The sequence below is a fragment of the Coleofasciculus sp. C1-SOL-03 genome (assembly GCF_040220555.1).
Classification (GTDB): domain Bacteria; phylum Cyanobacteriota; class Cyanobacteriia; order Cyanobacteriales; family Coleofasciculaceae; genus Coleofasciculus.
Window position 1 is genome coordinate 1 of the sequence record NZ_JAVJUO010000008.1, and the last position, 57,671, is coordinate 57,671.

General features: G+C 45.7%; 43 protein-coding genes and 2 pseudogenes (1 of these 45 running past the window's edge). 27 read left to right on the forward strand and 18 right to left on the reverse strand.

What is annotated here, in order from left to right; all coding sequences use genetic code 11:
• Positions 1 to 1,222 precede the first annotated feature (1,222 nt).
• The 5 genes and pseudogenes from RIE73_RS00880 to RIE73_RS00900 form a co-directional block, all read right to left on the reverse strand.
• Positions 1,223 to 1,882, reverse strand: a complete 660-nt coding sequence (locus tag RIE73_RS00880) for a Uma2 family endonuclease (protein ID WP_446399381.1) — start codon at positions 1,880 to 1,882, stop codon at positions 1,223 to 1,225.
• A gap of 261 nt (positions 1,883 to 2,143) precedes the next feature.
• The gene (locus RIE73_RS00885) at positions 2,144 to 2,575 is read right to left on the reverse strand and encodes a CsbD family protein (RefSeq protein WP_446399382.1); all 432 of its coding nucleotides are present in this window, start codon (positions 2,573 to 2,575) and stop codon (positions 2,144 to 2,146) included.
• Between the two features lie 62 nt (positions 2,576 to 2,637).
• Positions 2,638 to 3,330: a hydrogenase nickel incorporation protein HypB gene (gene hypB, locus RIE73_RS00890; RefSeq protein WP_446399383.1), complete on the reverse strand. Its 693-nt coding sequence runs from the start codon at positions 3,328 to 3,330 to the stop codon at positions 2,638 to 2,640.
• Between the two features lie 284 nt (positions 3,331 to 3,614).
• Positions 3,615 to 3,980, reverse strand: a complete 366-nt coding sequence (gene hypA / locus RIE73_RS00895) for a hydrogenase maturation nickel metallochaperone HypA (protein ID WP_446399384.1) — start codon at positions 3,978 to 3,980, stop codon at positions 3,615 to 3,617.
• 53 nt (positions 3,981 to 4,033) lie between these two features.
• Positions 4,034 to 4,936: pseudogene (locus tag RIE73_RS00900) on the reverse strand (agmatinase family protein); the annotation flags it as partial.
• Between the two features lie 509 nt (positions 4,937 to 5,445).
• Here RIE73_RS00900 and RIE73_RS00905 point away from each other — a divergent pair.
• Complete coding sequence (locus RIE73_RS00905; RefSeq protein WP_446399385.1) at positions 5,446 to 6,678, forward strand: permease; 1,233 nt, start codon at positions 5,446 to 5,448, stop codon at positions 6,676 to 6,678.
• 252 nt (positions 6,679 to 6,930) lie between these two features.
• Here the strand turns inward: RIE73_RS00905 and gorA are convergent, their stop codons facing one another.
• Complete coding sequence (gene gorA / locus RIE73_RS00910; protein ID WP_446399427.1) at positions 6,931 to 8,274, reverse strand: glutathione-disulfide reductase; 1,344 nt, start codon at positions 8,272 to 8,274, stop codon at positions 6,931 to 6,933.
• 403 nt (positions 8,275 to 8,677) lie between these two features.
• Between gorA and RIE73_RS00915 the strand changes: the two genes are divergently transcribed.
• The gene (locus RIE73_RS00915) at positions 8,678 to 9,247 is read left to right on the forward strand and encodes a hypothetical protein (RefSeq protein WP_446399386.1); all 570 of its coding nucleotides are present in this window, start codon (positions 8,678 to 8,680) and stop codon (positions 9,245 to 9,247) included.
• A 275-nt stretch (positions 9,248 to 9,522) separates the two neighbouring features.
• Here RIE73_RS00915 and holB read toward each other — a convergent pair whose 3' ends face one another.
• Positions 9,523 to 10,455, reverse strand: a complete 933-nt coding sequence (holB, locus tag RIE73_RS00920) for a DNA polymerase III subunit delta' (RefSeq protein WP_446399387.1) — start codon at positions 10,453 to 10,455, stop codon at positions 9,523 to 9,525.
• A gap of 89 nt (positions 10,456 to 10,544) precedes the next feature.
• Complete coding sequence (gene tmk / locus RIE73_RS00925) at positions 10,545 to 11,210, reverse strand: dTMP kinase (RefSeq protein ID WP_446399388.1); 666 nt, start codon at positions 11,208 to 11,210, stop codon at positions 10,545 to 10,547.
• A gap of 375 nt (positions 11,211 to 11,585) precedes the next feature.
• Between tmk and RIE73_RS00930 the strand changes: the two genes are divergently transcribed.
• Positions 11,586 to 11,933, forward strand: coding sequence for a hypothetical protein (locus RIE73_RS00930; RefSeq protein WP_006104062.1), 348 nt, complete (start codon positions 11,586 to 11,588; stop codon positions 11,931 to 11,933).
• Positions 11,934 to 11,998: 65 nt separating this feature from the next.
• Here RIE73_RS00930 and RIE73_RS00935 read toward each other — a convergent pair whose 3' ends face one another.
• From RIE73_RS00935 to RIE73_RS00945, 3 genes are all read right to left on the reverse strand, one after another.
• The gene (locus RIE73_RS00935; RefSeq protein WP_446399389.1) at positions 11,999 to 12,433 is read right to left on the reverse strand and encodes an FHA domain-containing protein; all 435 of its coding nucleotides are present in this window, start codon (positions 12,431 to 12,433) and stop codon (positions 11,999 to 12,001) included.
• Between the two features lie 572 nt (positions 12,434 to 13,005).
• A complete protein-coding gene (locus RIE73_RS00940) occupies positions 13,006 to 15,438 on the reverse strand; it encodes a heavy metal translocating P-type ATPase (RefSeq protein ID WP_446399390.1) in 2,433 nt (810 codons plus the stop codon).
• Positions 15,439 to 15,749: 311 nt separating this feature from the next.
• Positions 15,750 to 16,085, reverse strand: coding sequence for a hypothetical protein (locus RIE73_RS00945; RefSeq protein WP_446399391.1), 336 nt, complete (start codon positions 16,083 to 16,085; stop codon positions 15,750 to 15,752).
• Between the two features lie 273 nt (positions 16,086 to 16,358).
• Here RIE73_RS00945 and RIE73_RS00950 point away from each other — a divergent pair, with 273 nt between their 5' ends.
• On the forward strand, positions 16,359 to 16,751 hold the full coding sequence (locus RIE73_RS00950) for a hypothetical protein (protein ID WP_446399392.1): 393 nt from the start codon (positions 16,359 to 16,361) through the stop codon (positions 16,749 to 16,751).
• A 1,047-nt stretch (positions 16,752 to 17,798) separates the two neighbouring features.
• Here RIE73_RS00950 and RIE73_RS00955 read toward each other — a convergent pair.
• On the reverse strand, positions 17,799 to 21,479 hold the full coding sequence (locus RIE73_RS00955) for an nSTAND1 domain-containing NTPase (RefSeq protein ID WP_446399393.1): 3,681 nt from the start codon (positions 21,477 to 21,479) through the stop codon (positions 17,799 to 17,801).
• A 429-nt stretch (positions 21,480 to 21,908) separates the two neighbouring features.
• Here RIE73_RS00955 and cobJ point away from each other — a divergent pair, with 429 nt between their 5' ends.
• The gene (cobJ, locus tag RIE73_RS00960) at positions 21,909 to 23,825 is read left to right on the forward strand and encodes a precorrin-3B C(17)-methyltransferase (protein ID WP_446399428.1); all 1,917 of its coding nucleotides are present in this window, start codon (positions 21,909 to 21,911) and stop codon (positions 23,823 to 23,825) included.
• A 212-nt stretch (positions 23,826 to 24,037) separates the two neighbouring features.
• On the forward strand, positions 24,038 to 24,961 hold the full coding sequence (locus RIE73_RS00965) for an Rpn family recombination-promoting nuclease/putative transposase (protein ID WP_446399394.1): 924 nt from the start codon (positions 24,038 to 24,040) through the stop codon (positions 24,959 to 24,961).
• Between the two features lie 120 nt (positions 24,962 to 25,081).
• Here RIE73_RS00965 and RIE73_RS00970 read toward each other — a convergent pair whose 3' ends face one another.
• A complete protein-coding gene (locus RIE73_RS00970) occupies positions 25,082 to 25,621 on the reverse strand; it encodes a hypothetical protein (RefSeq protein ID WP_446399395.1) in 540 nt (179 codons plus the stop codon).
• Positions 25,622 to 25,661: 40 nt separating this feature from the next.
• Here RIE73_RS00970 and RIE73_RS00975 point away from each other — a divergent pair, with 40 nt between their 5' ends.
• Together RIE73_RS00975 and RIE73_RS00980 are read left to right on the forward strand one after the other, a co-directional pair.
• Positions 25,662 to 26,621, forward strand: coding sequence for an MDR/zinc-dependent alcohol dehydrogenase-like family protein (locus tag RIE73_RS00975; RefSeq protein ID WP_446399396.1), 960 nt, complete (start codon positions 25,662 to 25,664; stop codon positions 26,619 to 26,621).
• Positions 26,622 to 26,629: 8 nt separating this feature from the next.
• Complete coding sequence (locus RIE73_RS00980) at positions 26,630 to 26,875, forward strand: hypothetical protein (protein ID WP_446399397.1); 246 nt, start codon at positions 26,630 to 26,632, stop codon at positions 26,873 to 26,875.
• A 175-nt stretch (positions 26,876 to 27,050) separates the two neighbouring features.
• On the opposite strand, the gene RIE73_RS00985 is transcribed toward RIE73_RS00980, so the two are convergent.
• Positions 27,051 to 27,656: a hypothetical protein gene (locus tag RIE73_RS00985; RefSeq protein WP_446399398.1), complete on the reverse strand. Its 606-nt coding sequence runs from the start codon at positions 27,654 to 27,656 to the stop codon at positions 27,051 to 27,053.
• A gap of 713 nt (positions 27,657 to 28,369) precedes the next feature.
• Positions 28,370 to 29,998: a DUF2079 domain-containing protein gene (locus tag RIE73_RS00990; protein ID WP_446399429.1), complete on the reverse strand. Its 1,629-nt coding sequence runs from the start codon at positions 29,996 to 29,998 to the stop codon at positions 28,370 to 28,372.
• Positions 29,999 to 30,270: 272 nt separating this feature from the next.
• On the opposite strand from RIE73_RS00990, the gene RIE73_RS00995 reads away from it, so the two are divergent.
• Positions 30,271 to 30,972 carry a hypothetical protein gene (locus tag RIE73_RS00995; RefSeq protein ID WP_446399399.1) on the forward strand — a complete coding sequence of 234 codons (702 nt, stop codon included), beginning with the start codon at positions 30,271 to 30,273 and terminating at the stop codon, positions 30,970 to 30,972.
• A 194-nt stretch (positions 30,973 to 31,166) separates the two neighbouring features.
• Here RIE73_RS00995 and ribBA read toward each other — a convergent pair whose 3' ends face one another.
• Positions 31,167 to 32,837, reverse strand: a complete 1,671-nt coding sequence (gene ribBA / locus RIE73_RS01000) for a bifunctional 3,4-dihydroxy-2-butanone-4-phosphate synthase/GTP cyclohydrolase II (protein ID WP_446399400.1) — start codon at positions 32,835 to 32,837, stop codon at positions 31,167 to 31,169.
• A gap of 89 nt (positions 32,838 to 32,926) precedes the next feature.
• Between ribBA and RIE73_RS01005 the strand changes: the two genes are divergently transcribed.
• The 17 genes and pseudogenes from RIE73_RS01005 to RIE73_RS01085 form a co-directional block, all read left to right on the forward strand.
• Complete coding sequence (locus tag RIE73_RS01005; RefSeq protein ID WP_446399401.1) at positions 32,927 to 33,079, forward strand: hypothetical protein; 153 nt, start codon at positions 32,927 to 32,929, stop codon at positions 33,077 to 33,079.
• Positions 33,070 to 34,431: a hypothetical protein gene (locus RIE73_RS01010; protein WP_446399402.1), complete on the forward strand. Its 1,362-nt coding sequence runs from the start codon at positions 33,070 to 33,072 to the stop codon at positions 34,429 to 34,431. Before RIE73_RS01005 ends, RIE73_RS01010 begins: the two co-directional genes overlap by 10 nt.
• Positions 34,432 to 34,504: 73 nt before the next feature.
• Positions 34,505 to 34,948: a hypothetical protein gene (locus tag RIE73_RS01015; RefSeq protein WP_446399403.1), complete on the forward strand. Its 444-nt coding sequence runs from the start codon at positions 34,505 to 34,507 to the stop codon at positions 34,946 to 34,948.
• Positions 34,949 to 35,042: 94 nt separating this feature from the next.
• On the forward strand, positions 35,043 to 41,195 hold the full coding sequence (locus RIE73_RS01020; RefSeq protein ID WP_446399404.1) for a hypothetical protein: 6,153 nt from the start codon (positions 35,043 to 35,045) through the stop codon (positions 41,193 to 41,195).
• Positions 41,196 to 41,225: 30 nt separating this feature from the next.
• Positions 41,226 to 41,804 carry a hypothetical protein gene (locus tag RIE73_RS01025; RefSeq protein ID WP_446399405.1) on the forward strand — a complete coding sequence of 193 codons (579 nt, stop codon included), beginning with the start codon at positions 41,226 to 41,228 and terminating at the stop codon, positions 41,802 to 41,804.
• A gap of 219 nt (positions 41,805 to 42,023) precedes the next feature.
• On the forward strand, positions 42,024 to 42,269 hold the full coding sequence (locus tag RIE73_RS01030) for a hypothetical protein (RefSeq protein WP_446399406.1): 246 nt from the start codon (positions 42,024 to 42,026) through the stop codon (positions 42,267 to 42,269).
• Between the two features lie 85 nt (positions 42,270 to 42,354).
• Positions 42,355 to 42,501, forward strand: a complete 147-nt coding sequence (locus tag RIE73_RS01035; RefSeq protein WP_446399407.1) for a hypothetical protein — start codon at positions 42,355 to 42,357, stop codon at positions 42,499 to 42,501.
• Complete coding sequence (locus RIE73_RS01040) at positions 42,489 to 42,749, forward strand: DUF4926 domain-containing protein (RefSeq protein ID WP_446399408.1); 261 nt, start codon at positions 42,489 to 42,491, stop codon at positions 42,747 to 42,749. Before RIE73_RS01035 ends, RIE73_RS01040 begins: the two co-directional genes overlap by 13 nt.
• A gap of 137 nt (positions 42,750 to 42,886) precedes the next feature.
• Positions 42,887 to 43,180: a hypothetical protein gene (locus RIE73_RS01045; protein WP_446399409.1), complete on the forward strand. Its 294-nt coding sequence runs from the start codon at positions 42,887 to 42,889 to the stop codon at positions 43,178 to 43,180.
• Entirely contained in the window at positions 43,131 to 47,840 is a 4,710-nt protein-coding gene (locus RIE73_RS01050; protein WP_446399410.1) for a hypothetical protein, read from the forward strand. The genes RIE73_RS01045 and RIE73_RS01050 overlap by 50 nt, the downstream gene beginning before the upstream one ends.
• A gap of 6 nt (positions 47,841 to 47,846) precedes the next feature.
• Positions 47,847 to 48,440: a hypothetical protein gene (locus RIE73_RS01055; protein WP_446399411.1), complete on the forward strand. Its 594-nt coding sequence runs from the start codon at positions 47,847 to 47,849 to the stop codon at positions 48,438 to 48,440.
• 54 nt (positions 48,441 to 48,494) lie between these two features.
• Positions 48,495 to 49,667, forward strand: a complete 1,173-nt coding sequence (locus tag RIE73_RS01060) for a YbjN domain-containing protein (protein ID WP_446399412.1) — start codon at positions 48,495 to 48,497, stop codon at positions 49,665 to 49,667.
• A 91-nt stretch (positions 49,668 to 49,758) separates the two neighbouring features.
• Positions 49,759 to 50,157 (forward strand): type II toxin-antitoxin system RelE/ParE family toxin, encoded by a 399-nt coding sequence (locus RIE73_RS01065; RefSeq protein WP_446399413.1) that lies wholly within the window; start codon positions 49,759 to 49,761, stop codon positions 50,155 to 50,157.
• Positions 50,141 to 50,470, forward strand: coding sequence for a helix-turn-helix domain-containing protein (locus tag RIE73_RS01070; RefSeq protein WP_446399414.1), 330 nt, complete (start codon positions 50,141 to 50,143; stop codon positions 50,468 to 50,470). The genes RIE73_RS01065 and RIE73_RS01070 overlap by 17 nt, the downstream gene beginning before the upstream one ends.
• 318 nt (positions 50,471 to 50,788) lie before the next feature.
• Positions 50,789 to 53,329, forward strand: a complete 2,541-nt coding sequence (locus RIE73_RS01075) for a two-partner secretion domain-containing protein (RefSeq protein ID WP_446399415.1) — start codon at positions 50,789 to 50,791, stop codon at positions 53,327 to 53,329.
• Complete coding sequence (locus RIE73_RS01080) at positions 53,271 to 55,385, forward strand: beta strand repeat-containing protein (RefSeq protein ID WP_446399416.1); 2,115 nt, start codon at positions 53,271 to 53,273, stop codon at positions 55,383 to 55,385. Before RIE73_RS01075 ends, RIE73_RS01080 begins: the two co-directional genes overlap by 59 nt.
• Positions 55,304 to 56,122: pseudogene (locus RIE73_RS01085) on the forward strand (CHAT domain-containing protein); the annotation flags it as partial. The gene RIE73_RS01080 and the pseudogene RIE73_RS01085, both read left to right, overlap by 82 nt.
• Positions 56,123 to 56,195: 73 nt before the next feature.
• Here RIE73_RS01085 and mazG read toward each other — a convergent pair.
• On the reverse strand, positions 56,196 to 57,023 hold the full coding sequence (gene mazG / locus RIE73_RS01090; protein WP_446399417.1) for a nucleoside triphosphate pyrophosphohydrolase: 828 nt from the start codon (positions 57,021 to 57,023) through the stop codon (positions 56,196 to 56,198).
• Between the two features lie 89 nt (positions 57,024 to 57,112).
• Between mazG and RIE73_RS01095 the strand changes: the two genes are divergently transcribed.
• On the forward strand, positions 57,113 to 57,472 hold the full coding sequence (locus RIE73_RS01095; protein ID WP_446399430.1) for a hypothetical protein: 360 nt from the start codon (positions 57,113 to 57,115) through the stop codon (positions 57,470 to 57,472).
• Positions 57,473 to 57,635: 163 nt separating this feature from the next.
• Here RIE73_RS01095 and RIE73_RS01100 read toward each other — a convergent pair whose 3' ends face one another.
• A protein-coding gene (locus RIE73_RS01100) for a hypothetical protein (RefSeq protein WP_446399418.1) crosses the window boundary here: on the reverse strand, positions 57,636 to 57,671 show its 3' end. The gene runs 405 nt beyond the window's last position; only the last 36 of its 441 coding nucleotides appear in the window; its start codon lies off the right edge, out of view — the gene reads right to left on this strand; its stop codon occupies positions 57,636 to 57,638.

The following is a 57,671-nucleotide window of genomic DNA, read 5'->3' on the forward strand; positions in this document are numbered from 1 at the left end:
TAATTACCCCGGCGGATACTCGGAACCTAAAGGTATCAAGAAATAGTTACTTGGAACGAGGTAAATCATCAGGTTCTCTTGTTGGATAATTCTGGTCAGAGGTGATAGGTAAAACCGCAAATCCATCCACAGGAAACATGAACTGTTATTTGTTGAACAGATAGCACAACTTGTTTACCTGACTGGATAAGGAAATCCTTCAAAAGTAGGGTAAGCTAACTCCGGATGAACCCGATTGAATACGATGTCATAAGAAGCCAAAGCTTAAGGTAACGCTTAAGATAAGCTGACGTATGGCAGTCACTGCCTTGGTCACGACTGAGTAAGTTCTTAAAATGCCTAAAACGTAGGAGGCGAAACCTCTGAACGTGGGATAAAAAGGGACAATAAAAGCGTTAAACAGACCAGACCCCCAACTGGAAACGGGAAAGGGTTCCACTAATTATCGGAGGCATACTAGGAGCCGAATGCTTGGAAACTTGCTCGTTCGGTTTTGAATGGGAGCTGAGAAAGATAAATCTTTCCTTCGACCCTATGAAACCAACTTCAGCAAGATGTGAACCTTGCCAAATAACGTTTAAACTCCCCTGAATCCCTATTAGGGATTGAAACAAAGATAAGATTGAAACAAAGATAAGATTGAACCTTAGGGACACGGCAATGCCCATCCGTGTCAACTTAAGGTTGGAACTCTTACTTAATAAGAGATCCCCCCTAGCCCCCCTTTTTAAGGGGGGAACCAGAAATTAATCAAAGTCCCCCTTTTGACAGAAATTAATCAAAGTCCCCCTGATAGATCCCCCTCCCGTCCCCCTTAAAAAGGGGGAAGCCAGCGGATGCTTCGCTTTTTGTTGCAGGGGGGATTTAGGGGGATCTAAACGTTGAGCGTTAGTTATACAAAGTCTTAAGTTGACACCAATGGACAATGCCGTGTCCCTACAATTGTTGTTAGAATTCCCCTGAACTTTATATTAGGCGTTTAGACTAAGGCAGCGCTCGGTCAACATTTCACCTACAATTGTGGGAATTTTCGTGAATTCCTATGAGGGATTAAAATTAGTGCCGGGAATGCGATCGCGTTTGAAACCAGATAATAATTCCCATACTCAGCAGCATGAGAGAAATAGTACACTCCTTAAGAACCTCAAACAAACCCTGGCGAATGGAATTTGTGAAACCCGCGCAGGCGGGTTTAGTTTGTGTAGCTGCGGTTTGAACCGCCCTACTTCTCCAACGTCCATCTTGCGATCGCGCTTTCAAATTCCTCTAACGCCTGAACATGTCCCACTTGCCATGACCGTTTTATGGTAGCCGGGATAACCTGGGTGATCGAAATGTCTGGAAACGTCGGACTACTATCAGATTGTCTATAGTCTCCTTCAATTAAAATATAAATTATCAACTTGCCACTATCATAAACCCAGACTTCGGGAACGCCAATCGCTTGATAAGCATCCAATGTTGTTTTCGAGGTAACATCTGACTCAATTGCCAAATCAGGCGGTGGATCATCGGGTTCAAGTCGGCGACGACCAATCATTTGTTGATAATTTTGGATATAGAAACAGGCATCTGGTTCAACGCCTGCGGCACCTTCTTTTTTAAACGTCGTTGAACCAAAGGGTTCATATCGCCTACTTCTCGTCTTAAGCAATAGCTTGACGATATCCGAAATAATATCCTTGGGTTTTTCATGCTCAGGTAAAGGAACCATAATTTCTAACGTTCCCTGGCTGTAAGCAAGTCTTGCCGCACGTTTTTCTCCTAACTCTGCCAAAATAGACTCAAATTCCTGCCAGTTAACATTAGGAATTGTCACAGCACTGCCGGGTGCTAGCTTCATCTGGCTAACGGGTTTAACAATCGGGGAAAGAGCCGTCATACTAAGTAAGTGAACAAAATTGAAGTTAACGGTTGAGATTAGGGAACAGGGAACAGGCAACAGTAAGGGTTCGAGGGTAATTTACAAAAATTAATACAGTACCGTTTTTTTGTCCGACTACTTATCAAAAAATTACAAATTCAGTAGAGACGCTCTACTGGAACGTTTCTACTGAAGTCAGAAAAGCCGTTATTGACTCGCTAATTTTACCATTGCTTGAGGCGTTTTTAGCCAATTCGTTCAGACTAACCGTCTTAGCTACTATTCTCCAAACAAACTCTTAATCGCATCTCCCAAATTTTCAGACGCCTTTTCCATATCCGATCCTGCATCGTCGGCGCGATTTTTCACCCGCCCTGTATCTTGCTCCGCCCGCCCTTGGGCTTGCTTAGCTGCACCTTTAATATCTTCCTTGGCTTTGCCCATATTTCGTTCCATCGTGCCAATATCTTCTTTGGCTTTCCCTTGAATTTGGTCGCTGGTTCCCGAACCGAATACTTTGTCAACAGGGTTACTATCCGCAACGATAAATGGTGTCGTTTTCACGGTTAAAGCCTGGGCTGTAGGCATAGCATTAAATACTGTGCCTGTCCAAGTCAATGCCACTACCGCCATCGACAAAAGAACTGACAGTACCTTTTTAGCCCGGTATCGTTGGAAATTACCCGAAACGTTATTGATTATCCTGAACATACTGATTTGAGAATTTAGAACTTGAACTCTAGAACGATAACCCATTCAACCCTGTTCAGGATTCACCCATTAGATAGAGATTTTGAGTCTTTGACCTGAGTTCGCAACCAAGTCAACCAGGTTTCCAATCCTTCACCAGTTTTCGCCGAGAGCCGAATAATCGTAACCTGGGGATTGATTTGACGCACGTTAGATTCCAGACGGTTGAGATCAATATCCAGGTAAGGGGCTAAGTCTATTTTGCTAATTAATAAGCAGTCTGCTTCTTGAAACATGATTGGATACTTCAAGGGTTTATCCTCCCCTTCAGTAACACTTATAAGTGCAACCTTGCCATGTTCTCCCACTTCAAATTCAGCCGGACAAACCAGATTACCGACATTTTCGACAAAAACGAGATCCAATTCCGCTGGATTGTATTCCGCTGCTAACGTGTGAAGTCCTCCTGATACCATCTTTGAGTCAAGATGACAGGAACGTCCGGTATTAATTGCAATCACAGGAACGCCGTATTGACGCAGCCGTTCGGCGTCTAATTCAGTTGTCATATCCCCTTCAATGACTGCCATTTTTAAGTCATGATTCAGGGCGGCTAAAGTACGCTCTAACAGCACCGTTTTCCCCGCACCGGGGCTACTCATGATATTCAGACAAGTAATTCCCCACTGATCAAAATGGGCGCGGTTGTGATTGGCTCCCGCTTGGTTAGCGTGGAGTAAGTTAATTTCTAAAGCAGCTTCAACGGTTTGGTGCATTGTTAATTAGGCTGAATAAGTTTTGTGGTGAAAGGAGGCAATAGGCAATAGGCAACACCTCGACTTACCTCGACTTCGCTCGGTAACACGCTCGGTGTTTCTTAGGCAATAGAGAATCGCTGTAGTGCGAGCGTCTTGTTCGCTATTTTATCAGGTTTTGAATGAACTCAATTAAAAATGATATAAGATGTAGCTACCTTCTCCAGGAAAGCAAGTATGACGAATGACGAATGACAAATGACAAATGACGATCTCTGCCGTTAACTTTAATTGTGTCCACCTGCTTACATTCCAACACAAGATTGAGCATATTCAATGCGATTGATTTTCAGTTCTCGTCCCGAACGAATATCCTCCATCGGAGATTGGCAACTGGGACAAGAATAGTGCAATCCGATTTCGGGTTTGTATTCCTCTTGGCAGGCGTGACAGAATGCAACCAAAGGTGTCTCGTGAATGGCTAATTTTACCCCCTCTAAAAAACCATTTTGAGTCTGTGCCGCAAACGCAAATTGCAAACTAGCAGGTTCTACACAAGTGAATTGCCCCACTGTCAGATGAATCGTATCAATTTGCGGACGAGAGGGTTGTTCCTCCCACCATTGGCGGACTGTCAAAATTAATGCTTTAGTCATATCGGTTTCATGCACGCTTTATCCCTCACCCAATTTCCTCAATTTCTGCCATTTTTTACTCACAGGGATTAAACCCATTCCACCATTTCAGCTTGATAATTCATTTGGATGTAATCAGGCTTTTCCTGGCGAGGAAGCTGACCCGATACCACTAAATGACCCATCGTGTCACAAATAACCCGGGTTGCCATGAGAGAAGTCATATCACTAATATCATAGGGGGGTGAAACCTCGACCACTTCTAACCCACAAACGGGAACATTTTGGACAATTTTCTTGAGCAGATAGAGGGCTTCACGAGGCAGTAAACCACCGGGTTCGGGCCACCCGGTTCCGGGAACAAATCCAGCATCAATACAATCAATATCAAAACTAATCCAGACACAATCTGTCCCATCAGTGGCGCGTTTTATCGCAAAATCTGCTGCCGCATCTAATCCCATTTCTGTAATATCAGTAACGGTGAGAATATTCGTAGCCCGTTCTCGACAAACTTTGACGCCTTGACGCGGGACTTGCCAGCCACCAATTCCCAGTTGGACTAGGTTTTTAGCCGGAGCATTTTTGATATTAGTGGCGTGAAACCAGGGACAGGTATGCATTCGTTCATCGAGATCGGTTTCTTGGGTATCAACATGGCGATCAAAGTGAATAATGCCTACTTTTTTATCCCCCAGATGCCGACAAATTCCCCGCACCGTGGCAAATCAAATGGAATGATCGCCGCCTAAAATAATCGGGAATGCACCGGAACTAAAAACGTGAGCAATTCCCTTGGAGATTTGATCAAAGGACTTTTCATTATTCGCCGGAATCGTAAAAATATCGCCCACATCACAGAGGGTAATTTGTTCGCGTAAATCAACCCCTAATTCAAAATTATAAGGCGTATACAAGGCGCTAATCCGGCGAATCCCTTGGGGACCAAACCGCGTACCCGGGCGATAAGTTGTACCGGAATCATGGGGAACAGGGGTGTAGGGGTGTAGGGGTGTAGGGTGTAGGGGTGTAGGGGCGGGTTTCACTATTATCGTTTCTTTTGCACCTGGATGTGACTAAACCCGCCCTTCTACTACATAAGCCTCTTGATTCAAATGAAACTGTTGTCCACCCTGAGTCAGATATTACAGCTCATTCTTTTGTCAGACGCGATCGCACACACAAATTCATACAGTAAAAAGCGAGAGGACAGCAATCTGACTCCACTAATCAGCCGGATTTTCGGGTTCGCGGTTTTTCGGCTTCGCCTAAGTGCATAGCTTTATCAATGTTAACGCCACAGTCAAAAAAAACTTACTTAATTAACTTTATAGCTAGAAATCATAATCTTCCGATAGTTAGATGTCATAATCCAACCCCTCTTTTATGGTGATTGTCATAGCTTGTTGAACTTCATTTCATCTAGCTATTGATGGGTTTTCGCAATAAACCAGGAAAGTCTGTTGAGTAGTTACAAGACCATAAAAGACAAAAAAACATTATGAATAATGCAAGCTTTTGGCAATTGTATAGTGAGGCAGTGCTAACCTCACTGGGTTTTTTCTGGAAAGCATTATGGGCGTTTATCCTGGGTTATGTGATTAGTAGCGCTATCCAGGTTTTTGTGACTCGCGAACGCATGAAACAAACCATGGGTAAAGCGGGAAAAGGAAGCGTCGCCTTGGGAACGTTTTTCGGATTTATCTCTAGTTCATGTAGTTTCGCTGCCCTAGCGACAACAAAATCTTTATTTAAAAAAGGAGCCGGTTTTGTTCCTTCCTTGGCTTTCTTACTTGCCTCAACTAATCTAGTTGTTGAGTTAGGATTTATTATTGCCGTTTTCCTCGGTTGGCAGTTCGTCGTCGGCGAGTATGTGGGTGGACTTCTGCTCATTATTTGCATGTGGCTAATCGTGCGGTTTACTCGCCCCACGAAGCTAATTAGAAAGGTACGCAAACGACTGCGGGACAATGAAGGCGAGGCAAATGAGGGAGAAGATGTTCCTAACTGGAAGGAGAAGATTCAAACTCTACAGGGATGGAAACAGGTTGCCCGCAAATATTTCATGGAATGGAAGATGGTTTGGAAAGATGTAACCATCGGCTTTACTGTGGCGGGGGCTATTGCTGTATTTGTACCGCGATCGTTTTTTCAGTTCCTGTTTATTGGTTCTGGACAAGATGGGAATCCGGGATTTTTGGCGATACTGGAAAATACAATTATTGGACCCGTGGCGGCGTTTTTTACGTTTATCGGTTCTATGGGAAATATTCCCTTGGCTTCGGTTCTCTATGCCAATGGGGTGAGTTTTGCTGGGGTAATCGCGTTTATTTTTAGTGATTTAGTTGTGTTCCCGGTGATTCGGATTAATGCCAAATACTACGGCTGGAAAATGGCATCCTATATCCTGGCTGTATTTTTAGCGGCGTTGGTGGCGACAGCTATTGTTATGCACTATGGCTTTTCCCTATTGGGACTTTTGCCAGAAAGTACGGGGCAGAGTCAAGCCGAGACGCAGCGTTTTGCGATTGACTATACATTCTGGCTGAATCTTGCCTTTCTCGCTGTTACTGGGGTTATGGCTTGGCTGCGTTGGGGTGGCAAAAAGGATGACAAGGGTGGAATGCATCACGGCGGTGGTAAGAAAAGTATCATTGAGCGGGTGCTGTTTTGGCTGGCGATTGTATCCTATATCTGGTTAGCTGGGGGTTTGATTGCTACGGTTATTAAGTAGTGGCGTGGCACAGCTAAAATAGGGTTTTGTTTGTAGTAAGCACGAAGAGTGCTATAACGCTTAGCTGGAGAGGGCTGAGGTTCCCTCACTACGAACCAATTCTAATCCATCAAATAAGGTGTGCCACGCCAGGAAACCAAGGGGGGTTTGGAAACCAAGGGGGGTTTGGAAACCAAGGGGGGTTTGGAAACCAAGGGGGATTTGGAAACCAAGGGGGGTTTGGAAACCAAGGGGGGTTTGGAAACCAAACCCCTACGGTGATAAACAGAAAAATTCTTCACCGATGGAGGGATGAATGCCAATGGTATGATTAAAATCTGCCTTGGTTACTCCAGCGTTAATGGCTAAAGCAATCATCTGAATAATCTCAGAGGCACAGTCTCCTACCATTTGAGCGCCCACAATCCGATCTGAGTTGCCATCAACTATCAGTTTGAGCAGGGTTTGTTCCGGTGATTCTGCCCTCATATCCAAAAGGGATTGGAATGTTTTTTGATAACAACGCACCGCTTCACCCAACTGCGCTTTGGCTTGCGCTTGAGTTAACCCAACGGTAGCGGCTTCCGGTTGAGACGAGACAACGTAGGGAACATAGTCATAATCGACAATTCGAGGATGATCACCAAATTCTGTATCGGCGAAAGCTCGACCCGCCGCGATCGCAACTGGCGTGAACCGGGGTCTAGCGGTACAATCCCCTACAGCGAAAATATTCGCTTGACTGGTACGGCTGTACTCATCTACCGCGATCGCTCCCTGCTTAACCTCAACTCCCGCTTTCTCTAAACCTAGTCCACCCCAGTTAGGAACGCGATCGCTAATCCAGACAACCGTCTCCACCTCTACGGGTTCATTATTACCCGATAACCTCAAATTCAGACAATCTTGCACCCGCTCAATTTTCTCAACCTGGCTATTGGTGCAAATTCTAATTCCCAACCGCGTCATCTCATCTTGAACCGTTGTCCGCAAAGCGTGATCACAACCGGGCAAAACTTTATCGTCGGATATGACTAGCGTAACTTTTGAGATTAACCCATTCATCATCCCCGCCAGTTTCACCGCAATATAATTACTGCCAATAATCGCCAAGTGTTTGGGTTGATGTTTCAGTTCTAGAAATTTCCGCGTCGTAATCGCATATTCAATTCCGGGAACCTCAGGTTTTATCGCTTTTCGACCAATCGCAATCAAAATTTTATTCGCCTTATACTCCTGTCCATTAATATCTACCGTGTGAGCATCTATAAATTTAGCATGTCCTTTGATCAGTTCAACGCCAGCTTTTTCCAGCTTCTGGATATGCTTTTGGCAAAGATGCTGAATATCGCGGTTTCTGGCTTCCATAAATTGACACCAATCAAAGTTCTTGGACACATGACCCCAGCCATATTCATCCGCCCGTTCAAAGACTTTGGAGAAACCTGCCGCATACGTCATTAATTTTTCAGGGATACACCCATGCACCACACAAGTCCCACCGACCTGATCTTGTTCCGCGATCGCCACCCGGACTCCATAGTCAGCCGCCGTTTCAGCCGCTGCTAAACCACCGGGTCCTGCTCCAATAACTAAAAGTTCGTAATCCCAGTTCATCATACAACCTATTCAAAAAATACAATCACTATCTTTTCATTCACATTTTATTGATCTAAAAGCAAACCTTTGCCGAGAGGAATTTTGTCAAGTCAAGTATAGACGAAAATTCCGATAATTTTTCAGCGCCTTTTAAATCTACCTCCTTGGATAGATCTATTTTCTTCAACAGCTTTATAGTATTAAATAAACTTTTGATTTTTACAAAGAATGTGTATTAATGTAAAGGTAAGACAACCGACTATTCTGTGCTTAAATAGGAATGGCTGAATAAGTATTATTTATTTTCATCACCCTATTCATCCGTTTCAACAGTGCATTTTCAATCGGATCAAGGCTTATTCATGGCAATTTATAAACATTTTTTCGCCCTTGCAACCTTTATTTAGTGAAATTAAAAACTATGAAGTTAAGCTGGACTCACATCCATTTACTTTTGAATCATTTTCCCATCGTTGGAGCTATCTTTGGCTTGCTCCTACTAATTTATGCCTTAGTCAAAGATAGTGAAGATTTAAAAAAGGCAAGTTATTGGTGTTTTTTTATCATTGCCTTAATTACGATCCCCGTTTTTTGGGCAGGGCAGCAAGCGGAAGAAGTGGTGGTTTCTCTTCCGAGCGTTTCCCATTCGTTGGTTCACGCTCACAGCAACATTGCTCAGCAAGCACTCATCGCCTTAGAACTATTAGGAATCATGAGCTTGTTTGGTTTGTTTCGAGGGATAAATAAAACTCCCTCTTGGTTTCCCATTAGTTTTTTAGTTGTAACAATCATCGCCACAGGGTTGGTGTCATGGACAGGACTTCAGGGCGGAATAATTAGACATACAGAAGTTCGCTCAGAATTGCAATTTTTAGTCCCTAATGATACCTCAGAATCTGGAGATCATCATCATAATGGGGCAGAAACTGAACATGAACAGTCGGAACAAGATCACCAAGAAGAGTCAGGACATTCTCATGAACATGAATAGGATTAGGTCATTGGAAATTAGGTAATGTGACAAACCCGAATGAAATTAAAATTAATTTTGTATTTCTGTAGGGGAGACCCGCTTGGTTTAATTCACAACATCAGTCCTCTTAATTGACTCGGGTCGCCCTCTCCTCAACCCTTTGTTGCTGGTGTGAAACAGCTAAAATTGTGGTGGAAATTTTACGATTAAATCGGGCGCACGTCTGTGCGCCCCTACGGTTTCTGGATGTAACTCTAATCCACCAATTAAGGTGTGCCACGCCACTACACTGATCAACGCTGTAACTCTAAGAATGTCACTTCCCAAACCAATCGAGGTTGAGCATATCCAAGCAAGTAGGTTCGGGCTTGCTCTAATTGGTGAATGATCCGGGTATGGGGTTGGTGTTGCCAATACTGATGCTGTAAATAATCGACTAACCACAATTGGGCTTGGGGATCAAGGGTTTTATCAATTTCCTTAGCCAGTTCTAGCGCCATGCGGGAGGAGTTGGGCAATTGATTCAACTTTGCCAGTAATTCGGGGGGAATGGCTTGCAGTTGTTCAAATGCCGCGATCGCTTCTCCGGGACTCCCTTGGGCAATGGCTAATATCGAGGGTTCTTGGAGAATCTGCTCATAACCTGTTTGCTGTAGTACCTGTGCCATGTCGTCTTGTGCTAATCGGGAAAAGGGAATCCGTTGACACCGGGATACTAAGGTGGGTAATAAGGCATCGGGACTGGGCGCGATTAAAATTAATGTGGCGTTTCCGGGTTCTTCTAGCGTCTTGAGCAAGCCATTGGCGGCTGATTCTGCCATGGTTTCCGTCTGTTCTAGCACCACAATTTGACGAGAGGCTTCCAGGGGAGAACGTCCTAAAAATTGGCTAATTTCGCGAATTTGTTCCAGGCGGATTTGGGGGGGCGTTTTGCGCTTGAGTCCTTTTTCTGCGGCTTCTTTGGCGGATAGGCGAATGCCATTGTGTAGATAGGTGGGTTCAACCCAGAGGAGATCTGGGTGGTTTCCCTGCTGGAGGCGTTTCTGGACTAAGGGTTGCTTCTGGGATGGGACATCTTGACAAAATAACCGTTCAATGAACCAACGGGCGACTAAAGCCCGCCCGACTCCAGGAGAACCGACAAATAGATAAGCTGGGGCGATGCGGTTGGCTGTCATTGCCCCTTCTAAGAGTGCGATCGCTTGTTTTTGTCCGACTATGGTCATTGGTCATTGGTCATTGGTCATTGGTCATTTGTCATTGGTCATTCGTCGTTCGTCATACTGGCGCAGCGAGAAGCAGGCTACGTCGTTTGTCAAACATCCATGACATATTTCTGCTGAATCCGTTGATGTAACACTGTCTGAATGTCCAATTGTACGGCGTCAGGGCTTTGATTGGCGTCAATCCGGGCAATGCGCTGGGGATACTGGGAGGCTAACTGGGCAAACCCTTGTTGGACTCGCTGGTGAAAGGCTAACTCCGCTTGTTCCATGCGATCGGCGACGCCCCGTTCTCTTGCCCGTTGTAAGCCTATTGTGACATCAACATCTAACCACAAGGTTAAATCGCTTTCTAGCCCTCCTGTGGCGATGTGGTTGATTTGCTCAATTAGGGCGAGGTCAATCCCTCGTCCATACCCCTGATAGGCAATCGTCGAGTCGGTGTAGCGATCGCACAAAATAATCGCCCCGGCGTTAAGCTGAGGCTGTAACAATTCTTCAACATGCTGCGATCGATCGGCGGCATAGAGGAGGAGTTCAGTGCGATGTTGTAGGGATGAGGAGTTTTCTTGGAGTAACAGTTTACGCAGTTTGACGCCGAGGGCGGTTCCTCCGGGTTCGCGGGTAACGATGACAGATGAGGGTTTGGCGCCATTGTCCAGCTTGTCGAGTACACCACTACGGAGGAACCAATCGTGCGATCGCTGGATTTGGGTGGTTTTGCCACTACCTTCGACTCCTTCAAACACAATCAGCATTTCCCCTTCTCCACCCCTCATCGGATCACACCTCTACCCATTGTTACCCAAAATCATGTCCTCTTTCCGAAGTGAAGGAGAACAGAAGTAAAGGAAAAGGATGGGTGGATGTTTATCCCGATGGAATCTACTCTCAAGAGTATGTATACTTTATTGGTATACCTATCCAGCCCAAGCCGCTAGGTAGGTAACTCGCTTATAGCCGCCATAGGAGCTTGGGAACCAAGCCCGTACAGGTGGTGTTAGCCTGTGGACTGGTTAAGTGCCATCACCGCCAGAGTGAAGCAGGAAGTAAGTACCTCCAGATGCCCACTTGTGGGTAGCTTTGGATAGATCTTATGTAATGATCTAGCTATCTGACGCCAAGGGTTAAATATGGCTCGCTACACTTGTTCATTTACGGTTGCAGTTTCTCCCGATCACCTTCAACCATCATTGATTGAGGTTTTACAATCCTGCGATTTCGACATTATTTATGACACGGGAGACTATATCATGGCACGGGAGATCCCCGGTCATGTTGCCTTTGCCAAACTCGTGACAGTGGAAGTCTTGATTGACAAATCGATGGCTACCGATCAGGAAATTCGCATGAATTTCGTGATCAAAAATGAAGAGTTACCCTTACAGGTCGATAACCACTGCCACGATAAATTTTATGAAGTTCAAGAGGCGGTTGCCCAAAACCGCCATTGGCAACTCTTAGAGAGTGTTGCTGGTTGACATCCTCTGGTTTCAATCTCTGATTTCAATCCTCTGGAACTCCCTGATCATAGCTGGGCTAATCATCAGGGTGTCCAGTCCTCTGAATCTCCCCCCATCATATTTGGGCTAATCAGGGTGATGTCAAACTCATCGGGAGGTCCAGTGGGAACAGAGTCTCGCTTGAGTATGTAATATTTGGCACTAACTTGAGGACCGAAGACGACTTCGTCCTCATCTTCAAGATCGTGGGCTTGAAGTTTATGACCGTTAATTACCAGTCCGTTGGCGCTGGCTTTACCTTTGAGGTTACCATCGACAATGCGGTAGTAGAAACTGCCGTCTTCCCGTTCTCGCCGCACTAAGGTCGCATGTCGGCGAGATACAAATTGTGAAAACAGACGAATATCTACATCCGGATCTCTGCCTATGGAATAGACGGGTTCCTCCAAGGTATATTCCTTGCGCCCTTTTTCGTCTTCAATAATTAACAGATGGTTTTGATTGGATTTTGCAGGCATTGAACATCGAAAAATAGGGATAGATAGTGCAGTTACTTCACAAAACTGTGTCTATGCTTTCTTACATTAGCAAACTGCTTAATCATTTTTCTTTAACTGATCAAGAAGAAACGACCGAATTGCCGACCTTCAATTTGGTCTTCCCCCATTCAATCATCATAAGCATTAATGCAGATAATGGCACAGACTTCTATGTTACAATTTTGTGACCGACTTTGGCACTGACCCGACGGGAGAGCCGGTAGGCTTCCTGTGGGGTTCCGTTCAGTGATGGTGCTTGCGGCTTTTTATGGTGAGGACTATACAATAACCCCTCTCTCTTAATCTTAATAGCTAGGTTACACTCTGGGTGGAGCAACCCCCACAAGCAGGCTGTGAATTCGTACCGATCAAAATTTTTCAATGTGGCTATCACAACAAGAGCTTGCTCTGGTATTCATGATCGGGTTGAACTTCACCGCAGATTGACCAGCCTTCGCCGCTTTGTCAGCGAGACTTGAAAAGAATCACCCAAACACCACCATTACTTCGTATTCTACTACATTGGCAAGGGATAGGAGTATTCGCACACCCTACACCCTGTCGCCAGAGTTCCAACCTCGACGCAACAACAGAGAGTTACTGACAACAGTCACGGAACTAAATGCCATCAGTGCGCCAGCTACAGCCGGATTGAGAGCGATACCAAATTCGGGTAACAGTACACCCGCCGCTACGGGAATCCCCAACGTGTTATATGCCAACGCCCAGAAGAGATTTTGGCGAATTTTGTTAAAGGTAGCGCGAGACAGTTGAATCGCTTTGACAATATCCAGCAAGCCGCCAGCTTGGGGGCTGGTCGCGCTGGGTTGCATGAGAATAATCCCCGCCGTTTCTCGGGCAACATCGGTTCCCGCTTGCAGGGCGATACCCACATCAGCTTGGGCTAAGGCTGGACCATCGTTAATGCCATCTCCCACCATGGCAATACAGTTTCCCTGGGTTTGCAGTTGGGCGATCGCATCGGCTTTGCCATCGGGACGGATACCTGCCATAACATTGGCTGGATCAAGGGCAAGCTGTTGTGCCACACTGGTGGCGGCATCCGGTTGATCCCCAGTCAGCAGCATCACCCGCAGTCCCATCGCCTGAAGCTGTTCGACGGTGGTTTTAGCATCGGGTTTGGGTAAATCGGTTAAGGCGATGAGTCCAGCCAATTCTCCATCCACGGCTAAATAGACGACGGTTTTACCCTCAGCCGCTAAGGTTTGGGCTTGAGAGAGGGCGGTATCACTAAGGGTCACACCTTGCTGACGCAACCAATCCCCATTCCCCAGTAATACCCGTTGATTTTCCACGAGGGCAGAGATTCCGAGTCCAGCTTCAGTATAAAAATCCTTGGCAGTTAACTGGGGAAGGTGTTGTTGTGTCGTCGCCGTACAAATCGCTTCTCCGAGGGGATGAGTTGTGCCTCGTTCCGCTGCTGCGGCAAGTTGGAGGAGTGTTGATTGTTGATGGTTGAGTGTTGATTGGGAAAAATTTCCCCCATCTCGCCCATCTCCCCATTCTCCAATAGACAGACAATCGGTTACCGTGGGTTTTCCGTGGGTGAGAGTGCCTGTCTTGTCAAAGACGATGGTATCAAGTTGATGAACTCGTTCTAAGATGTCGCCCCCTTTAATCAGTAAGCCCCGTTCTGCCCCTAAGCTGGTGCCAACTAGAATCGCTGTCGGGGTGGCTAATCCCAAGGCACAGGGACAGGCAATCACTAAGACCGCGATCGCTAATTTTAAGCTCAAGAGTAAAGGTGAGGTTGAATCACCCATCAGGGCGTCTCCTTCCCCGAGAACCTGAGTCCAGAGTTTTGTCCCCACCAAATCCCAAAACAGGAACGTGAGGATAGCGATTGTCAATACCCCATACGTAAAATAGCCGGCGACTTTATCCGCTAAATTCTGCACCGGGGCTTTCCGCGTTTGCGCTTCTTCCACCAGGGCGACAATTTGCGCTAACGTGGTTTCTTGTCCAATGCGCGTGGCTTGAATCGCGATCGCACCGGATTGATTCAAGGTACCCGCCGTCACCGGATCACCGGGTTGCTTGAGAACTGGTAAGGGTTCCCCGGTCAACATGGACTCATCTACCGACGACTGACCCGCCACGACTTCGCCATCAACGGGTATTTTTTCTCCCGGCAAAACTCGCAACCACTCACCCACACGAACTTGTTCGACAGGAATTTCGATCCCCCGTTCTGTCGCTGTGGGTGCGGATTTACCAATTAACCGGGCTACTTTGGGTTTCAATGCCAACAAGGATTCATAAGCGGCTGATGCCTGACGCCTTGCCCGTTGTTCCAAGGTGCGTCCTAACAGAATAAAGCCGAGTAACATCACGGGTTCATCAAAGAAGCATTCCCAGCCCAATTGAGGGAAGAACAATGCGGCACAGCTAGCCCCATACGCCGCCAAGGTTCCTAGTCCCACCAAGGTATTCATATTCGGGGTTTGATGCCGCAATCCCCGCCAGCCATCCATGATAATCGGACGCCCTGGTCCGAGTAGTGCTAAGGTTGCCAGTCCCCAATGAAACCAGATCGTGCTAAATACGGGTATCATTGGTCCATTAAACCAATGACCGATATGTCCGATGGTCGAGAGAATGACCAGGACGCCAGCAATGATTAATTGCCGCAGTTGTTCTTTTGCCTCTTGTTCATGGCGTTGAGCCAGGGTGAGGCGTTCGTCTGAGGTTTCATCGGCTTGGGAGTCACGAGGTTGGGAGGGAAACCCTGTCGCGGTTAATTTTTCGGCGAGGGTAGCTGGATCAGCCTGACCGACTTCATACTCAACTACCGCCACTTCTGTCACCAAGTTGACCTGGGCAGAAATCACTCCGGGTTGCTGTTCTAGCTGCCGTTCCACCGCACTGACACAGCCTGCACATTTCATCCCCCCAACATCTAGCGTCATTTGCTCAATGGTTGGGGTGGGGGTATCGACGACTTTTTCTGGAGAAATTTGCATAGATGTTTTTGATACGGATAGGCGTTGCGATGCCTGAAGGCTGAGTTTTGTGAATACGTCTCTTTAATGATAAGGATTATTTTGCCAATGCGCTCTGCCACTAACCAATATCATATTTTATTTTGATGACAATGCCGATGATTGGTTGGAGGTTTGAGGTGTGTTTTTGATGGGATAGGGAGGTGTTATGTTTTCCCTATCCGGTGGCAGTTAAATAAGCCTTTTCGGATCGCCAAAACCCTTGATATTCCGTAGGGTGGGCATTGCCCACCAGAATATGAGGAGCGTGCCATTCGTCTTAAGTCGCCTGCTTAACAGCCAAGCTCTTCTTTTAGTTTGCGCTTCAAGTCATCAGAAATAAATAGTCCACTAATCTCCTTTGTAAGAGCATCTAAGGTTTCTCCCTTTTCCTGACGATCTTGATATACGCCCACCAGTAAAGCTTCCAGCCCAAACTTAGATAAGGCATCGGTAGCTATACCTATGACTCCAAGGAACATGATGCCTCCAATCATTCCTCCTGGTCCGAGCATTGCTAAGGCGGCTGTGATTGCCGCTGCTCCTGTAAAACCCGTGGTAGCCATTGCAATCAGGAGAATAACTCCTGGGAATCCTAGTGCCGCAATTTTTCTAACAGCTTCGTCCATTTGATTACTCCTTTGTTATAATCTACGCTTTCTGGGTCTTTTCACCTCTAAACTAGCTGATTCAGGTGAGTGATTACCTCAGCAATAGCTGCTAAGACTATTGCGCTATTTGGCGGATGCTATATAAGTATTTGTTGCGTTGTCGAAGGCATAAGCCAATTTAGGTTCACAGAATATTTACTCATATTTATCTCAGCTTTATGGCGTTAACCCTTCTTACAACATATACTAAATATAGCTTTGATAATGACAAAATATTGAGGAGAACCGAAATTGCTAGAAGCTATCGACAATGCTAAAGAATCCGCAACTTGTGCAGCAGTTGGTGCGGTTGTTGGTGCAGTTGCCTATCACCAAACCGGAGCAGCAGGTTTAGCAATTGCAGGAGGAGCTTATCCGGTTGGTTTAGCTGCATTTACGGGTGCTGGTGCAGTGGCTGGACTGGCAGTTCATGGTGCGACAAAGGAAGCCGCAAAAAACCTAAAAGAAGCTGCCACCTTTGCAACAGTTGGTGCAGTTGCTGGTGGAACTGTGTACCATCAAACCGGAGCAGCAGGTTTGGCTATTGCAGGAGGAGCTTATCCGGTTGGTTTAGCTGCATTTACGGGTGCTGGTGCAGTAGCTGGGTTAGCAGCTTTTAGCATGAAAAAGTCCGTTTTTAGATGAATTGTGGTTCTGACGAAATATGGGGAACTGGGAAAAGGGCGAAAGTCGGCTTTTTAGTAGAGTTTGAGCCGATTTAAAGGACTGGAGGGGAGTTATGTAGAGGCGAGGGCGATCGCATGGGCGGAAGTCGTCAGGCGGGGGCTTTGACTGACCGATCACCGGAAGTGCGATCGCTCTACCGATTTCCTTTGTTGATCCTATGACCACGTAGAAAATAAAACCACATATATAGAGCCGTTACTCCAGTGTGCAGAATAATTGCAATTAGATATCCCTTCGCTAAAATATGAATATCTGTACTCGATACGCCAATCCAGGTTATGGTACTCAACAGAAATAGCAAGAAACCCAGGCGAAGCTTAAATTGTGAATAGTTTTGATTCATCACAACCTAGATAATTCCACCTCCTATAACTAGACGAATAAAACCAACAACGATACCGATTGAACAACCCACAATTCCGATGATTGGACTGGTTTTCTTGGCGGTTCTACCTTCTGGAGGCAATAGCTTGATTTTTACCGATTATGCCGAATTTTTCTTCTATCTTTAGTTAGAAGAAAAGCCGACTTGGACAACAAGGAGCTATAAAGTAATCTTCCTCAACGCTTTAGATGTATTTACAATATTTAAACAAAGCTATTTTTTGAAACAACGTAAATGCATTCAACTGATAAGATGAAGTTATAGTGAAGTCAAAAATTAAATCTTCATCGAAATTTTAAAAATAATTATTGACAACTAAATAAGGTAGAACTATAATCTTATATTCTGGCGATATCTAAAAATAAAAAAGAGAGTCGCTCTCTCATGCAACTCTCTAGTCCTAAGGGTACATCTACTACTCTTATAGTGGCTTTTAGGGGTGAGGGGGGTCACACCCAGTTTTGGATCAGTACCTGATGGGAAACACTGATCTGTTATTCTCTACAGCGAGAATATTACAGGCGATTAGATTTGAGGAGTGCGCTTCTGTTCGAGACGATGCGCGATCGCTCCCTTGTTCGTAGTTGCCATGAAGCGTGCCTTCAGCGCTGAAGCGCTTACTACAAACCTTTAGCTTGACAAATATCGCGAGATAGGGTAGTTTCTTCCTGCGGATGTTCAAAAACCGGATGATTTTTTAGCCGATCGCACGCCACTTGCAGCCCAGTTTGCCAATTCTGCGGTTCCGGCAAACTCCGCACATCCCATAAGCGTACCGTTTTATCCTGACTCCCACTGGCAAGTCTCTCACCATCGGGACTAAACGCCAGCGATCGCACTGCAGCTTGATGTCCCCGTAACGGTTCACCCTGTAATTGACCTTGAGGATTCCATAAGCGGATTGTACCATCCCCACTCCCACTGGCGATCATTTCCCCATCCGGACTAAACGCCACGGCAAATACCACTCCCTGATGTCCTCGCCAAGGTTCACCCATTAACTCCCCTTGACGATTCCATAAGCGTACTGTCCCATCTCGTCCGCCACTGACAATCCTCTCCCCATCGGGACTAAACGCTAAGTCAAACACCACGCCCTCATGTCCCCGAAAGGGTTGACCCAACCGTTGACCCTGACGATTCCACAGGCGAATTGTCCCATCCCCACTCCCGCTAGCAATCGTTTCTCCATCGGGACTAAACGCCACCGTAAACACCACTCCCTCATGTCCCCGAAAGGGTTGACCGATAGGATTCCCTTGGCGATTCCACACCTGAACCGTACCATCTTTTCTGCCACTAACTAAGAATTGACCGTCGGGACTCCATGCAATTGAAGTGATCCAATCCTGTCCCAGAAACGGTTGACTCAAGAGTTGACCGGGAACCGCCCACAAACGAATTTTACCATCCTGGCTACTACTGGCAATCACCTGTCCTTGAGGACTAAACGCCACCCCTGTCACCTCATCGTTATGTCCGGGTAAAGATTGACGAATTAAATGATCTTGTCGCGTCCACAGATGAACCTTACCATCCTCCGTTCCACTGACTATAATTTGATTATCAGGATGAAACGTAACCGCATTCACCGCTGATTCATGGTCTAAGCGATCGCGTTCTCTGGCTATCTCAATTGCCTGCCAAAGACTCGACGCAATTCGCTGATCCACTTGCTGAAATTTAGCATAACTTTCACCCGTTGTTTCAATTGCCAGTAATAATCCCTGAATCGGTTCCACCGAGAGCAAGTTTTGTACAGTAGCGGCATTTTTATACAACTGTTCCCGTTGAGCAAGTTGTGCCGTTTTATACCATCGGCTCATCGCCATTCCTGTAGTGAGACTCAATAGCGCGATCGCAATCACTAATCCTCCCCTAGCAAAACCCTGTCGCGTCCGTTTGTGCTGGATACTCTGCTGAATTAGGTCTTGTGCTAATTTAGATAAATTGAGATGATCTCGATAATAGTCTGCCTCCGTTAGGGTTAACTCCGATAACATTCGCTTTGGTTTGCCTTGAGTTTGCCACTCAATCGCCGCCGCTTCAATGTGACGCTGGAGTCTCATCCCGTGGCGTTTTTCTTCCACCCATTGCTGGAGTTTTGACCAATGCTGAATCAGGGCTTCGTGGGCAATTGTTACCACACTTTGATGCCATTTTCCGGAGTGGGTGACGATTAATCCCGCATCGATTAATTGTTGCATCACGGCTGTTACCGCTTTGGTGGAATGGCGATCGCCCATCCAATCGTTTACCGCATTTTTTGGTGAAGAAGTGTTAAGTGTTGACCCTTCACGATCTTCGCGGGCATAGTTTTGATTGTGTAGGGGCGGGTTTAGGAACTTTCGTTTCGCTATTGATAGTAACCTTGGTGCAAAACCCGCCCTGACTGAGGGTTGAGTGTTGCCCCTTCGCGACCTTCGAGGGGATGGTTTTGAGTTCCCAGACATAGGATGAGACGTACCATCATGGCACGCCTCTACAGATTTAAATCGGTTTCTAGATTGTCCTTGAAAACTCAGAATTAACTGAGACGGGTCTACTTGTCGCGCCGTAACTTGACCGTTTTCATTTAATTGAATTAACCTTAAAAAAATGTCTTTGGCAATGTGTTGTTCATTTGCCGAAAACGATTGGTAAACACGGTTAGCATGTTTTTCAATTGCCCCTTCCAGCCTCCCCCAGCGATAATATTCGGCTACCATTAACCGATCCACTGGACGCCGTTGCCAGAGTTGGGTTAACATAAACTGAAGTAGAGGTAAACTGGCAGCATCCTCGAAATCTAAAAGGAGTTGAGTGACTAAATCTGACTCAATCTCTACACCGACTTGCTGGGCGGGTTTAATAATAGCGGTTTCTAACCCTTCCCTAGTCATTGGCGTCACTGTCACCATCAACGCCTGGATTTTTTGCATCAATTGGGGATAATTCGCACAATGACCTAAAAAATCCGTTCGCATCCCGATAACCAGACAAAGTTGATTCTCGCTACGTTCTAATCCACCTAACAAACAATCAAGAAACTGTTGTCGTTCGGTTTGATCCTGACAACAGGTAAACACCTGCTCAAATTGATCCACCACCAACACTAACCGCCGTTCTTCAGCCATTGTCCGCACCACAATCCCTAATCCTACTCCCCCCATTTGGATCAGTTTCAGGGTTTGGGCGAATTGATACTCGCGTTCCGGGTTATGAGGATTAATAAAGGATCGGGCTAAATTCTGGAGAGGATGTTCACCGGGTTGAAAAATCAACGTCAGCCATTCCTGAGTCCCCGATAACCGTTGTCCCCGTTGCAGCTGATATAATAATCCAGCGCGAATTAGCGAAGATTTGCCACTCCCACAGGTTCCAATTACCGCCAGCAAGTTGTTGATGCGGATGTGTTCGAGGAGTGCATCGGTTAAGGTTTCTCGTCCATAAAAATACTGGGGATCTTCATTTTTATAGTCAAAATACGCCAACCCTTGATAAGGACAAAACCGTTCCGGTGCGCTGGGGGGTAAAGCGGGTAAGGATTCTGGGTCAGTTGTGGGGTTACGGATCAACAGAATTGGTTTCCCAGCGTTGGCAAAAATCAAGGGAGGGGATAATTGATTAATTAAATTGGTCAGGGTATAGTTCGTCACCCAGCCAGGGGGATGATTGGTGGAATCCAGTCCTAATAATAGAATGGACGCCAACTGACTATAATGATGCGATTCAGTCGGATTCAGTTGTCGTATTTTAGCTTTATCTTTTTCTCCCCATCTTCCCGTCTTTCCATCCCCTTCTGACTGACAGGTGGCGATAAAACAACGACTGTATCCCTCACCCCGATATCCTGGATCAGCTTGGGTGAGGTCAAATCCTTCATCGTTACCATAGCAATCTAACCAAATAATTTGCTCTGGCACTGGACTTTGTTGCAACAAATCACGCAGCCAGGACAGCGATAATCCCCAATGACCGCGATTAGGGTTACTATCACTTGTAGCCAAGAAACTGGTTTGTCTATCGGGGTCTTTGCAGAGTCCATAGCCAGAGAAATACAGCAGAACCGTATCGGGAATCCTGTTTCCTTCTGGTAACAAGAGTTGGACGAGTGCGGTTTCGAGTTGCGTCAGGGTAACTCGAATCGGCGTGGTTGAATCGACAGGCGTGTTAAAAGCCGGAATTCGCCTGACTTGGACATTACCACGATCAATCAGGAGTTGGGCGATCGCATCCGCATCCTTTGCTGGTAATGTTAAGTTTTTCAGGTGCTGAGTATCGTAAGTATTAATCCCAACGATCAAAGCCTGTCGATTCATAAGGAGTCGTCAATCCCTGTCAGCAGCATCCCGTTTTCCGGGCGTATTTAACTGATTCAGAGTTTTTGCTTCTAGTCAGGACAATTAGGGTATTGACTTAGGAGATAGGAAGTTCTGTTGAATCGGGATGAAATTCGACCCTACAGGCGGCCACATTTTCCCATTATGAAATAATACTCTCAGACAACTACTGTATTTGTCAAGAGTTCCCAGAGAAATAATTTCCCAAAATTAGCGTTAAACAGAAACTGTAGGGGCGCACAGACGTGCGCCCTCTCCTGTGATCATTGCATCGGCATCATTGTTAAGAGTTCCCTAATCTCAACCGTTAACTTTAATTGTGTCCACCTACTGACATTATCAGAGTAGAGTCCGTAAAATTGTCTCATTTGTCCCTTAATCTAAGGTCGGGAATTAACTAAATTGACTGTGTTACCATTTCAAGACTTTCACCCCCTAGCCGCGATCGCCACAACGCCTACCGCCGCCCAAACCCTACAGCCTCTGTGCCAGACAGCCGGGGCGACATTGTGGCTACCTGAGTCGCTTCATCCCTCTGAACCAAACGCTGTTCCCACCGAATCGTTCTATCCGGGTGCTCTTAAATCCCACATCGCCTCACTCTGGCAAACGCATCGCGCTTTTATTTTTGGTTTAGCAACAGGGGCGGTAGTACGTCTGATTGCCCCACTTTTACAGGATAAATCCTCTGATCCGGCGGTTGTCGTTGTCGATGAAACCGGGCAATTTGTGATTAGTTTATGCAGTGGACATCAAGGGAAAGCCAATCAATTGACAAGGATGATTGCCTTGCAACTGGGGGCGACGCCTATTTTAACCGGGGGTTCTACGGGATTAAATTTACCGGCTGTCGATATGCTAGGGATTCCCTTGGGTTGGCAACGGGGAGAGGGAGATTGGACAGGAGTCAGCGCCGCCGTAGCCAAAGGTGAACGGGTTGAAGTCATCCAAGAGGTGGGTTCGACGTTGTGGCAAAATCACCTCCCCTCAGGACATCCCTTTGTTTTCGATGCTGACGAACAGACAGTTGATGCTAATTCCGCCAATTTCCAATCAATCAATGCCCGGATTTGGATTAGTTTTACTCAGCGTCGCTTTTCTCCAACCTCTGATTTACCCAAGGTACAATGGCATCCACGGGTATTATGGGTGGGGATTGGCTGTGAACGGGGAACCTCCAGAGAATTAATTGAAACGGCGATCCTTCAAACCTGTCAACGGCATCATCTAGCTATTGGTGCGATCGCCGGAATTGCCACGATTGATCTTAAAGCCTCGGAAGTGGGATTGGTGGAATTTTGTCACGCCCATGATTTGCCGTTGCAAACATTTCCGGCGGAGGTATTGCGATCGGTCAACGTACCGACGCCGTCAACGGTGGTGAATCAGGCGGTGGGGACTCCCAGTGTGGCAGAAGCGGCGGCGTTTGTATGTAGTCAGCGCTTTAGCGCTTCTGACACTCAAGTGCCAACTCCGAACCTACTGGTAAAAAAACAAATTGTGCGGGCGGATGATCAACCGGGGGCGGTGACGGTGGCGATTGCTGTGGCACAACAAGAATATATAGGTAAAACGGGACAACTGTTGCTGGTGGGTACCGGACCGGGACAGTTAGACCAAATGACGCCTGCGGCTAAAACGGCACTCTCTGATGCTGATGCAATCATCGGTTATTCTCTCTATATTGATTTAATTTCGCCGCTTCTGCATCCCGGACAAATTGTTGAATCTCTGCCGATTACTCAGGAACGCCAACGGGCGCAACGGGCGATTGAGTTAGCCCAGTGGGGGTTAACCGTAGCGGTGGTGTCGTCGGGGGATTGTGGGATTTATGGGATGGCGGGATTAGTGTTAGAGGAACTCAAAGCCCAAGATTGGGATGGGAAAACACCAAGGGTGCAAGTCTTTCCCGGAATTACCGCCTTGCAAGCGGCGGCGTCTCGTGTGGGTGCGCCTCTGATGCATGATTTTTGTGCGATTAGTTTAAGTAACTTGTTGACGCCTTGGCAGGTGATTGAAAAGCGCCTGCATGCGGCTGCCCAATCGGATTTTGTGATTGCTTTATATAATCCGCGATCGCGTACTCGCATTGAACAGTTGACCATCGCCCATACTATCTTACTCCAATACCGTTCCCCTCAAACTCCAGTCGCGATCGTGCGATCGGCTTATCGTGAGGATGAAGCAATTACGCTTTCTACTCTTGACAAATTGCTAGATAGTCCGATTGATATGCTAACCACTGTACTCATTGGCAATCAAAGTACCCGTCTCCATGGGGATTGGATGATTACCCCACGGGGCTATTTTGTGAACGATGAGTGAATCAACACAGGAGATGTAGAGACGTTGCAGGCAACGTCTCTACAGAATAATTGGCAGGGGTATTCGTTTAAAGATAAAATTAAACTATCTTCTATAGCTGTTGTCATTAAGGTTAGGACTTTCTTGAATCGCACAAAGGACGACGTAGCCGTAAAAACCCTTCTGCCTTCTGCCTTCTGCCATATCACTTCAGGATAAACAGGGAGAACATTATGAGATTTATTAATCCTAAAGTCGATTATGCCTTTAAAAAAATATTTGGCTCTGAACAAAGTAAAGAGATATTAATCAGCTTTCTCAATGCTATAATTTATGATGGCGAGACAGTCATTCAATCCTTAACTATTTCCAATCCTTATAATCCTGGTCAAGTACTCAGTTTAAAAGATACGTATTTAGATATCAAAGCCATTTTAGCCGATGGTTCGATTGTCGTCATCGAAATGCAGGTCGCGGCAATGGCTGCGTTTAACAAACGAGTGGCTTACAACCTAGCCAAAGCCTACGCGAATCAGTTGGTTACAGGGGAGGATTACCCGCTGCTCAAGCCAACCATAGCGGTTACGATTACCGATTTTATTCTGTTTAAGCAAACAGCCGATGTGATTAACCAATTTGTGTTTCAAGAAAAAACGAAAAAAATTGAAGTCCTCGATCAAGAATTGCAGCTAGTCTTTGTGGAATTGCCAAAATTCCAGAAAACTCTCTCTGAATTAAACAGTTTAAGTGATAAATGGCTTTATTTCCTGAAAGAAGCTGCCAGCTTAGAGGATATCCCAGACAGTTTAGGGCAAGTCTCGGAAATAGAATTAGCGTTAAATCTAGCTAACCAAGCGAGAATGACTCCAGAAGAGTTAGATATCGTCGATCGACGGGGGATGCTCTTGCAAGATGAAAAAGGGCGGATTACTTACGCAAAAGAAGAAGGAAGAGAAGAAGGAAGAGAAGAAGGAAGACTTCAACAAACGATCGCGCTAGTGATGCGTTTACTTCAAAAGCGTTTTGGCGAAATCCCAGCGGCAATAACTAGCCAAGTTGAAGACCTACCGTTGGACGATTTGGAAAAGTTAGGAGAAGATTTTCTCGACTTCACCAGTCTAGACGATTTGGTCAGTTGGCTGGAGGGGCGTACTTAAGTTGAAACAACGGCGCAAATGTAGAAACGTAGCAGGCTACGTCTAGGAGATAGGGAAGATGAGGGAGATGGGGAAGAGAAGAATTTTCTCGGCACAACCATGAACAATCAACAATCACCCCTAATCAATCACCCGATCCAACGTTTGACGAATCATCTCCCGTTGCTGTGCATCATACTGCCAACGTTCCAGAAAGGTCTTATAATTTCCCTGTCCGGTTATGGCACTTTCCCGTAATGCCACCAATTTGTCCTGAACTTGAGGCAAGTTAACCCTCTCAATTAAATGCATCGTGCGCCGTCGTACTCGATCCGATCCTTGCGCCATCTCTTCATTCTGATTGCGACGGTGAGTCATAGCCATCCCGGTTGACATGGCTAAATTTTTCACCAATAGTTCCGCCACGGTATCCGGCGCAGATTCCAGGGCTTGAATGATCTCTGGTGCAGGAGTATCCGCTAACCTATCCTCAGCCGTGAGGTAGGTGACAAAGAAGCCTCTGGCACCATTTTGGGTTTGCACGAGTTGGGCGATCGCACTCGCCGCGTCTACCGGGGAGAGTTCACCGGATGACAGTTGCCTGATCAGGGATTGAGTCTGTGCGATCGCGTCTTCAAAGGTAATGTCTTCTGGAATATCCACGTTGTCCCATCTGATCATAAAATGCTAATCAAGTTATCTTGATCCAAAATTAATTCCCATGCAAGCACTTTGGCTGGAAAACAATCAACTGCGACTCCGCCAAGACGTTCCCATTCCTCAACCCCCACCGGGAGAAGCCTTGGTGCGAGTTGTGCAGGCGGGTATCTGCAACACGGATTTGGAATTAATTCGAGGCTATTACCCCTACAAGGGTATTTTAGGGCATGAATTCGTCGGTGTAGTCGAACAAGGACCGACCGAGTTACAGGGACAACGGGTTGTTGGCGAGATTAACGCCGTCTGTGGGCAATGTCGCTATTGTCAACGTGGACAATCAACCCACTGTGAAAATCGCACTGTACTGGGAATTGTCAACCGCCATGGGGCATTTGCCGACTATCTCAGTTTACCCATCGAGAACTTGCATCGAGTCCCCAATAATTTACCCTCGGATTTGGCGACATTTACCGAACCCGTCGCCGCCGCGTTGGAAATTCAGCAGCAAGTGACGGTGAGTTTGACTGAACGGGTGTTGGTGGTCGGCGATGGTAAACTGGGGCAATTAGTTGCCCAAACCCTTGCCCTAACTGGATGTGATCTGTTCGTGGTTGGGCGTCATCAACATAAGTTGGCAAATTTATCGGCACGCGGGATTAACGTGGGATTCGCCGATGCGATCGCCAAACGGTCCTTTGATATCGCTGTAGAGTGTACCGGAAATCCGGCTGGATTTGAACTTGCCCGTCGCGCCTTACGTCCACGAGGGATTTTAGTCCTGAAAAGTACCTACGCGGGTCAATTAACCTTTGATGCTTCATCTCTAGTTGTAGACGAAATTACCCTAATTGGGTCGCGTTGTGGTCCGTTTGCCCCCGCCCTTGAGTTACTGGCGTCAGGACAGGTGGATGTGAAACCTCTAATTCAGGGTCATTATCCGTTACGAGACGGACTTAAAGCCGTTGAACAGGCAAAAACTAAGGGCGTGTTAAAGGTTTTGCTGGATATGAGTGATCAGTAGTTTGTCTTATGTCTTATGTCATACTCGCTACCCGAAAAGAAGCAAGCTACGTCATTGGTCTTTGCTTATACTCGCTTCCCGAAAAGAAGCCAACCAGATGGGTGTTCAGGATAAAAACATGGGGGATCAATTCGGATCGATATTTAGCCGGGAGTGATGAGTTATTTGGCTTCGCGATCGCGGGTCATGGGTTATATACTTGGGGAAACACGATTCAGGCGGCGAAACGTCAAGACATATCGTTTGTTTCCTAAGTTCGTAGTTGCGCTTGTAGTTGCGCTTTAGCGCCATCAACGTTGGCATCACCCCCTACAATTTATGATAGATGCCAGGAAATAAATTTCCGGCTGAAAGCTTAAGTAAGCTAAAGCTTACTACATTAAACGCTTTTCACCCTGCCCTCTAGCTGCTGTCTTCTTACTTCTGCCTTTATCCCTGCTGTATCATCCACACCAAAAAGGCTAAAATTTGCTCAACGGGTGGGAGGGGGTAAATGATCAGATCAATCGTAACTGTAGTATCTTCCAGTTTAAGAAATTGCCACTGGTTGCCATTACTAACTGTACCATAAATACATTCAAGCGGTTTTTCCTTAGCGATATTAAATTTCTGGGCAGCCACCATTTCCGCCACACATTGACCAATTCCCGATTTAAGGTTAGCTTGTTTCGCCTCCACAATCACAACCGCTGGGGCTTCAATGTCTAAAAGTTCGGGGGAACGACTGATCAGGAAGTCACAACGTCCATTAAGCCCCAGTGATTCATCGACGTTAAAGTCTTCGCCAGAAAATAAACTAATTTGACGGTTCAAAATGCGCCGCACTTCCACTAAAACTGGGCTAATAATTAATTCAGATCGGGCTTTCTCACTTCCTGTCGCTACAGCGAGAGGGAGATTTTCGTCCAGAATGGCGGCTAAGATAGAACTGGGTTGAATCGGGTCAATTTCCGGCAAAAATCTAATCCCTTCTGCTGTCGTGAGATTGAAGGCTTCTTTGGCTTTAGCAAGCGTGGTGAATTGACTGTATGGCATTGTTGTCTTATCTGATCAAATCAATGCTTAAACCAACGTTGTCTAAGTTTAGACTTACTGGAGTTGAAGTAATCATTGCCATGCCATAAACCCATAGAATACCGACCCGTTGAACCTTGCATATCCTCTCATATTAGCAGATAGGAGTTAGACTCGCGATCGCACCAATTATTAAACCCCGATAACGTAGTTTGTGGTCGCCCTGACAAGACGATCATAGGGGCATCCGACTGAGATAAGCAAAACTTTTAGTCTTTACGCTTACGTTTTAATCATTTAAAGTTAAGCAAATTTAACACGGGCAGAAAACATCACGGGTCGATCCTGATTTGATCAGGGTTTGAGGTTGTAGTACAATGTTAACTTAATCCTGTATTGTGCTGTTTTTATGGCAAATTTTTAACCTTAAACGCTTTAAAGCCTTATAAATACGTTATTTTATCCCGTAACACTGCGGCAAACGTGAAATACGACAAGCATCTTACATGACCCAATTTCCTCGACTCAGACCGAGGTAAATTTGACAAAAAAGCATTTTAATGCATCTGACGTTTAATTAAAAAGGGACAACTGGGGGGAATGGGAATGCAACTCAGCAAGAGTTAGAGTGAAGTGCGATCGCATAACTATAGCCAAGGATTATTTCACAAAATATTTTTGCTGATTTCCCTATACGAATACGCTTGACCTGACCGATATCTGTATCAGACGTTTTATGTTGATAAACGGTTAACCAATTGTTTCCGAAACACTAACCACTTTTCCATAGCCTCAGAATTAGAATCGACGCCGTTTTGCAATAAAATCACCCCATCCTCAAACCCAATAATGCCATACTCCTGCTTTGCCGTTACCTGATCAATGAGCGATACCAGCGACGCCAAGAGTCCTCGTTCCTGATCAAACGCTACCTGATACTGCTGCAATCGCCAAAGGTCAGCAATCATATAATCTACCTTGATGACCTCTTGCTGATCATTGCGTAGCCTTAAATCCGGTAAGCGAATAATTTCACGGCGACTAGAGAGATGGGGAATAATATAAGTTGTCGCCGAAACACTCGCATCTGGTGGAATTTGACTAACTAAAGGACGCATTTGTTGCACATGTCGCCACTGTTGGGGTAATGAGATATGGACCCACGGATCAAAAGAATCCGGTAACATAAAATAAAACGCCCGATTTAACGCCGAAGCGCTAGATGTATAGGAGAAAAATAGCGTCAAACTAATACAAAAAATCCAAAAATATCGAAAGCGCGATCGCCTGTATAACTCTTGATGCTTTGACCACCAGAGAATCGCCCCATAAAATAGCCCTGGCACTACCGTCATCGCATAGCGAATATTAATCGCCAGTACCGATTCACCCTTACCTAAAAATAACTTGAGTAAAGGAAATCCCGCTATCATCCAAGACGCGGGGGAAATCGCGGGTACAAACGCCAACGGTAACCATTGCCCCAATAAATAATTCAACGTGCGACCCAAGGGTGTCACCAATTCCACCAACACCCGCCCCGGATTACTCACCATTCCCCAGATAATCTCTAACGTAGACGCCTCATCCCCTGAAGCATATTGACCGAATCGTTCCATCATAAACCGCTGCGAAATATCCTCGGAAAATAATGGCATAACCAGATTCGTCAGTAGAATTATATAGCCAAAACTTAAGCTACAAACCGCTAACCCAATCCGGGGATAGCGCCGACTCAGGATTAAGTACACGCCCACACCAAATAATCCAATTCCCGCATCTTCGCGCACGGCTAAAAGTAAAACGGCTAATAGCCAAAACAGCCACCAGCAGCGTTTTTCCATCGCTAGCAGCAGTCCGAAAACCAATAGGGGAATCTGGGAAATATCGTGAAAGTTCGATAACGTTGGACCAATAACCGCATTCGCGCAGTAAAAGCTAACTGTAATCATCCCAGCTAAGGTTAGTTCCAGATACTCTTGTGCGAGAAAATACAGAACTAAACCCGCCGCCGTGACCAATGTTACCTGCAATACAGTTAACGTTGCGGGTGTAGGAAATAAAGCATACAGGGGTAACCAAAGTAACAACGCTGGCGTAAAATGTTGTCCCAAACGATGATAATCCACCCTGGGAACCTCTCCCTGATGAACGACATTCGTCGAAAGTTGTGAGGATAAGGAACTCTCAAAAAAACGCCCATGCAGGTTATTCCAGAAGACTTGATTAAAAATACCTTGGTCGTAGGAGGAATAAAACGTATAGTGTCGATGTAAGCCGAAAATTAACGCCATACAAAAAAAAGCGAGTGCCGCCGTAATCGCTAATCGTGATCGAGAAACCTGAGAAAATTTGAATTGCATCATACTAAATCCGGCTTAACTCCCCCCTTTCACTAGGGACAAGGCAGAAGGCAGAAGGCAGAAGGCAGAAGGCAGAAGGCAGAAGGCAGAAGGTTCCAAGGAAAAAGTACCCAAGAGATAAAGGGGGATGGCAAAAGCGGATTTGCTATGACTCACCCACCCATTAGACCAAGAGAAAAATTGTATCGTAAATCAACAGATTCTGTTCCTTGTTCCCTGTTCCCCGTTCCCCATTTTGCTACCATAGCGGCAGTCCCCTTGCTGATTGTAAGATGATCAAGAGAATTCCCTTAAGCTTATGCCTGTTGAGTGGCATCCTATTCACAGGTAATCCGATTAATGCGGCTACACCCGTAACTTCAGCCTCGACAGCATCCCTGCCGATACCCCAAACGATTTCCCAAGCCTCCACCTCGGCAAATGTCAAGCTGTTACTCGAAGACTTACCTGAGGGATTCCAGGAACTTCCCCCCGAATTAGCCGCCTCACTTGCCTCTCAGTTTAGACTGTTAACCCAGCAATTCCAGGAAGCTAATTTAAACCCAGAAAATTTATTCGCCTTTGTCAATCCCGAAAACTTGCAAATTGTTCTAGGATTTACCAGTCCCCTTAGCGAACCGGATTGGGTCAACTTTGATACTACCGTACAACAGTTACAGCAACCCGAAATGCAACAGTTGCTGGTTAGCCAACTGAAGCAACGATTGCAAGGGATGGGAGAAATCAACGTTTTGGAATATAAACCCCTCCCAGAATTGAATAACGTGGCAGATACCTCAACAGGCTTTACCTTAGGCATCGATATGGAAGGAACCCCCCTACAGTTAGATATGGCAACCTTTCGCCGAGGTGGAATGGTTGCATTCACAGGGGTGATGTATGTAAATGGACAAATGCCATTAATTCAAGTTGGCGATGTTGCCCAAAAGCTTGATAGTCGTATTGTCCAAGTTTCAGACAAAATCCCCCGGTAGCTACCAATAACCTACCGGGAGAGACTCAGCATTTTCTGTTTGATTTCAATTGTAGATTTAAGGACACCGATCAAGAATCCGTACAATTCAGGAATTTATGATCGTTGGTTTCCAGAAATCGTTAAAACTACGGGTTGACAAAAAAACATATTAATGATAGGTAGTGAATACTATTGACCAAGGACAAATAACCATTACCGCTCAAAACTGTAGATTTTTTGCGTGGTTAAATTCTCAAATACACGGGAGGGACACTGACTCAATGAGAACATTTGCCGATCAAGCTGAACTTGTAAACTAAGCAGGGGATCGACCCCAGTAGAGACAAGAAATTCTAGGCGTCCCAGTTGCGACCAGGTACTGAGTGTATCTAAGATCTTGGCGATCGCAACGCAGTAAGGATGATGGCTATCTTTGTACCAGTCGGGTTCTGCTAAGTTAGCTTGATCAAAGCCCAGGTGAACAATTAAAGACGGTTTCCCAAATAGTGCGATCGCCACAGGACGGGCCTCTTCCTGTAACAATAGGTTATGGCTTGCGGCTAAATGTCGCAGTTTTTCCAGTCGTTCATACCGTTCCGTCACCGATTGCGGCGCATCGAGCCACTGAATTCCCACGGTGACTAAATACGTTTGTAGCAACAGATGCCCTAGTTTCTGTGCCTTGGTGGCTAAATAGATCGAGTTATAGTCATTGGATTCAATCAACAGGGGGACGCGATCGACCACCTCAATCCCATATCCCCTTAATCCCGCAATCTTACGCGGATTATTGGTAATCAAGCGAATTTGCTTGACACCAATATCATTCAGCATCTGCGCCCCCATGCCATAGTTCCGCAGATCCGCCGGAAATCCCAAGCGTTCATTCGCTTCCACCGTATCCAATCCCATATCCTGGAGGGAATAGGCTTTCAGCTTATTCACCAAACCAATCCCGCGTCCCTCTTGACGCAAATACACCAGCACCCCTTGACCCGCTGTCTCAATCATTTTTAATGCGGCTTCGAGTTGCTGACGACAATCACAGCGTAGGGAACCCAAAGCATCTCCCGTGAGACATTCCGAGTGCATCCGTACCATCACGGGTTGGTCTGGAAACGTTTCCGGATCACCCTTGACAATTGCCACATGTTCTGTATTGTCCAAGGTATTACGATAGCCGTAAATTTTAAACGTGCCAAACTGCGTCGGCAATTTAGCCACCGTTTCCCGGTAAACGAAGCGATCGTGTTGCAGGCGATAACTAATTAAATCAGCAATGCTAATCAGTTTGAGATGATGCTGTTTGGCATACTGAATCAACTGGGGCAAACGCGCCATTGACCCATCGGGATTTTGGATCTCACAAATCACCCCGGCTGGGTATAATCCTGCCAATCGCGGTAAATCCACCGCCGCTTCCGTATGACCCGCCCGCTTGAGGACCCCTCCTTCTCTGGCGCGGATCGGGAAAATATGACCCGGACGACGTAAATCACAGGGTTTAGTCTGGGGATTAATCGCAATTTGGATGGTTCGCGCCCGGTCTTCTGCCGAGATACCCGTTGTCACCCCCAAATGGGATGCTGCATCAATACTAATCGTGAACGCCGTTTGATTGCTATCGGTATTTTTGGTTACCATCAATGGTAAATCCAGGGCATCCAGGCGTTCTCCCATCAGCGCCAGACAAATCAAGCCCCTGGCTTCCACCGCCATGAAATTAATCATATCCGGTGTGGCAAATTGGGCGGCGCAAATTACGTCCCCTTCGTTCTCCCGGTTTTCATCGTCAACCACCACCAAAGCGCGACCGGCTTTGAGGTCGGCTAGGGCTTCATCGATCGAGTTGAATTCAAACAAAACAGTTTCAGGCGATTCCACGTCAAAAGCGCGAGTGCTAGACCCTTAAGATTTATAGAGTAAGTTACTTTTCGATTGTATCCCGTTTATCTGGGTAGAGAATTCTAAAGATGCAAGAGTTCCCCCAGAAGGGCGGGTTGGAGTTATGGGTTTGTGCCGGAAGTTCAAGAAATTGTATGTTGGAGTATTGGTCGAAAAGGGCGATCGCCCGTTGGTTAAGTTTTCTGAAGTGGGGTAGAATGCGATCGCCTGTTTGGGGGTAGGCTTAAAGATATTTTCTGCTACCCATCTCCTAGACGCGATCGCGCCGACTGGGAAGAACAGAAAAGAACAGCGTCAATCAGGGGAACCTCTGGTAATGTTTTTCCGAGAACCCATCCGCAAACCCAATTTCTCACCCTTGAGTCGGAAGTCCGCGCCGAATCCATTGCAGCGACGCCGTTTCAAAGTTCCGAAACCCCAAAAACCTGTGGTGCGACGCTCATCGGAGGAACAGAGGGCGTTTTTACAACAGAAACTGGATCAGTCAGCCTTTGTCGGCTATAACGGTCTTAATGTCCCGGTTAATGTCCCTCAAACCCCACCCCCGCAACCTGTACAGGAGAAGTCCACTGATGCAGGGTTAGAAGATAACGCTCAACAGCCAGACGTTCCAGAAGCTGAAGCGACAGAGAGTCAGGAAGAAGAGACGGTTCAGCGCCAGGAAAGTTCAGAAGCCGAATTATCACAGAATCCCGAATCCCCTGAAAAAGAAGCAGACGGAGTTGCTGTCACCCCGGCTCAACCTTCAGCAGCAGAGAGTGGAAACAACCCATCCCCAAAACCGAATTTACAAGCTCAACGGGAAAGAATATCGCGTTCGAGTTCCAATTTGCTGACTATTCCCGTTAACACTCAGGGGAAAGCGTCTCCTGTGGTGCAGAGGAAGGTTCTCTCAAGTGGGTTAGGAAAAGAGCAAGGAAATCAATTAGATAATAATAAATCAAGAAGTGAGCGTAGAACTGAGCGGAGAACTGAAAGAGAAGTTGAATCAGATAGGCGACGCCGCCGTCCAGAAGGTGGCACAGGTGGGGGAGGACACTTAGAATCGGATTGGGCAGGTCGATCTATATTGTATCGTTATCTTACAGGAGGTGGAGACTGGCATATTAATAATGAGTCCAATTGGTCTAGTTATATGAAGGCAAATGAATCTTTGCAGCAGACACTACAGTCAAAGGTGCTTGAACTGGCTAAGACCATGGGAACAGGTTCGGGAAACATTTCTGAAACGTTTCATGTAAGTATTGAGAATGGAGAGAGTATTGTTGGCTATCAGTATCTACATGGGACAAATGCCAACGTAGGAGACTTTCAAATTACGGGAACTTCATCAAGTGTTTCTGACGCAGGTGGCACAAGAACTATAACTCTAGATCTTTCCTATACTTGGAATGATGTTATCGATCCTAATCCTCAGTATACAACAGACAACATCAAGAGTTTATTTGCCGAGAGAATTACTCTAGGAAGAGCAGAACCCTACACTATTCATATCACTTGGAGTTCCCAGTCTGTTGTGGAAATTGATGCCTCAGGAAACGTAATTTCTAGTGAAGGATGGCCCCTTAATTAAAGTTATAAATCATGGTTCATCTGAAACAGAGTGCTTATAAAGCTGAATCGATAATAATGAAGAGGCTTTGCTTATGAACAAGACAATAGTCTTTTTTAAAAAACTATTTTATAATTTATTGGTTGTATTGATTGTTTTAACAAGTTGCCAGGAAAAAGCAATGGTTCTACCAGCAGAAGTTGCAACAGTAGAAAACCCTGCTATTTCACCATCAGGGAAATATACTCTTGTTATAGAAAGTAATAAAACTTCTGATCTTCCTTATCAACAATTCAAAATATTAGATCAGGAGCAAAATGTTTTGTACACATCATCTGAACAATTTGATATACGTCATACAACCTATTTCTTGTGGGGAGCAGATGACCGTGTTTGGGTATATTCTGGCGATATAGGAACTTTTTTCTGGGAAAATGAGCCAGACACAAAAGAATGGCAGCAGCACGTATATGCGCGTAGTGATGTGCCAGCACCTAGCTATTTAAAGGAGCAAAGACCTAGATTACATCAGCGTTGAACCCTTACTGTTCTCTGTTCTCTGCTACCTGTTCTCAAAAAACGATCGCCCGTTGGTTAAGTTTTCTGAAGTGGGGTAGAATGCGATCGCCTGTTTGGGGGTATGCTTAAAGATATTTTCTGCTACCCATCTCCTAGACGCGATCGCGCCGACTGGGAAGGACAGAAAAGACCAGCGTCAATCGGGGGAACCTCTGGTAATGTCTTTCCGAGAACCCATCCGCAAACCCAATTTCTCACCCTTGAGTCGGAAGTCCGCGCCGAATCCATTGCAGCGACGCCGTTTCAAAGTTCCGAAACCCCAAAAACCTGTGGTGCGACGCTCACCGGAGGAACAGAAGGCGTTTTTGCAACAGAAACTGGATCAGTCAGCTTTTGTCGGCTATAACGGTCTTAATGTCCCGGTTAATGTCCCTCAAACCCCACCCCCGCAATCTGTACAGGAGAAGCCCACGAATGCAGGGTTAGAAAATAACGCTCAACAGCCAGACGTTTCAGAAGCTGAAGCGACAGAGAGTGAGGAAGAAGAGACGGTTCAGCGAGAGGAAGGTTCAGAAGCCGAATTATCACAGAATTCAGAATCCCCTGAGAAAGAAGTAGACGGAGTTGCTGTCACCTCTTCTGAACCATCAGCAGCAGACAGTGGAAAACAGCCATCCCAAAAGCCGAACTTACAAGCTCAACGGGAAAGAGCATCTCGTTTGAGTTCTAATTTGCTGAATATTCCCGTTAACACTCAGGGGAAAGAGTCTCCTCCGGTGCAGAGGAATGTGCTTCAGGATGGGTTAGAACAGTATCATCCCAAAATAGAACAGAGAACTCATTCTGTCTTCAATGGATTAAATCGATTTAACGTTCAGCCATCGAGTCAGCCAGAAACGGTTCAGCGCTCATGTTCCACCTGTGAGCAGGAACAAAAAGAGAAAGAAGAAGAAAAGCACACAGGAACCATCCAGGCGAAAGCTGATATAGCGAGTGCTAGGGGTTTGAATAAAAACCCATTATCGTTACAGGGAGATAACCTCACTCCTACGCTACAAGCTAAGACGATTGAGGAGCAGGAGTCTCCAGCTACATCCAACAAAAATCCGTCTCAACTATCTGTAGATAAGAATTCCCCGCCACTTCCGGCTAAAGAACTTCCACCGCCTAATACTCAAACAGCCACAGGTGCAGAATCTCAGCCAACGGAAACTTCACCAGATGTTGCAGAAGCTAAGGTGGATAAGCCGTTAGTCACAGAGACAGAGACTCAAGCGGTACAAAAACCTGCTCCGGCTGAACCTCAATTATCGAATCCACCCCAAGGGAAAATCGAGCCACCTCCTCAAGCCGAACCCACCACAGACGCGAAACTGGAAGCACAAGGTACTAAAACTCAACCTGAAGTTGCGCCAGCACCCAAACCTGAAGCCACCACACCCAAAGTACAAGATAATTCAACTGAATCCCCCGCTACCCCAGCACCCTCCACAGAAACCCAACCCGAAGCACAAGGGGGTACAAATAAACCCGAAGTTGCGCCAGCATCCAAACCCGAAGCTAAATCCAAAGCACAAGATAATTCAACTGAATCCCTAGCTACCCCAGCACCCACCAAAGAAGCTAAACCAGAGACAGAAGGTACTGCGCCTCAACCCGAAGCTGAATCCGCAGCGACTGAAACTGAAGGGAAAACTCAACCCCACCGAAAAGCGGCTGAAACTCCGGCTAATACGGAAACAGCCAATACAGGTGCTGGAGGTATCCAAATCCCTGATTTAAGTCAAGCCAATCAGGGGACATCTTTAACGGCTATGTGGCAACAGCAGCAGGATCAGATGGATAATACTGATCAGAGTGCTGCTCAAACTATTGATCCGAGTCAAGAACCCAAAGCGGCTTTAGAACAAGTATTGCAGCAAGCCCAACAAAAAATTGCGGCGATTCCTCAACCTGGGACAAATGCACCCAAATCTGAACCCTTACCTAAACCGCAAGTTGAGCAAATTAACAAACCCGCTAAAGAAACTCCTCCGGCGACAGAAACTCCTCAAGTTACAGCAACTCCCGATATTAAAGAGGGTGCGACACAAACGCCTCAAGTAGAAGACAAACCAGCAGATGTCGCTCCGGCTGAACCGAAACAAGACGCAACGCCTGAGCCTGCGACTGAAGCACCGGAACCAGCGGAACCGGAAAAACCCCAAGTACAACCAGAGGAGAAAGCACCGCCTGAAACTAAACCTCCATCTGAACCAGAGGTTAAGGAAACGCCTGAACCGAAAGCTAAAGACACTAAACCTGCTGAAGTCGAGAAAAAAGCGGTAGAACCAAACGTTGAGGAAGACGTTGCACCTGGGGAAGAAGCTGTGGCGGTAAAAGATGCTGAAAGTAATGCATCCGTTAAGCCAGTTGATGAACAGCAAGTTAAATCCGGTCAAGTTGTTCAAAGAAATGTTATTCAGGATGTTGGTAATGCCATTAGCGATGTAGCTGGAGATTCCCTTGATTGGGCAAAAGGGCTTTTAGATTCCCTTGAAGGGGAGGCTAATAGTAAGAAGGGTGATTTACAAGCGGAGTCTGAGGGTAAAAAGTCAGAGGTTGATAACGAAGCAAGAAATAAAGGGGACGAGTTAAACTCTGAGGGTAAAACCAAGGGAGATGAGTTAAATTCTGAGAGTAAAGCTAAGGGGGATGAGTTAAACGCTGAGAGTAAAACCAAGGGGGATGAGTTAAACGCTGAGAGTAAAGCTAAGGGGGATGAGTTAAACGCTGAGAGTAAAGCTAAAGGCGATGAGGTAACGTCTGAGAGTAAAACTAAGGGAGATGAGTTAAACGCTGACGGGAAAACTAAGGGAGACGAGTTAACCTCTGAAAGCAAAACTAAGGGCGATGAGGTAACGTCTGAGAGTAAAACTAAGGGTGATGAATTAACCTCTGAGAGTAAAACTAAGGGAGACGAGTTAACCGCTGAAAGCAAAACTAAGGGGGATGAGTTAACGGCTGACGGGACAACCAAGGGAGACGAGTTAACTTCTGAAAGCAAAACTAAGGGCGATGAACTGCAAGCTGAGACTCAAAGTACCGTCCAAGGATTACAAACGGATGAAGCCAGCCTGCAAGATGAAACAATTGCCGAACAAGAAACTCTAGAGAATCAAGTTAGTCAAGAAGTACAAGGGATTCAAGCGCAAGCCACGGATTCGGCGGGTGAAGTTGAACAAGGTTGGTCAAAATTAGAGAAAGATGCCAAAGACACGATATCTTCTTTAGATGGTGAAGCTGGGGAATTATGTGCTCGCTACCAAGGTAAAGCCCAAGCGTTTGTCAATAATCTTGACAATTTCCCTAGTAATGCGGCTAAACAATTAGGTCAAGCTTGGGAAAGCCTGAAACAAGAAGCACAGGAAGCATGGCTTAATTTCATGCTCAAGGCTAACCCGGTAATTAAGGTAGTTAGCGAAAAATGGAATCAATTTAGTAATTGGGCGCAGGAGGATGTTTGGAATCCTCTGACTCAAAAGATTGGCACAGCTACGCAATGGGTACAAGAACGAGTCGGTGCAGTTGGTCAATGGGTTAACGAAAAATGGTCGGTTTTAAGTGGTAAAGCCAAGGAAGGCTGGAACTTTATCCAAGATAAAGCGGGTCAAGCCCAAGAGTTTGTGGCTGACAAGGTGAATTCGGCGCGTGAATGGATAGGGGGTAAAGCTCAAACGGCTTGGAATTGGGTTGATGAGAAGACAGCAGGTGCAAGAGCGTGGGTTGGTGAGAAGGTTGATGGCGCTAAAGCGTTCGTTGGTGAGAAAGTTGATGGTGCGAAAGCCTGGGTCGGAGAGAAGGTTGATGGCGCTAAGGCGTTTGTTGGTGAGAAAGTTGATGGTGCGAAAGCCTGGGTTGGTGAGAAGGTTGATGGCGCTAAGGCGTTCGTTGGTGAGAAAGTTGATGGTGCGAAAGCCTGGGTTGGTGAAAAGGTTGATGGTGCGAAAGCCTGGGTTGGTGTAAATGTAACGCCTGCGGTTAATTGGTTGGCGGATAAAGGTAATGCTTTCTTGTCCTCTGTCAAGGAAAAAGGTCAGGCGTTTGCATCAAGTGTTCGTGAAAAAGGAAGTGCCATTTTAGAATGGTTTTCCGGAAAAGTCAATTCGACTATCTCTGGCTTGGAACGAGCTAAAGATTCCGCCGTCTCTGGTTTACGGAGTGAAGTTGATAATAGCTCACAATGGTTGGAGCAAAAGAGTAGTAGTATTGCCACTTTTGTTGAAGAGAAAGGAAACAGTGCGGCAGATTTGATTGATGAGGGAAGCACTCATGTTTCTAACTTTATTGAAGACAAAGGAAACCAAACCGCCACATTCATAGATGAGAAGAGTAGCGATGTTGCCAACTGGTTAGAGGATAAAAATAGTACGGCGGCTAATCTTGTCGAAACGGCGGGTAATAATACAGCAACGTTTATAGATGACAAGAGTAGCAATGCATCTAACTTGGTTGAGGAGAAAGGAAATGGTGCAGCAACGTTTATAGATGACAAGAGTAGCGGTGCGTCTACCTTTATTGAGGATAATGGAAATAAAGCATCTGAATTCGTAGACAACTATGGACATAAAGCTGTTGATGTCGTAGATAGCGCCGGAACTTACGCGATTGATTTCATCAAGAATCCTAAACAAGAAGGGAAAAAACTCCTTAACCAAGCGGGTGAAGGGATTCAAGCTGGATGGAAATGGTCTAAGGAAAAGGTAGGTCAAGCGGCGGATTGGTCAAAAAATCAAGTCGATTGGGTAGCTGGAAAGGTTGATGAGAATGTTATTCAGCCTGCTGCTGGTTGGTTACAGGAACAATGGGGTAAGCTTCAAGGTTGGATGGAATCTACTTTTCCGGGTTTAACTCGTTGTTGGAAAGTCTTCCAAGAATATAGCACTGTCTTTACTAAGTATCTGCGACAAAAAGCCGAGAAGGTTGTTAAATGGTGGAACGAAACCTACCCTTCAATTAGTGCTTGGGGACATGGTATTTTAGACGTTGTAGGAATTGTTGGAGATGCCTTCCCAGGAGTTGGAACCGTTGTAGCTATTGTAGCTGATATTCTCAATACGATTTGGTATGCCGCAGAAGGTGACTGGGTTAATGCTGGATTATCCGCGATCGCGATTATTCCTTATATTGGTACGGCGGCTAAAGGCGGTAAGTATGTTAATAAAGGTCTGAAGTATGTAGATGACGTTATTGGATTGGTGCGTAAATATGGCGATGATGTCATAAACTTGTTTAGGAAGTATGGCAGTAAGATTGCTGACTTATTTATTAAATATGGTGATGAAGTTATCCAGGTATTTGCCAAGTATGGTGATGAAGCAGTAGAATTATTTTCCAAGCATGGTGATAATGCTCTGAAGTGGTTGAAGAAACAAGGAGGTAAAGTCTCAGATTTTGGCAAAGGCAAGTTAGATGACTGGCTTGGGAATAAGTCAAAACGAGAGATTGGCGAAACTGGACTCAAGGGAGCTGATGATGCAACGGCGAATGGAAAGCCGATGAACAATCCAGTTAATATTAGTCAGGCGGTGAAACTTGGGGATGAAAATCACACATTATCGGTTCGTCAGGTGGGTGGTAAGCAGGCTCTCTATCTCTGTAGTAAGTGTAAGCCGCTGTTAGATAAAATTAATGAGGGTTTGAATGATCAAAATCTATCTGATGCAGTAAAGCTGCAACTCAAAGGACTACGTAAGCGAGTGAAAAAATTTGATCGTTCATTAAAAGGTCAGTTTTCGGAAGAGATAATTGAACAGGAATTGCAGTCGTTCAGCCGAGAGTTGGGAGAAATTAGTGAGAGTACTCTTCCAATAAAAAATAAATTCCCTGACGAGGTTCTTGATCCTAACGGCAAAATTTTTGGAGAAGTTCAAGTAGTCAATGGAAAAGTTTATTTAGACGGACGAAATATTCCTCGGAATGTTGATTTTGTAATTACTACAGATAACCGTTTGATAATAGGACGTAAACATACTACTCTATCAAACAATGCAAATGTATTAGCGGCTGGGCAGCTCAAAATTAATGGACAAGGAAAAATTACTAGAATGGATAACCTCTCCGGTCACTACCGTCCAACCGTTCAAGAAGCTTCTAGAGTTCCAACTTTATTGAAAGAAATGGGTTTTAATATTAGTAGTAGCAAAATAGAGTTATACCGTTTTACACTTAATTCAGATGGAACGGTGAAAAATATGAATAGAATAATAGATGAATCTTTGGAGTAGTTGAAGTAGTTTTCTTAGTGATTGAAAAAGATGCTAGATATCTTAGAAAGAATGTATAGTGGCTATGGTTTTGACAATGTGGTGGGAATATCCTACTTTAATAAATTTCTGGATGAGTTAAGAGGTTATAGCTTTTCAGAAATATTTGCTTTTCAAGCTAAAAGATATCCCTTGCGCTATGTATTAGATTTTCTTCTATCAACTCCTTCTCTGTGGACTCAGTTATCAGATGTAGAGTGGCTCGAGATCATGAATTCTATGAATCCCAGACCATGTCCCCTTAAATTGAGCCTTGACAATGGGCATTTTTCCGATATACATTTTCTAGCTAAGTACATTCGAGTTAATTCAATTGAAGTGTTTTTGCGTCAAAATAGCTTTAGCGATTTAGACAAAAATCATGTAATTCAGTATTGCCAAAGGGACGTATATTCCTTGTTAGCCGATGAAATTGACCTAGAAGATTTAGATGGCGACTACTTTATGAGTGAACAAGAGATAAGATGCGTTCAATCCCGGCTCACTTCTGGTGGTGTTTTTAGTGAGTTTAATTTCAATGAAGATGAACTGATTAGTTATTTAAAAAAAGAAGAAATATTCCTGAATTAACTACAACAGCAAACAGGTAAATTTACTGTTAAATTCTTTGCCATATCTGCTAAATTTCCTATCAAATAACCAAACTAATATTTAGGCAAAAAAATAAATGATACTTTTGAAGCGAGAGAGAAAAATCTAATTATTTAGATAGTTGCAAAAAAATAATAAATTAATTATAAAATTAACTCAATAGGTCTAATTTTATACTGTTAATTCATCAGAATGATCATGGAAAACGAAAACGACCAAATCCCAACCCCACCTTCCCCTAAAACCCTACAACAAGAATACCAAGAAGCCTTGTTAAAATCTGGCATTCAAGCCGCTAAACTACTCAATGAGTTGATCGAGTTAAAATTAATGCCAGATCCCCGTGCTAAAGAAATGGTGGATGTCGCTTTGGAGGTGATAAAAATAATTCATTCAGCCCCGGAAGAAATTGTCAACTTTAAAGAAAACAATGATCAGCCTTAAGGATTACTTGTGAACTAAGCAAATTAACAATCCATCAACCCTTGTATTAGTCTTTTGCCGATACGATGACAGGAAAACTCCCAATGTGATACCTGAAGACATTCCCTCAACACAACCAATTTTTGCCGCCATCGTCAATTTCTTCACAGAAGACAATTGGCACTATGCCCAGCTAGAAGAACAATCAGCCACGCTTAATATCTGCATTTATCAAGTGATATGGAAAATCTGAATTTGCTGGATACAATTGCCACCTTAAAACCGATTCCCTTGAAGCGGTTGCACTTAGTTGAATCTGACTATGTAAGGCTTGAAAACTTACCAGTCGGACAGGTAGGTACGGTTGTCAATATTTATGATCAGCAGGAAGAACCTCACTATTTAGTTGAGTTTGCTGATTTACAGGGGCGGGAATATGCAATGGCTACATTGAAACGAGACGAAGTTTTGATACTGCACTATGAACTTTCAGTGGCTTAACAAGAGCAGGATTTACACCGTGAAAAGTCACATTTTACATTAGATTCGGTTGGGGAAGGCGTTGCACCCTCTTTGGTAACAACGGGGGATGTTAAGTTTTCCTAAGATGAGTGAAGTGCGATCGCCTGTTTGGGGGTATGCTTAAAGATATTTTCTGCTACCCATCTCCTAGACGCGATCGCGCCGACTGGGAAGTACAGAAAAGAACAGCGTCAATCGGGGTAACTTCTGGTCATGTCTTATCGGGAACCCATCCGCAAACCCAATTTCTCACCTTTGAGTCGGAAGTCCGCGCCAAATCCGTTGCAGCGACGCCGTTTCAAAGTTCCGAAACCCCAGAAACCTGTGGTACGACGCTCACCGGAGGAACAGAGGGCGTTTTTGCAACAGAAACTGGATCAGTCCGCTTTTGTCGGTTACAACGGTCTTAATGTCCCGGTTAATGTCCCTCAAACCCCACCCCCGCAACCTGTACAGGAGAAGTCCACTGATGCAGGATTAGAAGATAAGGCTCAACAGCCAGAGATTTCGGAGGCGGAAGCGACAGAGAGTCAGGAAGAGGAAACGGTTCAGCGCCAGGAAGGTTCAGAAGCCGAATTATCACAGAATCCCGAATCCCCTGAGAAAGAAGTAGACGGAGAAGCTGTCACCTCTTCTGAACCCTCAGCAGCAGAGAGTGAAAACAACCCATCCCAAAAACCGAATTTACAAGCTCAAAAAGAAAAAGTATCTCGTTCGAGTTCTAATTTGCTGAATATTCCTGTCAAGGCTCCAGGAAAAGAACCACCGTCAACGCCAGAGGCTGAGGCAACTTCAGAGCAGGGAGAGGAGACGATTCAGCGAGAGGAAGTTCCAGAAGAAAATGTATCACAGAATCCAGAATCCGCTGACACAGAGGTAGAGGGAGAAGCTGTCACCCCTGCTCAACCCTCAGCAGCAGAGAGTGAAAACAACCCATCCCAAAAACCAAATTTACAAGCTCAAAAAGAAAGAGCATCTCGTTTGAGTTCCAACTTGCTGAATATTCCCGTCAATACCCAGGGGAAAGAGTCTCCTCCGGTGCAGAGGAAGGTTCTTCAGGATGGGTTAGAACAGTATCATCCCAAAATAGAACAGAGAACTCATTCTGTCTTTAATGGGTTGAATCGGTTTAATGTTCAGCCATCGAGTCAGCCAGAAACTGTTCAACCAAAGGAAAGTAGTTCCGAGGAAAAATTACAGCAGTTATCAGAAGGGGAAAGTCTTAAGAAACAGCCATTACCGGATGCTGAGGTAGAGTCGAGTGGTGCATTTGGGTGGGAGTCGATTGATAACAACAAGCAAGGAAACCCATTTCTGGAAGCAGAGGCAGGAGTTGAACCGCCTCAGGCTAAAAAACTTTCTAACGAACTTCCCGATATTCCCCCGAACAAGAACTTAATTCAACCTCTGAGGGAAGAAGAAACGGCGGATGAAATGGCGCAGGAGAAGCCAAATCAGAAACAATCTGCTCCTGCACCGCCTAAAGCGCAACCGGAAGAAGCTCAACAGGCTCAGACTCCAGCGACTAGAGACAGTGGCGTAACAGAAACCTCAACAGTTGTTACCAAAATAGATAGTCAGACTACTACTGAAGCAACGGAATTACAGGGTGGCACTCAGCAAACGACTTCAGCTAGTCCTGCAAGTAGTACGCCTAATGAAGGGAGTGCCAAGGCTCCTGTCTCCCTTCCAGAACAGCCAAACGCTGAAGCTGTAGTTTCTCAATCCACGGGAAGAGCAACTCCACAGTCGAATGGTGCGGCGGTTAAGCAAGCGGCTCAACCTCAGTCGGATTTAGGAAATCTCGGTGGGTTCTCTGGTGCATCTCTGGATAATGCTTTTACTGCTGATGCTACCTCAACCACTGAAGCGGGTGCGGAGCAATCTGGAGTAGGTATTGATGCACTCTTGCCTATCGTTGATCAGGTTTTTAATCAATTCATTGGTTCTAGTAATGCTGAGTTTGACCAGAAAGTTGCAGATATAGAAATCTTGGCACAGGATACGCTTGCCCAGATCGAGAGCGCGGCTCAAACGCTCATCAGTCAGCTTACAAGTGCTTTTGCCGAGGGGCGCACGACGGTAACAGAAGCGTTTGCTCAGTCCCGTACCGAGGTTGAACAGTCGAAGACGAGTGCCAAAGGCAAACTTACCCAGTCTGTGGATGCGGCACACCAAAAGGTGGACGCTAAAAAAGAAACCTCGGACACCCAGGTGGATACGGCTGTTGAGCAGACGACGTCTCAACTTCAGTCTCAAGTAGAAGCGGTGCGTGCTGAAACTAACGCCACCAATGCCCAAACAGATTTACAATCCCGTGCCCAAGCTGTCAAGAGTCGCTATGCTGGAAAAGATGCTCAAGCTGAAGTCAACTCAGCCGTTGATGACGTAGCCAACCGTTCTACTTCTGAGTTGCAAAGTCAATCCGGTGTTGCTGCGACTAACCTGGATGGTGTTGAACCTGAAGCTGTTCAACGCTGGCAAACAGAGGGTCAGACTGCCCATCAGCAAATAGAAACAACTGTTCAGTCCGCTAAAACGGCTATCGAGCAAGGCAAGTCTGAAGCCGAACAAGGGATTGAAACTAAAGTGGCAGAGCAACTGGCTTCCTTTGATACGGCTGAGGCTGAGTCTTTGAGTAAGCTTGACACTCAAGAAGCTGAACAAGTAGCAGAGGCACAAGCTAAGGGTAATGTTGCCCGTCAGGGTTTAGAGCAGAACAAGGAATCTCAACGACAGGAATTAGAGAAGGGTCGCAATCAGACCACGACTTCTACGGAAAATGCTCGTGCAGAGGTGGCTGCCCTCTTGGAAGAAAACCCTGATGCTTCAGTCGATCCCGTTGCTTTCCGTGCTGCACTGGAAAATGCAACAGATGGACAGCTTGAGAGTTTGAAAGCCACATTAGATGGTTCTCAGGCTCAGGTTCAGGGCGGATGGCAGCAAGAGGCAGATAACTTTACCAGCCAGTCTGCGGCGGCGGGTAGTGATGCCACAACTCAAGTCAATGAGGGTGCGAACACTACAAAAGTGACTCTCCAGGGTCAAGTGACTCACATTGAGGGAAATTTGAATAATGTTGCGACCAATACAGGGCAGAAGATAGTGGGGGTGGGAGAGCAGTCTGCTACCGCCATGGATCAGACTGTTCAACAGATGCAAGGCGGTTTACAGCAAGGACTATCTAACGTTACCGACTCTCTCAACGAAGGTCAAGCCGCTTTTCAAACTAGCAAAGATAGGGGAGTTAGCCAAGCTAGTAACTCCATGGAGCAAGCAGCACAGGAAGCTGACAAGAGTTGGTGGGAAGAAGCTTTATCTGCAATTGGTTCTTTCCTTAGTGACCTCTGGGATGGCATTGTCGGTGTGTTTGAGGCGATCGGCGATGCCTTGCTTTGGGTGGGCAAACAACTTGTTAACTTAGTGTGGGGCTTCATTTGGGGAGAGGTTGTCTTCGACGATGTTTGGGGTGCAGAGGTCGTTGCTTTCATTGGAGATTTTATTGCTGGTGTCTTAATCATTGGTGACATCCGCGACATCGTGAAGTGGGGCTTTATCAAACCTGTTCTCTTTGGTGAAGGCTACAGTACGGAAAACTGGCTGATGATCGGAATCGCAGCTTTTGGATTAATTCCACTTATTGGTGATGCAGGGAAGGTAGTTAAAGGCATAAAAGCTTTGCTTAAAGGTGGTGCCAAGCAAATTGCTCAGGAGCTAGCCGAAAAGCTAGGAAAAGAAATTGCGGATCGTCTCCTCAAGGAATTTACAGAGGAAGTAGCTGAACGCTTGCTCAAAGAGTTAGGACCTGAACTGCTCAAAGACCTTGTGGAACAGTTGGGAGAACGCACACTTAAAGAATTAGTAGAACAATTTGGTGAAGCTGGGGTCAAAGAACTTGCTGAAACTTTAGGTGTCAATGGTCTCAAAGAGCTAATTGATAAGTTGACCGTTAATGGTCTTAAGGAACTGGTGGATGCCTTCACTATTGCTGGTGTTAAGGAGCTTACAGAAACCTTTACAGTAGCAACCCTGAAAGAGTTAGTGACTTCTTTTGGAGCACAAGGGCTGAAGCAGGCTTGGAATGCAGTAGGCAAGGCTACTTTCTCCGAGATGGTGTCCGAATTCGGTGCGACGGCGCTTAAAACTGCCTGGGATGAAATTGGCGAGCAGGGTATAAAGATACTGACCAAAGATCTAGCCGCCTCCACCATCAAGAAGTTGTATGATGACCTCGGTGGTCTTGCCCTCAAAAACCTCACAGACGGACTTTCCGGCAACCAAATCTTCGAGCTAGTTCGCAATCATGGACTCGATACGAACTACTTGAAGTCCCTTGCTGAGGTAACTGGCTCTGGTCGCAGCCTAGCTAGAGCTATTACTCACTTTGGTAGTGCCGGTGACCTAGCTAAAGTTCTCTTGAAAGCCCACACATCCACCATGTCAGCTACGGTTCTCAAAGAGTTCTTGGAGGCGTGTTACACAACTGGTTTCAAGCAAATAGGAGAGATTGAGAAGTTTTTTGACTATGTAATCAAACACGGCGGTTTAAGCGATGATATTTGGCGGAGTGCGATTGAGTGGGGTCAGAACTTTGTCCGGGAAAGTGTTGGTAATACAGCCAAGTATGGGGGACGCACCGTATCGGACGCGAGTGCGCCAGTGCAGCGTACTCTACAGCTTGCTGATGGATCTACAGTGACTGTAACCTTAAATAATGATGATGTACTTCACATGGCGAGCCGTCACACATGGGAGTTCTTCGCGATGGTCATGTCAAACGTCAAGCCTAGCAATAGTATGTGGCCCTTGGGTACTAAGCAAGCGGATGTGTTCAATATGGCTACCGATGCTCTGAATTCAGCCGAGGTTGAAGCTCTAGTTAGAACAATGATGTCAGGAGACAATCAAATAGTTGAGGTGACGGTGAACGGTCTGAGGCACGAGGCACGTATTGCACTCAATGGTCCGAATGGGCTAGTATCCCTCTATCCGTTGGCAGGTGGTGCTGGTGTAGCAGAGGTACCGAAAAACTTAATGAAGGCTGCTATCTCTTTATGGAAAAGTTTGTAGACGCTTATGTTGCATCTTTATGTGTATGATCCGAAAGATGATTTTGACGAAGAGCTTCCTCCCAGTGCTTTACCTATATCGGTTTACCTGGAACAACAACCGGGTTGGATACCTGCCCTGGAAGAGACTTGGCTAGTGCTTGAGGTGTCAGGTGGAGAGCCACTGACCCAGCTAAATCCCTTCGGGTTGTTAGACTTTCTAGTGCCACAGCTAGAAGAAGCAGTGAGGCGGTTAGAGGCAGGAAAACTAGCTCTTATTCGTTCGGCGGGAGATTGGACACCCTTATTTCTGGCTCTGGAACCAGAGGGTGAGGTAACTCGGTTGTCTGCACTGGCAACCCTTCCACGTCCATGGAGTGCGTACTACCCATTGAGCAAGTCACCATTTTTCACCCCTGAGTCAGTAGATCAGCGCGAGGCACTTTATACCTATGTAGAAGAGCATCGAGGGTTACTCTGTCCAGGGCAATCAGCAAGTAAGGCTGAGCGGGCGTTGCAGGGAGTGGAACTGCCGACCGATGAACTGGTGCAGTCTCTGCGGGAGGAAGCACAAAAGGGTCGGCATTTATTGGAGATTTTTGTTGATAAAGGCGAAAAGTAGCCTCTTTTGAGGGACAGCTAATAAAAAATCTTAATCAGCTTCTGAGTAATGAAGATGATGAGCGTTGGTTGGTTCCTACCAAAGCAATTTATTTTTTATCACATCATGGATAATGAAAATAACTCTTCTCTTTGGACAACTGTCAGCCTGAGTCATTATTTTCTGATTCCGAATAACCAAGAACTTCCTAATGGAAACTGCATCATTCTTACAAGTAGTGGCAATAAAAAGACAGTTGATCTAAATGCGCTTGCTCCCTTTGAAATAACTGAAGACGCCGCCAAGAGCCATGTGCAGGCGGAAATGAGCCACTCCCTAAAACAGGCAAAAAATGGCTTATCCAACTTCATCGTTATGGCAGCAGCGCAAGCTGCCAAAGAAAATACCTTTTCTACCACTCACTCCCAGTCAGGAGCCAAACTTGTTGCCGCACTCCTAGATATTACTCCCGAAGAAGTCCGCAATAACCCAGAATCGGCTAAAGAGGAATTGCGTCAGGTATTGGTGACTACATTTGGAGAAGTTATCCAAGGGGTTACCTCCAAGGACTCAGCCAAACTTGAAGCTGCCCGCACTCGGATGCATAATCTGCAAGTCATTCTGCAATCTCAGGGATTTGAGACAAGTAAAATTCTGGAAAACTTTCCAGAAAAATTGCCGGACAAGTTGCTGAATTTAGTCGCAAAAACAACTCCCCATGAATCAACAAAATCAGTCGCCAATGTCTTGAGAAACTTAGCTGAAAAGAATCTAGAAAAAATACCTAAAAATAAAACTTCACCACGATCTATTTTTGAAGCAATGGTCAATTTTTTCCAAGAAGACAATTGGCACTATGTCCAGCTACAAGGACGGTCAGTCTTACGCCTAGCGTTTGAGGGAAAAAATGGCAAATATGATTGTTATGCCCAAGCGATAGAAGAACAGCAGCAATTCATCTTTTACTCTATTGGTTCGATTAAAATTCCCAAATCTAAGCGCCGAGCGGTAGGAGAGTTTCTATCGAGAGCCAATTATGGCATGATTATCGGCAATTTTGAATTGAATTTCGATGATGGGGAGATTCGTTACAAGACTAGCACTAATGTCAAAAATCAGTCTCTTGATTCAGACACCATCAAACAGTTGGTTTACACCAATGTGAAAATGATGGATGAATACCTCCCTGGTATCATCGCTGTCAAGAGTGGAGTGTCGCCAGCCGATGCGATTCGCGATTTGCCATAGTTGAGGATAATTTGACCCCTCCCTAACCTTCCCCTTGACAAGGACAGGAAAAAGTTATGGATTATGATCAGTATGGAATCTCTGTTGAGGTATGAGTTTATCGTTGAAACCCGTTGAATGGGTAGGAAGCTCTCTTGAGGATTTGAAAACTTTTCCAGAGGAGGTTCAGCAAGTCGTTGGCTATGCTTTGTACTTGGCTCAATGTGGTGAAAAGCATCCTTCAGCTAAACCACTCAAAGGATTTAAGGGAGCTGGGGTGCTTGAAGTTGTGGAAAATTTTGATAAAGACACTTACCGAGCCGTTTATACCGTGAAACTTGCTGGCGTCGTTTATGTCTTGCACGCTTTTCAAAAGAAATCTAAACAAGGAATTGCTACGCCAAAGCAAGAGATTGAGTTAATTGAAACAAGATTAAAACGAGCCAAAGAGCATTACGCAGAAAACTATCGTCAGCAGCAAAAGGAAGAGAAAGATGACTCAGGAGATTAGAGTGCAAGCTAGTAGTGGTAATGTATTTGCCGATTTAGGTTTAGAGAATTCTGATGAATTGTTGGTGAAAGCTGAACTGGCATATAAGATTAGCCGTATGATTACTCAGCAACAGTTGAACCCAACTGAAGCCGCAGAAGTTTTAGGGATTGAGCCATCCCAAGTGTCTGCTCTAATCCATGGCAAGTTATCCAGCTTTTCCATTGTCAGTTTGTTTCGCTGCTTGAATGCTTTGGGGCAAGATGTAGAGATTTTCGTGAAAACGAAACCTCAATCTCGTTCAAAAGCGCAAACACGGGTGGTGGCGACATGATTTTGGAGTCACTTTTGTATTGGTGTGACACAGCTAAAATTGTGGGATAGATTTGACGGTGAAATTGGGCGCACGTCGGTCATTGATGTCAACTTAAAGTAGAAAACCAATGCTGACAAGGTTTTAAGCTGTGTCTGTCTACTCCTCAACATTTCCCCCTCATCCCCTAACCCCTTCTCCCACCGTGGGGAGAAGGGGAACCGGACTATCTTAAGTTGACACCAATGTCAACCCAACCTACGGTGAAAAGGCGCAATCTATTTACAGCCACTAATTATTTGTGCTTAAATACTATTAGATATGCATCTGCTATACCTCATGAATATTTTCACTCAAGGACAGGGGCGGCTGTTGGCAGGATTAGCATTAACCGTTACGTTTGCTGCTGTAAAACCTGCTTACTCCCAACCCATTACCCCCGCCGCCGATGGTACAGAAACCACCGTTACTTCTGAGGGAAACCGCTACGATATCCAAGGGGGTAAGCTTTCTGGTGATGGGGTGAATCTGTTTCATAGTTTTGAGCAGTTTGGACTCGATACAAACCAAATTGCTAACTTTTTGTCCAATCCAGAGATTCAGAATATTTTAGGGCGGGTAGTGAATGGTGAACCGTCGCTGATTAATGGGTTGATTCAGGTAACCGGAGGACAATCGAATCTATTTTTAATGAATCCGGCGGGGATTATTTTTGGTGAAAATGCTCGACTGAATGTTACGGGTGATTTTACCGCAACCACGGCGACGGGGATTGGTTTTGAGGGGGGATGGTTTGAGGCGTTTGGTAACAATAGTTACAGCAATTTAGTCGGAAATCCAAATGGATTTAAGTTTGAGACATTGCAGCCGGGAGCGATTATTAATGCGGGTGATTTAGAGGTATCTGAGGGACAGAATCTTTCGCTAATTGGTGGTGAGGTGCTGAGTACAGGGAGTTTGACAGCACCAGCGGGTAATATTTCGGTAACGACAGTACCGGGAACGAGTCGGGTACGGTTGAGTCAGGAGGGACAACTGCTGAGTTTGGAGGTTGAATTACCGACGGATAATCAGGGGAATTTGTTGGCGATTGAACCGTTAATGTTACCGGAATTGTTGACGAATGACGGTGTGGTTGAAGCGACGGGAGTCACGGCGGCTGATGTGGAAGCTGAAGCTGGAGATATTGTTGTTAATCAGGTAACAGCATACACAGCAACGTTATCGGCTGAAGGGGATATAACCTTAGTTCCGGTTGGGGAAGGTGTTGCACCTTCTTTGGTAACAACCGGGGATTTAAATCTATTGGCGAAGGATACGGTATTGGTAAGAGATAACCAAACCAGTCCTTTTTTAGCCCAAGCGGGGGGAAATCTTTATATTCAGGGGAATAATGGAATTGATATTCTGGCGCTGAACCATCCAGAAACCCCGTTTGTGAGTGGGGGAAATCTGAGTCTAGTCAGTGATGGGATTATTTCTGGCGATGCTCACTTTGCTAGTGGCGGTGGCTTTTCACTGCTTAATTTAGCCGGAGAACCTGGAACGTTTAGAAGTATCAATGACCCAATTATTCGGGCAATTGGGGATGTTGAATTCGGTGATTATGAAGGTGTAGCACTAAAAGTCGAAGCGACAGGGAGTATTAGGGGTGGAGATATTACAATCACTGGACCCGACCTTAATATTCCAGGGAATGATCCAGATGCAAACATTTTGACCACTAGCCGCGCTCTAATCTTAAGAGCAGGAGTGGATACAATCAATCCTTTGAATTTTCCCCTTACAGGTGTACCAACATTAGGAACAAACTTCGATACACCAGCTACATCATTACTACCAGTAGGAAGTATTCAGGTCGGAAATATTAGTACGGTTTCGGGAACTGACGGTGTAGATAGTGGTTCGGTAACTTTGAACGCTTTAGGCAATATTATTACAGGTGATATATTGTCTCGCACGTTAGGAGGTGCGTTGAATAGTCAAAACAATGCTGGTGATATTACTCTGATCAGTAGAGGAGGCTCAATAGATACTAGTGCTGGTTTAATAGATGCTGGAGCCAGTCTTGGTTCGGGTGGGACAATCACTATAATGGCTCAAAAAGATATTATTACTGCTACCCTATTTTCTTATGTAATAAATGCAAATGGTGGCAACGCTGGCAATATTAGCATGACAAGTACAGAAGGTTCTATCAATACCAGTGCTGGTCAGATACTTGCTACTACTCCTGCTGATAAGGGTGGTCAAGTTTCCCTCATGGCTCCCGGTGATATTATTACGGCTAGAATAGACGCTAGCGGCAATCAGAGTGCCGGAAATATCAACCTTACAAGTACTGCAGGCGCTATCGACGCTAGTGCTGGAGATCTATCTACATCCTCTGATAATGGTGATGGTGGCTCTGTAACGTTAGAGGCTGGAGGTGACATTTCCACAGGGGGGATTTCTACTATAGCAGGCAACATGAATGGTGATAGTGGTGAAATTAGCCTAACCGCAGGTGGTAGCATTACTTTCACTAATATTCCTGCGCTACCTTCCCTTAACTCCAGCGCTCCTAATGGTAACGGTGGTGATATTAAGCTTGAAGCAAACGGGGATATTCAATTTGTTGATCTATCCTCGAATGCCCCAAATGGTAATGGTGGTAATATCACTATTCAGGCTGGTGGAAATCTGCAATCAGATGACATCCATTCGTGGGCTGCTTTAAATGGTGGGGATATCAATCTTACTATTGGTGGTACATTTGATGCCTCGGATAATGATCCGGTAAACAATACTGTAGGTGGAATCCTATCTTGTTCTAGCTTCAATGATCAGTGTGGTCAAGGGAAATGGCACAGGAGGTACTATAACCGTCAACGGTACTAATAATATCATCATCGGTTATGTTAATTCATCGGGGAAATTAGGCGGTGGAGATATTAACTTAACTAGCACACAGGGAAGTATTGACACCAGTGCTGGCGATTTAAATGATGGCATAATAGCAACTACTTCGGATAATGGAACAGGAGGTGCAATTACAGTTGAAGCGGCTGGTGATATTATTACAGCAGATGTCCTTACCAATGGCGCTGAGGGTAGTGGCAAGATTACCATCACTACCAGCGCCGGAGTGATAAACACTAGCGCTGGTACTCTATCAACAGCCTCTAGTAGCCAAAGTGGTGCAGTCAGTCTGGAAGCGAGTGACGATATTATCACAGGCAATATCAGCTCATTTGGCGAATTAGGTAGTGGAGAGATTAATCTCATCAGCAATAGCGGTAGTATTAATGCTACTGGAGGTTTTCTAGATACATCTTCTGTGGATGGTCAAAGCGGTAATATTACTCTTGAGGCTTCAGCAGGTAGCATTACCACAAACACAGTCAAAGCAGGTTTAGCCGCAACTGACGCAGGTACAGGGAGTGGCGGAAATATTACGTTTAAAGCAGGTGGAGATGTTATCGCCGAAGCAGATATCTTTGCAGGTGTGAGCTTTGGCGAAGGGTTTGGGGGGAATATTACAATTACCAGTAGTAATGGCAGTATTGATACTAGCGCCGGAACCCTTAACTCATCCTCAGAAAATGGCGCGAGTGGCGCTATAGTTCTTGACGCGGCTGACGAGATTAACGCCAGTGCAATTGATTCGAGTTCTACCAATGGGAGTGGTGGCAAAATTGACCTCTCGGCTGGAAATCAAATCACCATTAGTGACGCGATACGATTCGGTTCGACTGACAAGGGTGGCGATAGTCTAACTCTGAATACTTCGGGAGAAATTACCCTCCCCGAAACCCTTTCTATCGGCGGTGCGGATATTGTCGCGGGAAATATTAATCCTCTGAGTAATCTTGTTTTCTCCTCAGATGAGAGTATCAACACCGAGGGAGGAAGTCTTTCTCTTACCTTCGCAGAGGGTTTCAGCTTAAATAACGCTATCTCCACTAGAGGCGGTGATTTGAGCGTGATCGGCGCTAAAGCGCAACTACGAGCGGGCGCGATCACACTCCAATCTCCTATAGATACCGATGGCGGTACGATTACTATAACCGGAAATACCATCGACGCGATCGCAGCCACTCTGGATTCCTCTTCCACCACTGGCGCAGGCGGTAATATTTCCCTGATGGCGGAGAATAACCTATTGGCGAGAACCCTCAACGCTGCAAGTACCACGAGTAGTGGCGGTAATATTAGCCTGGAAAGCCAAACAGGTGCAGTGGAAAGCGGCGACTTAATCGCGACGGGAGAAACAGGGGGTGGAGACGTTACCATTACAGCACGCGATCGCATCATTACCCAAGAAATCGATACCAGTTCATTATCAGAAAATGGCGGAACTGTCAAGTTAGACCCCGAAAATGGGATTCAAGTTACCCTAATTAACGCCCAAGGAGGTACAGAAGGAACAGGCGGAACCGTTGATATTACCACAGAACAATTCTTCCAGGCGACTGGCACATTTACCGACCAAAATAATATCATTGCTAGCATTTCTACGGCGGGTGGCGCGGGTGAAGGAACAATTACAATTCGCCATGATGGTGGAGCCAGAGGAATATCCTTTGATGTCGGTGATGCTACGATAAACGGTACGGCGGGAGCCTTAACAACCAGCGCTAATAACTCAATTTTACCCTTCCAATCCTTTTTAGGTCCCTACAGCCAAGGCGCTATTTCAATTATTACCGCTCCAGACTTCCTGCAAGAATTACAACGGATATTGCCCGAAGCTGATCCCCCCTCATCCTTAACAGTTACCCTCTTAAGCCGAGGTTTTCCTTTAGAAGAATTATTTACCCGTGAATTTGAGAAATACCTAGGAATCTTCAATCCTTCTATTAACACAAAGGTATTCAAAATCTCAGCTTTATCATGGATGGAGGATTGCGTTCCATTCCCTTACTGGCTCTCCACGATGGCGAACAATTCCTGATTGAAAAATACAGTGCGGGTTTAATGCCCAGTATCAGCTTAACCGATACCCGTTATCGCGATATTAACGACTTCGAGGTTTTGGCAATGGGGGCGTCTGAATTTACCGACGCCAACCCCTTAAAAGCTGTCCCCGTAGAACTAGCCGCGATTACCCAAGAACTATGGCAAGGAGAATCCTTCCTCAACCAAGAATTTACCTTGGAGAACCTGAAACAAGAACGCCAACTACAACCCTTTGGGATTGTCCACTTAGCCACTCATGGTGAATTTAAATCGGGACGCCCGGAAAATTCCTATATTCAGCTATGGGATACCAAACTACGCCTTGATCAACTGCGTGAGTTAAAGTTGTATGAACCCACAGTCGAATTGTTAGTTTTGAGTGCTTGTCGCACCGCTATAGGCGATGAGGAAGCTGAATTAGGTTTTGCGGGATTAGCGGTACAAGCGGGGGTAAAATCGGCACTGGGAAGTCTCTGGTATGTCAGTGATGAAGCGACGTTGGGATTAATGACTGAATTTTACCGTCAGTTAGAGACAGCACCGATTAAATCAGAAGCGCTGCGACAGGCGCAACTGGCGATGATTCGGGGAGAGGTGCGGTTAGAAGATGGGAAATTATTGGGGAGTGGGGAGAGTATTACCTTACCTCCAGAATTGGCACAAATAGGGGATAAGGATTTATCTCATCCCTATTTTTGGTCAGCGTTTACGATGATTGGTAGTCCTTGGTAGACTGGTTGTGCAAAGCGATCGCACGCCAAAATTTTCCGATTCCCCAGCTTCCAGACGTTCCACAGTCACGTCTCTACTCCCTCCTCTGCGACTGCTTCAGCGCGGCTTTCGCTTGCTGCCAAAGCTGCTCTAATTCATCAAGGCTATACTCAGACAAGGAACGAGTCGCGATCGCTTCCATACCAGATAGACGCTGGATAAACCGCTGGTTGGTGTCTTGCAGCGCTGTGGCTGGGTCAAGGTCATACCAACGGGCAACATTAATTAGTGTAAACAATACGTCTCCTAATTCTGCCTGTTGCTCCTCTTTCCCTTCCTGGTCAATTGCCTGATGGAACTCCGCTAATTCTTCGGCAAATTTTGCCCAAACTCCATCCACATCATCCCATTCAAATCCAGCAGCAGCAGCTTTTTGGGACATTTTCATCCCTGCCATTAAGGGGGGAAGCTTCCGGGCGTATCCTTGGAGTTTACGACTCAACCGTTGCGCCTCGGCTGGAGTTTCTCCTTTTTCAGCGGCTTTGATTTGCTCCCAATTGTAATGGACTTCTTCGGCGTCTTGCACATTGACATCACCGAAGACGTGAGGATGACGACGGATGAGTTTTTCGGTAATGCCATCCGCCACCTCTTTGAGGGTAAAGTGACCGACTTCGGCGGCTATTTGGGCTTGTAAGACCACCTGAAGCAGTAAATCGCCCAATTCTTCGGCAATGGCTTGGGGATTGCCACTACGAATCGCATCCACCACTTCATAAGCTTCTTCAATCACATAAGGCGTTAACGTCTCCGGCGTTTGGGCAAGATCCCAAGGACAGCCTCCCTCGGGCGATCGCAACTGGGCAACCACATCGATTAGCTGTTGTAGGGCATTGGTCATTTGTCCTTTGTCATTCGTCATTTGTCTTATGCCTTGTGTAAGGGGTCGAGGATGTAGGCATTTTGGCTAAGCTAGAGGGACAATCCCTCCAGCGGTTCTATCGGTTAACCATGAATCTTAATATTTTTGATCAAAAACTCCGCATTGAACTGGAATGGTATGAGCAACTCTGGGCGTTCACTTTAGATAAAGTGTGGGAAATCCCTCTCAACCATATTACCAGTGTCTCTACTGATGAACCTCCTAGCAGTTGGACAGAAATTCGCGCCCCCGGTACAGCGTTACCGGGAGTGATTAAGGCGGGAACTTACTACAGTTCTAGGGGAAAAGAATTTTGGTATGTGACTGGCGATCGCAATTACCTGGTGCTAGGGTTACAAGATGAACCCTACCAGAAAATTGTCCTAACGTTAGACCAGAATGAATTTTGGGCAGAACGCATTCAGCAAGCCCAAGCCTCATCGATTTAAGGCTGGATTAATTGACGGTATAGTTAAGGTTAAAGATCTTGAGCAGAAATTTGACAACCTAAACATTGTGATAAATTAGGAAGATTGTTTACAGGTTCAAAATTTTCAATTGAGTTACCCCCCAAACTCAGAAGTTCCAATTGAGTTAAGTTTGCTAAAGGACTCACATAGTCAGGGCTGCCAGAGGGGTGATATCCTT

What these genes read in the sequence shown, in the direction of transcription:
- RIE73_RS00880 (WP_446399381.1), bottom strand. Translation starts at nt 1,882, where the DNA reads ATGACGGCTCTTTCCCCGATTGTTAAACCCGTTAGCCAGATGAAGCTA.
- RIE73_RS00885 (WP_446399382.1), bottom strand. Translation starts at nt 2,575, where the DNA reads ATGTTCAGGATAATCAATAACGTTTCGGGTAATTTCCAACGATACCGG.
- hypB (WP_446399383.1), bottom strand. Translation starts at nt 3,330, where the DNA reads ATGCACCAAACCGTTGAAGCTGCTTTAGAAATTAACTTACTCCACGCT.
- RIE73_RS00905 (WP_446399385.1), top strand. Translation starts at nt 5,446, where the DNA reads ATGAATAATGCAAGCTTTTGGCAATTGTATAGTGAGGCAGTGCTAACC.
- gorA (WP_446399427.1), bottom strand. Translation starts at nt 8,274, where the DNA reads ATGAACTGGGATTACGAACTTTTAGTTATTGGAGCAGGACCCGGTGGT.
- RIE73_RS00915 (WP_446399386.1), top strand. Translation starts at nt 8,678, where the DNA reads ATGAAGTTAAGCTGGACTCACATCCATTTACTTTTGAATCATTTTCCC.
- holB (WP_446399387.1), bottom strand. Translation starts at nt 10,455, where the DNA reads ATGACCATAGTCGGACAAAAACAAGCGATCGCACTCTTAGAAGGGGCA.
- tmk (WP_446399388.1), bottom strand. Translation starts at nt 11,210, where the DNA reads ATGCTGATTGTGTTTGAAGGAGTCGAAGGTAGTGGCAAAACCACCCAA.
- RIE73_RS00930 (WP_006104062.1), top strand. Translation starts at nt 11,586, where the DNA reads ATGGCTCGCTACACTTGTTCATTTACGGTTGCAGTTTCTCCCGATCAC.
- RIE73_RS00935 (WP_446399389.1), bottom strand. Translation starts at nt 12,433, where the DNA reads ATGCCTGCAAAATCCAATCAAAACCATCTGTTAATTATTGAAGACGAA.
- RIE73_RS00940 (WP_446399390.1), bottom strand. Translation starts at nt 15,438, where the DNA reads ATGCAAATTTCTCCAGAAAAAGTCGTCGATACCCCCACCCCAACCATT.
- RIE73_RS00945 (WP_446399391.1), bottom strand. Translation starts at nt 16,085, where the DNA reads ATGGACGAAGCTGTTAGAAAAATTGCGGCACTAGGATTCCCAGGAGTT.
- RIE73_RS00955 (WP_446399393.1), bottom strand. Translation starts at nt 21,479, where the DNA reads ATGAATCGACAGGCTTTGATCGTTGGGATTAATACTTACGATACTCAG.
- RIE73_RS00965 (WP_446399394.1), top strand. Translation starts at nt 24,038, where the DNA reads ATGAGATTTATTAATCCTAAAGTCGATTATGCCTTTAAAAAAATATTT.
- RIE73_RS00970 (WP_446399395.1), bottom strand. Translation starts at nt 25,621, where the DNA reads ATGATCAGATGGGACAACGTGGATATTCCAGAAGACATTACCTTTGAA.
- RIE73_RS00975 (WP_446399396.1), top strand. Translation starts at nt 25,662, where the DNA reads ATGCAAGCACTTTGGCTGGAAAACAATCAACTGCGACTCCGCCAAGAC.
- RIE73_RS00980 (WP_446399397.1), top strand. Translation starts at nt 26,630, where the DNA reads ATGTCTTATGTCATACTCGCTACCCGAAAAGAAGCAAGCTACGTCATT.
- RIE73_RS00985 (WP_446399398.1), bottom strand. Translation starts at nt 27,656, where the DNA reads ATGCCATACAGTCAATTCACCACGCTTGCTAAAGCCAAAGAAGCCTTC.
- RIE73_RS00990 (WP_446399429.1), bottom strand. Translation starts at nt 29,998, where the DNA reads ATGCAATTCAAATTTTCTCAGGTTTCTCGATCACGATTAGCGATTACG.
- RIE73_RS00995 (WP_446399399.1), top strand. Translation starts at nt 30,271, where the DNA reads ATGATCAAGAGAATTCCCTTAAGCTTATGCCTGTTGAGTGGCATCCTA.
- RIE73_RS01005 (WP_446399401.1), top strand. Translation starts at nt 32,927, where the DNA reads ATGCAAGAGTTCCCCCAGAAGGGCGGGTTGGAGTTATGGGTTTGTGCC.
- RIE73_RS01015 (WP_446399403.1), top strand. Translation starts at nt 34,505, where the DNA reads ATGAACAAGACAATAGTCTTTTTTAAAAAACTATTTTATAATTTATTG.
- RIE73_RS01025 (WP_446399405.1), top strand. Translation starts at nt 41,226, where the DNA reads ATGCTAGATATCTTAGAAAGAATGTATAGTGGCTATGGTTTTGACAAT.
- RIE73_RS01030 (WP_446399406.1), top strand. Translation starts at nt 42,024, where the DNA reads ATGGAAAACGAAAACGACCAAATCCCAACCCCACCTTCCCCTAAAACC.
- RIE73_RS01040 (WP_446399408.1), top strand. Translation starts at nt 42,489, where the DNA reads ATGGAAAATCTGAATTTGCTGGATACAATTGCCACCTTAAAACCGATT.
- RIE73_RS01045 (WP_446399409.1), top strand. Translation starts at nt 42,887, where the DNA reads ATGCTTAAAGATATTTTCTGCTACCCATCTCCTAGACGCGATCGCGCC.
- RIE73_RS01055 (WP_446399411.1), top strand. Translation starts at nt 47,847, where the DNA reads ATGTTGCATCTTTATGTGTATGATCCGAAAGATGATTTTGACGAAGAG.
- RIE73_RS01060 (WP_446399412.1), top strand. Translation starts at nt 48,495, where the DNA reads ATGATGAGCGTTGGTTGGTTCCTACCAAAGCAATTTATTTTTTATCAC.
- RIE73_RS01065 (WP_446399413.1), top strand. Translation starts at nt 49,759, where the DNA reads ATGAGTTTATCGTTGAAACCCGTTGAATGGGTAGGAAGCTCTCTTGAG.
- RIE73_RS01070 (WP_446399414.1), top strand. Translation starts at nt 50,141, where the DNA reads ATGACTCAGGAGATTAGAGTGCAAGCTAGTAGTGGTAATGTATTTGCC.
- RIE73_RS01075 (WP_446399415.1), top strand. Translation starts at nt 50,789, where the DNA reads ATGAATATTTTCACTCAAGGACAGGGGCGGCTGTTGGCAGGATTAGCA.
- RIE73_RS01080 (WP_446399416.1), top strand. Translation starts at nt 53,271, where the DNA reads ATGATCAGTGTGGTCAAGGGAAATGGCACAGGAGGTACTATAACCGTC.
- mazG (WP_446399417.1), bottom strand. Translation starts at nt 57,023, where the DNA reads ATGACGAATGACAAAGGACAAATGACCAATGCCCTACAACAGCTAATC.
- RIE73_RS01095 (WP_446399430.1), top strand. Translation starts at nt 57,113, where the DNA reads ATGAATCTTAATATTTTTGATCAAAAACTCCGCATTGAACTGGAATGG.